The sequence below is a fragment of the Acidomonas methanolica genome (assembly GCF_004346035.1).
GTDB classification, from domain to species: domain Bacteria; phylum Pseudomonadota; class Alphaproteobacteria; order Acetobacterales; family Acetobacteraceae; genus Acidomonas; species Acidomonas methanolica.
On the sequence record NZ_SLZN01000024.1, the window covers coordinates 1 to 42,137 of the forward strand.

The window sequence follows — 42,137 nt, forward strand, 5'->3', positions numbered from 1 at the left end:
GGATCGGCATCCTGATCGATCAGGTCTCGCCAGCAGAGTGCGTGAATTTCTTCACCGCAGCAGGGTATGAGCCAGATTGAAAGGAAAATGCTCTAGAAGAGCCTGAAGCCCATCTACACCCCGCTGCCGTGCGGTCAGTGGGCCGGATGCTCGCGGGATTTTCCGGCCAAAAGATCATCACAACCCATTCGGGTGATCTTCTGGCTGCCGTGCCATTAAAAGCGCTGCGCCGGCTTCGTCGTGTCGATGGGGATGTAAAGGCGTTCCAGATAGCGGACGGCGCAATTGACGAACTCGAGTTAAAGCGCTTGGACCATCATGTCCGCCGCCATCGCGGGGGCTTTTTGTTTGCGAAAGTTTGGATACTGGTTGAAGGTGAAACTGACGAAACCGTCTTCCAAGAATGTGCGCGTATCTTAGGTCACGACTTATTCGGAGAGGGAATCTGCTGCTTTAAGTTTGTGGAACTGGGTGTTGCCCCGTTCATCCGGCTTGCAGACCAACTCGGTATCAGCTGGATCGTTGTGGCAGATGGGGATGCAGCAGGAGGCAAATATGTCGCGACCGCACGAGGTCTTTTGAATGGTCGAAATGTCGACGAGCACATTGTTCAACTTCCGACTTATGACATTGAGACATTACTATGTCTGCACGGCTATGGTCACTTATACGCAGCCTCCGTGTCTCCCCAGAAACTTGCCGCCAACCCCAATCCTCATACTCACGGAACTGAGCAATACTGGGAACACGTTGTCAATAAGCTGCAGCCAGAAAAAGGCAAGCCGACAAGAATATTGCCTGTCATCGATGCGTTGGAGGACGCTGGCCCTCCAGCAGTGCCCCAGGTCATCAAGAGCGTGATCGATCAGGCACTCATTGCAGCCAAGGAAGGTGCATGATGGTTGACCTGTCTACATTAAACGATCGGCAGCTAGAAGCTGTCCGATGGAACGGCGGTCCACTTCTCGTACTAGCCGGCCCAGGGTCGGGGAAGACGACCGTTCTCACCAAGCGGATCGCATGCTTGCTGGAACAATCCAGCAGCGATCATTTCCGCATCTTGGCACTTACTTTTACAAATAAGGCCGCTTCTGAAATGCGGAATCGCATTGAAGCGTTTGTCCCTGGTTCTGGCAACCGGGTTCTACTAACCACCTTTCATTCATTCGCAGGCGACCTTCTCCGGCAGCATGGCCACCTGATCGGTCTACGGCCCGACTTCACCATTCTGGCCCAAGACGGAGAGCGAATCGCAGTGTTGGACGATGCAATCAGTCGCGTCACTGATGTTGATGTATCACAATATTCTGGCGAGCGCATATTGCCTCTGATTGGCCGAATTACCGAGAACGATGTGTCCCCCGACGTTCTACAAAACGTCTTAACCTCATTGCCGGAAGACCGGCGCGACGCAATTGGTCTAATATATCAACAATACCGCCGTTGCTTAATTGCGACGAACAGTTTGGATTTTCCTTCGCTTATAGGCGAGGCGCTGAAACTTGTGAGGGATAATCCTGCGGTATGCAAACAAGTAAAACGAATATACAAGTATGTTTGTGTCGATGAGTTCCAAGATACAAATTTATCGCAATATGCGTTTATGAAATTACTAGTTGGCGATAATGATAGAAACCTTTTCGTCGTCGCCGATGACGATCAAATCATCTATCAATGGAATGGTGCCAGTCCCGAACGTCTTCTGGGCCTACGTAATGATTTTGGCATGAGCGTAGTTCAACTGCCAGCCAACTATCGCTGCCCTCCGGCCGTCATTGACCTTGCAAATAATTTAATCGCTCACAATGTATCGCGCTCAACTAACAAGGACCGACTGCTGGCTCTCAAAACGGGGGCGACTGACCAAGCAATTCGTGTGTTTCGGTTTTCCGATTTCGATGATGAGTTGGCATGGGTTGCGTCCGATATTGCATCTAAGCCCGAGGTGGAAAAGGCTCGTTGCGTTGTACTGGCGCGCACTCGCAAAGCATTAGAAAAAGCCGTGGAAAAACTGGCGGCCAAAGGTGTTTCAGCCTACCTCGCGATGCGAAAGGACGAATTCGTAAGTGCGCCGTTACGGTGGCTTCATGCCGCGTTGCGTCTGGCAAACAGCCCCCAGGATCGGGAGCAGATTCAGCGTTTGACTAAGGCGTTTTACATCCTGGAAGGCCTGCAGATCGATGCGGCAGCGGTGGCCGCGAACGCACAAGCTTTTGAAGGTAGCTCTTTGCGTGCCTTCGTTGACCTAGCGCTTAAACACGACAACCTTAGCGACGCTACGCGAACATATATAGAGCATTCTCTGTCGCCTCTGATCGATAGACTCGATTTTCGGACTTTTTGCAAAGGGTCTTTCCCCTGGTTCGACTTGGTTCAAAACATAGCTCCAGACATGGAAGGCCATTTCGCCGATTATGCAGATGAGCGGTCCACTTGGCATTCGCTCGTCGATGAGATCGAACAGCAGTTTGGTGCCACAGCGACAACCCTTAATGTTCTTTTGCAAGAACTGAACATGAGATCGAAGACACCACCGCCGCCAAAGGGTGCAGTTCCTTGCTTCACGATCCATGCTTCCAAGGGAATGGAGTTTGGGCACGTCTATCTCATCGCCATGGTCGAAGATCAGCTGCCCAGTTGGGCGGCCGTTAAAAAAGGACCGCAGAGCAAGGAAATGCAGGAAGAACGACGTAATTGCTTCGTAGCAATCACACGCACCGAGGAATCGCTAACGATGACGTTTTCGGACCGGATGCTTGGGTGGAACAAAGCTCGCTCGCGGTTCCTCACAGAAATGGGTGTGGCATGAGCGGGGTATTCGAACTGACAATGCAAGACGCGGATAATACAAGACTGCCAAAAGCCACTGGAATTATCACCAAAATCGCATTTTAAATTTTGATCTTGAACCGAACACTTCATCGCCCTCAATTATAGATCTAAATTTACGAGATACTCCAGCCGCTCAGGTACCCTGCCCTTCCGCAACAGGCCCCAGGTCCAGCCTGACCTCGTCGTCCAATGCCTTCCCTCTGGCGAGCCGGCGTCCGACCGCTTCAATGAATCCGTCATACCGCTCTCGCCCCTTGCTCTGCGCTGCGGCAAAAGCCGCGTCGGGCAATGGCGGCGTGCTGGTCAGCCAGAATCGCACGAAAACCGCCAGCGATTCATTCGAAATCGTTACCCGTCGTTCCATGCGTTCCAGCTGCCGCGTCATCCGGTCCAGGCGTCGTGCCAACGCCGCTTCCAGCCGCTCCGGCCCGTCCGGCGACAGGAACGACGCCAGCGCCGTCTCCACGATCAGCGCCTGCGGCACCTTCTTGCGTGCGGCGTAATCGGCGAGCCTGACGCTGAGTTCGGCCGGGAGCCGGATCGTGTGTTTGATCCGCATGGCACTCATAGTCCCATCCGATCGCCAGGATCGAGCGACACCTGACGCGCGAGAGCCCGTTCCCCGCGCCGCAGTATCTGTGCCGGTGTGGTATCGTCCTCGGGTGTGTCCTCGGGCGGGTCGAACTCACGCACCGGCTTCCTTGGTGCCTGTACTACCTCTTCCTGTTCCGGCAGTTCCGGCTCACGGCGGATGCCGGCATTGGCGGGATCATCATCCCCATTGCTGGCAGGAGGCGGCTGCACCACGTCCGCCCAGCCCCCCGGCGGCGGCGGTCCGATGGGTGGCGTTCCATTCGGAGACGGCGGCAGCTCGAACCGGGGAGGCGGCAGGATGCGCGCGGCCAGTTCAGCGTCTTCGAAATACCGCGCCTTGCGCGCCCGGATAGGCGGCCAGCCGGACACCAGCACCAGTTCCTCGTCGGGAGGAAGCTGCATGATCTCGCCGGGCGTCAACAGCGGCCGTGCGGTTTCATGTCGTGTCACCATCAGATGCCCGAGCCACGGCGACAGACGATGCCCGGCATAGTTCTTGGCGTCACGGATCTCGGTCGCTGTACCGAGCGCGTCGGAAACCCGTTTGGCCGTCCGCTCATCATTGGTCGCAAAGCTGACCCGGACATGACAGTTATCGAGGATCGAGTTGTTCTGGCCGTAGGCTTTCTCGATCTGGTTCAGGCTCTGGCCGATCAGGAAGCTCTTGATGCCATAGCCTGCCATGAAGGCCAGCGCACTCTCGAAGAAATCCAGCCGTCCAAGCGCCGGGAATTCATCGAGCATCAACAGCAGGCGGTGACGGCGCTTCGCCTCCAGTTCCTCGGTCAGCCGACGGCCGATCTGGTTCAGCACCAAGCGCACCAGCGGCTTGGTGCGACTGATATCCGAAGGGGGCACCACCAGATAGAGCGTTGCCGGATGGCTACCGGCGACAAGGTCGCGGATCCGCCAGTCACAGCGCCGGGTCACATGCGCCACGACCGGATCGCGATACAGACCGAGAAACGACATGGCCGTGGACAGCACGCCGGAGCGTTCATTATCGCTCTTGTTGAGCAGTTCCCGCGCCGAACTGGCGACAACCGGATGCACGCCTTTCGCCCCGAGATGGGGCGTGGTCATCATGGCGCGCAGCGTGGTCTCAATCGCGCGTTTCGGGTCAGAGAGGAAATTGGCGACCCCTGCCAGAGTCTTGTCTTCCTCGGCGTAGAGGACATGCAGGATGGTACCGACCAACAGGGCATGGCTGGTCTTCTCCCAATGGTTGCGCTTCTCAAGGGCGCCCTCGGGATCGACCAGCACATCGGCAATGTTCTGCACGTCGCGGACTTCCCGCTCACCGCGCCGGACCTCGAGCAACGGATTGTAGGCCGCACTGGCAAGGCTGGTCGGATCGAACAGCAGCACCCGACCGAAACGAGAGCGCCAGCCGGCGGTCAGCGTCCAGTTCTCTCCCTTGATGTCATGGACGATGGCGGAGCCCGGCCAGGTCAGTAAGGTCGGCACCACCAAGCCGACACCCTTGCCCGATCGGGTCGGCGCGAAGCACAGCACATGCTCCGGCCCGTCATGGCGAAGATAGGCATCGGCCGAGCGACCCAGCACCACGCCATCAGGCGCGAGCAGCCCCGCCCGACGGATCTCGCGTGGCTCGGCCCAATGCGCCGAGCCATAGGTTGTGGCGCGCTTTTTCTCGCGGGCACGCCAGACGGACATTGTGATCGCGACGATGACGGCGACAATCCCTCCCGACCCCGCGATGTAACCGCCGGTGGTGAAGATGTCCGGTGCGTAGGCGTCATAGGCGAACCACCACCAGAAGAACTCCGGCGGGTAATAAACCGGCCAGCCGAGCAGCGTGACCCACGACGCACCAAGCTGCGGCTGGAAGCCGAGCCGCCAAGCAGTCCACTGCGTCGCGGCCCAGGTAAAGGCGAGGATCACGGTGCTGACGGCGCACACCGATCCCCAGAGGATCTTGGTCTGGTTCATGACAGGAACCGACCAAACGGCTCGATTTTCCGATACTCAAGGCCTAATTGAAGCGCTTTGGGTCGCCGGACGGGAGCGGATAATAAACGGACGGTTTCCCGCCGACCTTTACAGCGGCAAGAATATCGAGAATCGTGCGCGTGCTGACGCCACTTCGCTCGCCCTGTTCCAGCAATTCGACAAATGCGCGCTCGTCTTGACGAGTGGCAGGATAACAGAGCGATGGTGCCTTATTCCGCCTTGCCATGCAGGGAAACTCCGATTGCCTTGTCGTCGTATGTGGGAAAGAACCCGTTACGATAAAGATGCCTACACTTGAGGATCGCACCCTCATTCTGATCGTCGTAAGGGCGTCGATATTCATCGTCATTGACGACCGCTGCGCGCAACCCCAAGGCCCTGACTTTACGAGTCAAATATCGGCGGCAGATCCCGTGCGCCATGAAGCACGCGGACGATGCGTACCTCATCGACCAGTTCACGGAAGAACAGCAGATAGCGGCCGTGAACAATGACCCTCAATCCGGGGCTGATCTCGTCGCGCGCCGGAAAGCTCGCTGGATGTTCAGCCGCAACAGCGGCCTTCGCTTCCAGTTCAGCAACGAAGCTCATGGCCCGCTCGGGATTGTCCTCGGCGATATAGAGCGCGATATCCAGAAGGTCGGCACGCGCGGCCGGAGCGAAGCCGAGCCGTTTCATCCCTGCGCGCGACGGCGAGCGATCACGTCGCGCAATTCGGCGAAGACGGTCTCGGCCGAGATGCTCGACCCGCTTTCGTCGCCTATCCTGATCGCTTCCCGCAAGGCATCGAGATCACGACGGTCGGTATCACGTCGGCGCATCCATTCGCGCAACGCCTCGCGCACCACCTCGCTGGTCGAGGCATATTCGCCACCATCAACGGACTGGCGCAGGATCGCCGCCATCTCAGACGGCACGGTGATGGTCATACGTTCGATCGTGGACATGGAGCGGCTCCTTTCAGGCGAGCATACTTCATCATACTTATGAAGCGGCCATTTTGTCAGCCGAAAATCCGCAGGCGGGCCACCCGACGTCAAATCCCGAGCCCGCGCTTCCGCCCGAAATTCCAGTCCACCGATCCGCCCGGCGACAGGGTGCCGGAAACCTGCCGCCCGAGCTTCTGCTCCAGCGCCGGCCGCCACGGCACAAGCTGGAAGCCCAGCCCGTCATCGATCATCGCGAACCGTCCCGAGGATAGAACGACCCTCTGGCGATAGACTCCCGCGACAATCTCGCCTTCCTTCGCGGGCCGGTGTTCCAGCCCGGTCTGCGCCGCCAGCTTCGCCGTAGCCTGATCGAGATCGCGCTGACGCAGGGTGCCGATCAGGTCGGGAGCGAACACCACGCGCTCGCCCTGCCGCCGGGCGTTTCCCTCGGAAGCGAGATGATCGATCCGCCGCGCCATCGCCTCGCGGACCTCGGCCCCGAAGCCCGCATTGGCCAGCGCCGGATCCTTGGCGAGCAACTGGCGATCGAGCCAGGTCGCACCGGGCGCCGTCACCTGCTCGGCCAGCGTGAAGTCCGAGCGCGTGGCGAGCGACAGGCGCTGCGTGCCTTTGGCATCCTCCCAACTTCGGGTCTCGACGATCGCACCGGTCCTGGCATCACCGGTCAGGTCCAGATCGGGGAAGCGGACATGATGCGTCCGTCCGTCGGTCCCCGCGATCACCACGTAGCCCGAGCCCTTGAGTTCATCGTCCAGCCCGCGCTCCACCAGTCGGCCAATAACCGGATCGGCCAGCTTCTCTCCATGGATCGCGAAACCCGCGACATCGGGTTCCACCCCGCCGCCAGACATGGCGCGGTGCATGGTCTTGATGATGTCGCCCCGGATGGAAAGATCGCGCAGCGTGGTCTCCAGCCCCGGCTTGAGGGTCCAGCGCGCCACGCCAACGCGATCGGCTAAGCCGAGCCCTTCCAGCTTGGTCGCCCGGCCGACCAGCAGGCGGCGCAGTTCCGGGTCTTCGCCTCCTGCGCCGGGACGGAGATCGACAATGCCGCCGCCCTCGTCGCTAATGTCCTGCAACGCGCGATCGAGGCTGGTCCAGCGGTCGGCACCGATCTCGGTCTCCAGGGCGGTGCGGATTTCCTGCTCGCTGCGCGGGCCAAGCTCAAGCGTCACCCGTTCGGCGGCGCGGTCGCGCAGGCCCTGACTGATATAGGCGCGGCTGATCACCAGATCCTTGCCGTCATCGGCGACCCCGCGCACCAGGATGTGGACGTGCGGATTGTCGGTGTTCCAGTGATCCACCCCGACCCAGTCCAGTTTTGTGCCGAGGTCGCGCTCCATGTCCTGCATCAGTTCGCGCGCGAAACCCCGCAGATCCTCCATCCGCGCCGCGTCCTCGGGCGAAACGATGAAACGGAAATGGTGCCGGTCATCTTCGCACCGTTCCGCGAAGGCCTTGCTGTCCGCTTCGTCGGACCCGGCATCGAACAGATGGGCCTTGGCACCGTCGCGGGTCACGCCCTCGCGTCTGAGATAGGCGATGTGGCGGGCGAGCGGCGCGGAACGGAAGCGCGTACCCTGCTGGCGGACGACCCGCGCCTTGACCACAACGCGGCGAGCATTGCTGCGGAGCCGCATGGACAGCGCCGCACGTCGGCCGCGTCCGAAGCGGGAGCCGCCAGCGCCTCCCCCGCCCTTCGCGCCGAAACGGGTGCCGGTATGACCGGCCTTCTTCGCGGCACGCATGACCTCACCGACGAAGGATTTCGGGCGTGCGCCCTGATTGCCATGCTGGATGCGTCCGGGTCGGACAGTCAGGCCGTCATCGCGCGTCGCCATAGCCCGCTCTCCGCTTCGATGTGCGCCTGACGGCGCTGGGATCGTTGAAAACATTAGGAAAAATGCACGGACAGCCGCAGGCGGTGCGCGGTGAGAGGACAAATTCCCCAATCAAACCAACCACATGCAGCCCCGAACGGGCGCTGCTTTTACCTTGCCGTCCTTCCCTCCGTTGCCAGCCTCCCCCCAGCACCCCCTCCCCAAGGCACCCACAGCCCGCCAGCGCCCGATGGACAGGAACGAGGGTCATGGACGTGCTTCCCCATGCCGTGACGCGATGAACAGGCCGGCCGATTGCGGGGCGAGCGCCGTCCAGTCTGTCAGCCGGGAACCAGATGAACGTGCCGGATCGTGCGCGCTTTCGACAGGCCGGGACGCCTCGCCCCCACGCAGGAATGACGCCGGAAAGAGGGAGGAAATCTGCCAGGACGGTGCAGCCGAAGCACCAATCGCGATGTCATCGGCAGGCGGAAGAGCCAGCCGCGCGCTGACCGACGCGACGTAGTTCCGCGTCTCGTCAGGCAGTGGTCGGCCGGTTGCCAGATGCTCGTCATAGCGCGCGGGACCAGCATTATAGGCGGCGAGGAATCCGGCTTCGCCATAGCGATCCCGCATCCAGCGCAGATAGGTCGCCCCCGCCAGAATGTTGTCGTGCGGATCGAAGGGATCGTCGCCGAGGCCGAGCGACATACGCAGGCTGGCCCATGTTCCGGGCATCACCTGCATGAGCCCCATCGCACCCGCCGACGACACGGCATGCGCATCACCCCGGCTCTCGGCATGCAGGACGGCAGCAATCCATGAAGCCGGAATCTGCGCGCGCGTGGCTGCTTCCGCGATCATGTCGGCGTAGAGATCAGCGGCCGCGACATGCTCAGGTATCGTCATGGAAACGACGACCGGAAGCATGACACCGAGCAGACGGAGCGCCGCCTTACCGCCGGTCATCACGCTTCACCGGGCGGCTCCAGACCAGATGGAAGGCACGCCCCTGACGATCGGACTGGAACAGGTTGGCGCGGATCGGCTGCGCCAGCATGGGGTCGTCGAGAACCAGCGAGAGATAGGTGCCCGCCTTCTCGCCGGTGCGTTTCCAGGCCGCGCCGATCTCTGGTCCGGCATCGGCGTCACCGAGATGGACGCGATAGTCGGGCGCATGCTCGGCGTCCGACGATGTCGCCGGCACGATCGTCAGTTCGACGTCAAGGGCGAGCGTGCGCAGGCGACCGGCAAAGCCGTCAGAAGTGCGCGTGAAAGTACCGATCTGGGCCATGTCAGTCTCGTTTCTGGTTGGGGGTGGGAGACATCGGTGACGGCGCGAGCCACAGCGGCTGCGCGCGGCCGAGCACGGTGTCGACCGGCAGAACGCCGAAATAGCGGCCGTCGAGACTGGTCGGGACCGCTGCGTTCATGACGAAAATCTGCCCGGGCAGGACATGTCGGCAGCCCTGCCAGACGGGCAACGGACGGCCACGATGATCATGGACGAGTGCCTCGCCAAGCGCCTTACCATCGACCGAAACAGCGGCGCCGATGCGGCAGACCCGTTGCCCCGGCAGTGCCGCGACCGGTTTGAGCAGCGGCACACCAAGGGGCAGATAGCCGCCGCGCGCCAACATCGCGGCAATGTCGGCCGGTGGTCGGATCGCGATTAGGTCGCCGACATGCAATGAGCGTGTCGATTGCAGGCGATACAGCCCGACCGGCGTGCTGGCGGTGGCGTTCCAGATCAGCCGGGGCGCAGGATGGATCACCACTGACGTGCCAGCACCGAGTATTGCGAAATACGTGGCGAAGAACCAGCCAAAGCGCGTCATGACACCGCCCTCCGGCGCAGCCAGGCCTGATGGCGATCGCGTGTGTAGGGGCGTGGTGTCTGCCCGGCGAGCATCCGGTTGTGCAGGTGCCGCCAATGCTCGGGCGCCACGTCGACGGGGTCGATGCCGGTGGCTTCGATACGGTCGACGGCTTCGAGCACCAGCCGGACCTTCGGCCAACCGGTCTGGCGCAGCAGGCTTTCGCCACCGGGCCGCACGAACGGCACCGTCTGATACGGCTCACCCGGACGGGTGACGCGCACGATGTCGATGCAGGATACCACCGTGCCGTAATCGTTCGCTGCCCAGCGCAGGAAGGCGAACACGGCGTCCGGCGGAAAGCTCAGTATCCGTCGGCGACGATCGAGAATCTGCTCATGGGCGACAGGACCGAAGCGGATCCAGTGCTCGATGCGCTTCTCGATCCAGGTCAGTTCGACATGAGCGAGGGTGTCGGTCATGGCACATCTCCAGAGATATCGGGGAACTCGCGGGCCAGCAGCGCGCGCAGCATGTCGGCGACCGTGATGCCGCGCCGGAACGCCGCGACCTTGAGGCGGGCACGCAGCGCCGGCGTGACGTCGATGGTCAGCCGGGCGGTGAAACGGTTGGGGGTCACAGGCTTCTCCGGCGCCCTGACCCAGCGTTCGGGATCGGCGGGACGCGCGGCAAAGCCGGGCGGCGTGCGACGTTCCGTCATGGCGAAATTCCTTCACCGAGCGGCAGCACGGACGCGATACGATCACGCGCCTTCTGCGCCATGACAGGATCGATCTCGCAGCCGACATAGCGCCGGCCAGCCAATCGGCAGGCGACACCGACCGCGCCCGATCCGGCGAACCAGTCACCGACCAGCCCGCCCGGTGGGCAGCTCGTGCGGATCAGGATCTCCAGCAGGGCCACCGGCTTTTCGGTGGGATGGATGGCGCGGCCATGCGTATTGCGGACCGGAATCACGGAACGCATCAGGCGCGGACCGCCATCCTCGCTGACGTAATGGCCGGCATCGATCTGCCCCATATGCGGCGGCCGATGTTTCCGCCGCACCGTGCGCGCCCGCGCGTCGGGCGTGGTCGGGACCGCATTGTAGACGGCACGCCAAGGCGTATCGTCGCGATAGAACTGGACGATCAGTTCATGCACACGCCGGAAACGGTCGGCATGGAAGCTGGAGCCGTTCTGCTTCTCCCAGACCAGTTCCTGGGCATATTTCCAGCCCGCATTCCGAAATGCCGCGTTGGATGCGAGAAAGCTTCGCAGCGAACCGAACACCCAGAGCGAGCCGCTGGGTTTCAGGGCGGCGAGCGCCTTGCCGGGCCAGTCCACCACGCGTCGGTCCCATGCGAGCGACGTATCGCCATAGGGGGGATCGACCAGGATCATGTCGTAGGGGCCGTGCCAGGGCATCAGGAACGCGCTGTCGCCGGTCAGGAGGGTCATGGCACCAGCCCCCCGATCTCGGTCGTCAGGGCGGCGATTTCACGGGCTGCTATCCCATACGGCCGCAGGTCGCAGACCAGACGGCCGGTGCGCGCGGCGTCGGCGAAAGCAACCCGCAGGCCGATCCGCGCGGCGAGTGCCGCCGGCTCATGCCCGGCAAGCGCCATCCCGGTCTCGCGGGCAATGACCGTGCGCGCGGCACAACGGTTCAGCACGAAGCGGGCCAGCAGGCCAGGACGGAAGAAGCGCGCGTCCTCCAGCAGCCGTAGCATCTCGGCCGAAGCCCAGCCGTCGAACGGCGAAGGCTGCGCGGGGATCAGCACCAGGTCGGCGGCCAGCAGGGCGGAGCGCAGCAGTGCTGCCACCCGAGGCGGACCGTCGATGACGACGTGATCCACCCCCTGAGCCAGTTCTGGTGCCTCGTGGTGGAGTGTGTCGCGCGCCAACCCGATCACGCCGAACAGCCGGGGCAGTCCTTCCCGCGCGCGCTGCGCCGACCAGTCCAGCGCCGAGCCCTGCGGGTCGGCGTCGATGACCGTCACGCGCTGGCCTTCCCGAGCCCATTGGCCTGCGAGATGCAACGCCAGCGTCGTCTTGCCGACGCCCCCTTTCTGGTTGAGGAAAGCCACGATCATGGCCCCTCTCCGGGGCTTATCCACGGATCGGCAGGGGGGCCAACATCCTTAAAGTTAGATTCTTTTAAGTTAGAGTCTAAGTTAAGGGCGTCATAACTGCTTGATTCAACGACCTGATTCGGCGTTTCCCGCAAACGATAGCACGGATGCGGTGGCAGTGATGGCACGGATAAATCCACAACTGATAGCACGGATGAATTCACAGCTTGTCCACAGGCGCCTATGGATAATTTGACAGGCGCGAAGGCCAGCGTGTCATTGCCGTTACGGTCGGGGCGCACCGACAGCCGATAGCCGGGAAAGGGCTGCCGTTTCGCCATCTCGCGCAGTTCGAAGGCAAAGCGGCGATAGGGAGAAAGGCTGGCGGATTTTTCGTAGAGATGGCGCAGGCCGAAGGCCCAGCCCGCACGCTGGCGACCGCCATGCTTGCGCACGATGCGATAGAGCCAGCGCTCCAGACCGCCTGTGAGGCTAAAATAGACCGGGTCGATGGTCAGCACGAGCGCGTCATCGATTACCGCCTGGTAGAACCAGTCGGGCAGGATCAGTTCGATCACGCGGGTGCGTCCTTCCCGCGCGGTGTGCCGCTTCCATTCGTTGATCCAGGAAAACCGGTGCAGTTGGCCCTTCCCGGTCTGCCGGAGCGAAGTCTTGATCGTGGTGGATTGCAGCCGGTCGAAGGCCGCTTCCAGCCGCTCATAGTCCCGCGCGCTGTCGCCCCGACCGATGAAGGTCAGGATCTCGCGCGGGCTGGCCACCATCAGCCGCGATGTGCGCCGACCGGCGTCGCGCGCGGCAACGAGATGGCTGGCAGCCCAGATCAGCACGTCAGCGTCCCAGATCGTGGCCATGCCATGTTCGGCTGACGCCTCGACCCGAATGGTGACATCCGGGGTCCGATAATCGATCGGGACCATGCGAGGGGATTTGGCGAGGCTGAAGAACGGGAACGCCATCAGATCCTGCGCGTCACGAGGGGCGAAATCTCCCGCGATGGCATGGAAGAGTTCCAGTTGCTCGCGCTCGGAGCGCGTTCTGCCCGTCGGGGACATCAGCGCCGGCTCCCACGCGAGGTCGCCGGCGTCGGCGGGATCAGCGGGCTTTGCCGCGCGGCCGCTGACACGGTGCCGGCAGTGGTGTCCGAGGTGTGGGCGCGTGCCCCGCTCTCGACCCAGGCCTGCAACTCATCGACCCGATAGACCACGCGGCCGCCGAGCTTCGAGTAGCGCGGGCCGGTGCCGTAGATCCGGTGTTTTTCCAGCGTGCGAATGGAAAGCCCGACGAAGCGCGAAGCGTCGGGCGTGCGCAGATAGCGCGGCGGCAGGTCGCTGTAATTGGCGGACATGAGGAAGCTCCGTGATCGCTGTCAGAGGCCGCGGGACAAATGCGGCCAGCAGGGATCAGCGTGGCGGAGCGGGCGTATTCGAAACTAGGACCGATCTCGCCGGGGGGTGAGATCGGTCCTGGACAAGTCGAAAAAAATGGCGGTGCCGGCTATGACCGTCCACCGCCTTGCATGAACATCAATGAACGCTTCGTTATATAACTGCCAGTCTCGCGATGGCCCGCGTTACGTGATGTCGCGACGGGCGTCCGAAACGCGCTCGGCACGGCATCATGAAAATCAGAGAAGGCGCCCTGGCGCCTTCCGCTCGCGACGCGAAGCGGCGCGTTGTTCCGGCAAAAAACGAGACCGTAAATTACCTGAGAGGGATGCTGGAAAATCGAAAGCCCAGGTCGGTTTCAGTCCTGATCGTCGGGTTTCCCGATGGTCCGGCATCACTGACGTCAATCCATTCTGCTACCGCCCCCGAAACGGGTGCAGTAGCAGCCGCCGGTATCCCCCGTTGCTCAATCCCCGTGCAAAACGCACCAGCCGTTTCATACGGAAATGCAGATCGTGCGAGAGCCAGTCCCCAGCGGAAACCTCCCGACCGAACAGAACGCCGGCGATCTCGCGCTGCGAGACCCCGCCGTCCAGGCCGTCAAGCGTACGGAGCGCCAGGATCAGCCTGCTGATGCGATCGGATGACAGGCAGGCCGGGTCACGACCGGGAGGACTTCCGTTGAGGACGCGCCAGAGCCGCAGGGCGGCCTGAACACGCACCTCGAACAGCGCGTCGAGCGGCAGAAACACGCCGACTTGCGCGCCGGCAGGCGGCAGGACGTACAGCCGCAGGATCGTCTCCCCCCGTTCGATCAACACTTCTCCCGCCATGTCGGGCGGCAGTCCTGTCCGGGCGAGGGAGAGCGGACGATGCGCCGCGTCAGCCAGTGCTGTCGGCAGGGGGACAACCGCAATCACGGCCGGCAATACCGCAACAGTCCAGAGGGCGGTACGCGGATCGAGGGCCGTGCGGACACTCTCGAAATCGCAACCCCCAGCGCCGGGCGAAGGCCTCGGCGTCTGACGTGGACAACGCGGACCGGCGCGCGGCGCGCTGAAGGGCGGCCCGCTCACGGATAAAATCCCGATTGCGACTGACAAACTGCAAGGCAAAGGCAGGGGCGTCGAGCGACCGCAGGCCCTCGTACGCGCCCGCCGACCGCCAGTTGGCGCGGCTCATGGCGTCGTCTCCGATGCGTAACGGGTGGGAACAGGGCAAGCACTTGCTCGCGAGAGTATGCCAGACCGTCCCGCTGCCCGCTACGCCCCGGTCCTGCAACAGGCCTTGCGGATCACGCAACGATTTCCGGGTGTTTTAGTGAGGTGCGCCGCCGCGCAGGAGATGCCGGTAGCCATGCCCGGTCATCCAGTGCGCCCGCGCCAGATGGCTGTACCAGCAGCGGTGGACGCCCTCGGGATCGGCCGCCGGGTCGCGGTGGAGCACAATGCGGGCGACCTCGCGCCAGTCGGCGCCATCGGCCTCGGCGTCCAGCAGGCGGAGATAGGTGATCAGGTGCTGTTCGTCGTAGCCGGTGAGACAGGATGCTTCCGGGGCGCTGTCGGCAACGGACGGATCAAGCGGGGGCTTCTGCATGATGGAGCCGATCAGGTCGGAGAACGAACGCGACGCACTTTAGCCTGCCGCGTTTCGCTACCGGAAGTCTCGTGAAGAAACATGACGCCGCGTCCTTGTCCGGACTCGATGAACAGGATGCCCGCCGCTTCCAGCGCGCGGCGGACCTGGTCGGTCGTGCCCTCATGGACGCCGAGACCGCGTTCGGATTCAAGGCGCTTGAGCGCGGTCAGTGCTACGAGGGCCTTTTCAGCAAGCCTCTCCTGTGTCCAGTTCAGAAGTGCCCGTGCCGCCCTTATCTGTCGGCCAGTGATCATCCATGATCACATCCGACACACGGGGCATGCACACCAGAAATACGACTATAATAGTCGTATATTGAAGATTCAACACCGTTTTTTCAGCATGATGCCCGAAGAGAGTTGGTGGATTGTGGGCATGCACGATCAAACGAAAACCCCCGCCTTACGCGGGGGGCTCGTCGTCGTGGTATCTGGCCGCGAATTGCGCGCATGCCTGCTTCAGTTCGTGCTCGATCTGCCTGCGCTCGCGGTTGCTCAGGTGAAAGCTGGTCAGTTCGGCGCGCAGCATCTGGATCTGGTCGTGTAGCGTGGTCATCGTCCTGCTCCTTTCGTTTCTCGAAGACAGGACACCGCCTCATGCGCGCGGGAGCCGGGTCAGGGATCGCCGCAGGCGACCGGCTTGCCGGCGCGCGGGGGAGCCGATTTTGTTCGGGTCGGCCGGCAGGTCGGCTCGGGCAAAATTGGGGGGACCGCGCGTCCTTGAGGCGGTTCACGCCGGGCATGGTACAATGGGAAGACTGAGGGAAGCCCTCTTCCCCCTGCCCCACCCGAAGACAGGCCGATCGGATCGCGGGCGATAAGCCACGCCCATTCTTCCATTCCGGCCGCCACCACGAAGGCCCCGCCCGGACCGGCCGGGCGGGGGATCGCGTGCGCCTCAGTCGCCGTTGCGACGGCCGTTGGGGCGGGACCAGATCAGGCTGTAGCCCTCGCCGTCCTCGTCATCGAAGAGATTGGCGAAGATCGGGGCGTTGAAGCTGGGGTCATCGAGCTTGAGGCTCAGATAGTCGCGCCCTTCGTTGGAGCGCCGGGACCAGGCCGCTCCGATCTCCACCCGACCGACGAAGACGCGGTGGCTGGGGGCATTTTCGTTCGCGCGCGTGGTCTCGGGGGCGATGCGGACGTTCGGGGTCTGGAGCGAGAGGGTAACGATCTCGCCGTTATACCCGTTGCCGACTTTCTTGAAGGTGCCGATGGTGGCCATGATACTCTCCGTGATCTCTGTTATCGAGCCCGCACCATTGCGGCCTCGATGGCGATCGGACAGACGGAGGCGAGCGGCGACGCATCCCGCAGGGGCCGAAGCGCAGCGGAGGACGGCGGGACGGAATTTTCTTGCTGCGCGAGGAATGACGGCGCAGCCGTCAGGGGAAGAAAATTATGACCCGCTGTTGCGTCATAGCCGATCGAGGCGAAGCCGGACTTCGGCTAGATCAGCCATTTTGAGAGGTCGTATGGATGCGCGGCCAGACAGGGCACACATCACGGAGACCATGGCGACCCGCACAGCACACGAGATCCGGCGGCAACCAGAATGACGGCGTCATCCTCCCACCATACCAGCCAACCGAACCGGCCCGTTCCGGGACAGCGCCTCGCAGGACCTGCCCGGCTTTCCCCATTGCGATCGGCCTGCGGGCAATCAGAGCGCCAGTCCGGTTGCTTCAACAGGCGGACCGTATCAGGAACAGCGCGTCGCATCCGCGCTTCGCTGCCCATCGCTCCCCGCCTCGCGATGACGAGGAAAACAGGCCCGTGCCTGATCCATGCCTGCCCTCCGGATGCCGTGCAGGCCGTCAGACCCGCGCGATATTCCCGCTGGTGGGTTCGGGCGGGGCCATGCCGGTAAAGCGGGCGAACGCAATGTCGTCCACCAAAATATTGCAGACATAACAAAACCACAGAATTCCTTTAAGGAATTCAAAATGGACCACCTCACCAAGACGACAATTGGAGTGAAAAAATGCTTACTACTTCAGACATTATAGGATATTTTATAAAATACATTGCTCCAATATCTATTGCAGCCGCTAATTTTTTTAAGTTTATTTATAAAATACGATTTGGATTTCTTCACATATCAAAGTCAAAGACAGAAAGAATTTTTGCTCTTTTTTCTCAAGACCCGTGCAAAAATACAGCCAACAGATACGCGCTGTACATTGCGGTCGGAGATGCGTTGAGTAGCTTTTATCCAATACCTGAAATTGAATTCGCTTTTGCACGTAGCAATCCTCTCGTCATGCTACGAGACATGAGAACCGTGCGACACCTGGTGCGACTAAATGTAGAAAAAAACATCATCGAGAGTCCTCGAAACAAAAGTGCGAAATATTTCTACGTCCAGAGTAATTTATCTTATGGGGTATCTGCTTTTTCCTATTTTCCGGTGATGGCTTTTGCCATTTTTATCCAACATAAAAGTCAGGCTATTGGTGCATTTTTAGTTATTTCTTATCTTGTCCTCGCTATATTAGGTTTCTGGCGTGGCCTTCAAATGAACCGCGCATACCAGCTCATGCAAAGTGAAAAATTCTACCCCCGACTTTCATAGGAACCGACAAGACGGCGCTCACGCGCCGCCGCCGAACCGCAGGACTGGGATGCCGAGCCGCTTCGCCTTGTCGGCGAGGTTCTCCTGAATGCCGGTTCCGGGAAAGACGATGACGCCGATCGGCATGGTGTCGAGCAGCGCATCGTTACGGCGGAAGGGCGCTGCCTTGGCATGCTTCGCCCAGTCCGGCCTGAAGGCGATCTGCACGATCTCGCGGTGATCGGCCCAACGTGAGGCGATGAATTCGGCACCTTTGGGCGAGCCGCCGTGCAGCAGCACCATGTCCGGATGCTTGGCGCGTACCTTGTCCAGCCGGTCCCAGATCAGGATATGGTCGTCGAAGTCGAGACCGCCGGTCACGACCACCCTTGGGCCGGGCGGGACCAGCAACTCACCTTCGGCCTTGCGGCGGACGTTGAGGAAGTCGCGGCTGTCGATCATCGACGCCGTCATGGTGCGGCGCGAGACCAGTGAGCCGACTTTTGGCCGCCACGCGCTCATCGTCAGGCGCTCGAACTGCTCCTGCGCCTCGTCTCGGAAGATCTCGTAGGCGTTACGGCGCTCGATCAGGGTCAGCCCTTCGGCAATCAGTCGCTCCAGTTCCACCGACCGGATCTCGCTGCCGTCCTGTTCTTTCTGACTGTTCTTCTGCGCCTGCTCGTTGCGGTCAAGCTCACGCTCCACCTGGCCGACCATGCGATGGAAGATGTTGACCGTGGACCAGAGCAGGGTTTCGAGATCGGGTTCCAGCCGCGTGTCGGTCAGGGTCGCGGCGATGGCGTCGAAGACGTCGGCCACAGCGCCCCCGATGCGCGGAGCTTCGGGCAGAGGCCTTGGGTCCGGCTCGTCCTCGAAGGGACGGTAGCCATACATCTGGAGTTCCGCCAGCACATGGGCGGTCGGAGATGCGGCATGGTCGGGTTCGAAATCGTCTGTCAGGCGGGTCATGGGGCTGTCCTCCGGGATACCGGCCGCGCCCTTCGCGGCCTTTCCGGGGGCGGATAGCGGCAGACCAGGGACGGGACGGAACCGCGCGCTTGTGCGCGGCCGCAGCGCAGCGAAGGATGGCAGGGGGCCGGCTATTTTGCTTCGCGATGTAAAGCGCCCCCAAGGGGCGCGACGGAAAATAGTCGGCCCCCCGCCATTGAAGGCCCGGCCCGGCTGACGCCCGCTCCCCTCCAGAAAGGCCGGGACGCGGACCTGCCGGGCGGAAGGCAGGACAAGACCGCCGAAAGAAGAATGGGAACCACCCACCTCCCCTCTTTCCGGCCCGTTCAGGTGCCGGTAGTCTCCAGAAACCGCGCCACGTCCGATGGCGCGAGTTGCGGATGCAGGATCGCCCGCAGCGCGCCGGGTCCAAGGGCACGGAGATCGTCGTTGAAATCGCCCAGACGCGGTGACAGACCGATCAGCTCGATCCCGGCGTCCGTGGCCCGCGCATCGAGCGTCGCCAGCGCCTGATCCCCGGCCGGGTCGTCATCGCGCAGGACGTAAAGACGGCGCAGCAGCGGCGGAAAGATCAGGGCAGCGAGATGCGCCGAGGACAGGCAGGCGGCCAGCGGCAGATCGGGCAGAACCTGGCGGAGCGACAGGACCGTCTCGATGCCTTCCCCGGCGGCGAGCACGTCGGATGCGACCCCGAAGCGCACGGCATGGCCGAGCAGGCCGCCCAGGGCACGGCGCGGATGATCGACCGGCGCCTTGCCGCGCCCGTCCGCCGCCAGCCAGGTCCGATGAACCCCGGTCAGGGTGCCGTCGAGGTCGGTGACGGCGGTGATCATGGCGGGCCAGGTCTCGGTCGGACTGTCCTCGTCCGGGCGGTAAAAGCAGCGCGGATGGAAGCGCAGGGCTGCGGTTCCGTGCAAACGCGTAATGTCGCGTCTGCGGAGATACATTTCTACGGACGTGCCCGCGATCGGCCCGGACATGGCCCAGAGCCGTCGCGCGGCTTCGGACGAACTGGCGGAACCACGCTCACGGGCAGGCCGGTCCTGTGACGGCGGCACCGGATCAGGGCGAGGCAGACTGAGGAAGGCGCGCGCCTCGTCGACCACGTCGCGGAAATCCACCAGACCGAGGCTTTCGCGGATCACGTCAAGCAGGTCGCCATGCTCGCCAGACTGCGCATCGGTCCACTTACCGGCCCTGCCGTTGGCGGTATCGTGCAGCCGGACAAACAGCGACCGGCCGGGGGTGTTGCGTACGTTACCGACCAGCCAGTAATTGCCATGACGGCGACCGGCGGACAGATAGCGTCGGCATACCGCCTCCGCGTTCTCCGCCAGACGGTGAGCCAGATCCCCAGCATCATGTCCAGTCATCGCCTTGCCCTCCTGTGTCGGGATTGCCTCCGTCCAGGGCAATCGCCAGCCAGCGATCAGTGGTCATCCATGAAATCGCTTTGCGCCTGCCAAGGTCAAGCAGATGCGCGCCGCCGCTGAAGGCGCCGATCCGGGGGCGGGATGCCGTATTGGCCCACTGGAATCCCCATCGGCCCCGCAACCGGAATGTTCGCGCACAGCGCAGCACGAACTCCACAACCTGATGCGGATCTCCGGTCGTCTCATCGTGCATCCAGAGTTTCGTGCCGCCATATTCAGGCACGATCGACAGAATGAAACCGTCAGAGGGCGGGTCTTCCGCCGCCAGTTCGTCCATGAATTCATTGTAGAGATCGAGCCCCTTTGCGGCATTGTCCACCGTGCCCACGTCGAGCACGCAGGAAAAATGCGTGAAAAAATCAGCCATCGGAAAAACTCCCGAAACGAAAAAAGCCCGGCGCAGGGGCCGGGCTCGTAAAAACGTATTGGCGGAAATACAGAAAAGCGGCTTTCAGGACGCACGCTCCATCAGCCTGCGGGCCTTTTCTTCCAGATCCAGCCGCGTATCCTGATTGGCTTTTGTGCGTGCCAGTGCGGTAATACCCTGCACGAAATCGAACACGCTCTCGGGCTTGCGGCCCTCTTCGTGCAGCACGGTTTCGATGATCTTCGCGGTTTCCGGTTTCGAGAACCCGCGACGGCGCAGGAAACTTTCGCGATCCTCGTCTGTTTTCGCGACCAGTGCCTGCCGGGACGCCTGGATACCGGAGACGAACGACGCCGGGCTGGCCGTGGCGAAATTCCGGAGCGCTGGTGTCGCCTGATGCACGAAGCGGGATGCTGCAAACTTGCTATGCCGGATCGTGATCTGTTCGAAATTTTCGACGCCCCAGAGCATGCGATTTTGGCACACTCCGCGCAGGTAAAATGACGCAATACCAAGGCTTTTACTGCCGACTTCAGAATTCCACGCATAGAAACCCCGGAAATAGAGATCGGGATCGCCATTGGGCAGGCGTCCGGCCTCAATCGGGTGTGTATCGTCCACGAGGAACAGAAAAACATCGCGATCTGATGCGTAGAGCGTCGTCGTCTCCTTCGTGATATCCACATACGGATTATGGGTCATGGTCGCCCAGTCGATGACACCGGGCACCTTCCAGTTGGTATCACCTGTGCCGTCACCGGCAATTTTCCGCACCGCGCCGACCAGTTCGTGGTCCCAGATGCGGCCGTAATCTGGCCCGGTGACCGCGCGCAGTTCCACGCGGCCGTCCTCAGTTTCCAGTGTTTTGATCAGTTCAACCCGGTGTGACAGCAGGCCGTGCTGGAGATTGATCGCCGCCAGTGGAGCCGGAAGGTTACGCAGGTAGGACGATGGCGCGCTGACCAGACTGCACATCTGGCCGAACGACCAGTGTGTGGGGGCAATCGGCTCCTGCTGCCCCGGTACAGTCAGGGTCAGGCGCTCGGCATTGTCGCGCGAGGCTTCCACGCGAATGGCGCGGCTTTCCACCGTGCGGGCGGTGGCGCGCTCGGCACGGGCAAGTGTGGCGGCATGCAGATCGGACAGGGACAGGTAGCGCTCGTCATCGGGGCGGGAGAACCATTCGGACGAGACGCGGGCGTTCCGTTCGCCGCGCGACGGGTCGATACGGAAGCCGCCGGAAGCGGCACCACGGGACGCGGGGGACAGGATGGTGGTCATGGGAAACTCTCCTCTGATGCCGGTTATTCGGCACAAAAAGGCGAAGCCGCCCTCTTCCTCTGATCACCACTTCCCACGCGGGATCCCATCCAACCGCGGAAACACCCAGCCCCTCATCCCGGAACACCGCACTCCCGTCACCTATCGGAAATCACGACTGCGATGGGGGGCTTCCTGCCGGGCTGCATTCGGGAATGTGCCACGCTGATAGCAGTCATCACCGGCATCAAGTCGAAATAGCTATTTCCAACCCAGAACCAGCCTTTCAGATTCGCAATGACGAAGGTCCGATTTCGAGGAGGTCGCCACTGGGACTGATCGGAGCGAAGTGGAAGCGGCACATCGCCGGTCACCGTTCTTTTCGTAAGGTGCTGCTTCGGCAGCGTTGCGCATCAGGAATCAACCCAGTCGAGCGGCACTAATTTGCGGCCATGCCGCCAGCGTTCAATCACGGCGTCATCGAACCAGTCCTCCTTGAGATCGGCATGGTCGAGCAGAATCACCTGGAGCGAGGGTGCGATCTCACGGGCAACTTTGGCAATCAGCGAGAAAAGCTTCTGCACCGCCGTCTTGTCCTCGTCCGCAAGCGACGCGATCGACCCGTCGTCGGCATCTTTTTCCGGCGGATAATGCGCTTGGGACGGCTGGTCGAGAATGAGGAAGGCGGGCACAGGCCGCGCTTTCTGGCGGAACCATTTGTGGAGCGCGAGATGGGTGAGGACGTGATAGCCGACCCAGTTCTCGCCGCTGCCCATCCGTTGCAGCGGCACCGGTCCGTCGATCGTGTCGGCGATCACGGTGAGCTTGCGGATGTCGAGCCGGAGTTGGCTGCCACGATGTTCAAGGTCGAGCGTCTCCGAGTAGTCAGTCATCATCCGGCCGATGATGTTGAGATAGGTCTCAAGCCGCTCCTGGGCGCTGTCGTCGCCGACCTCATCCGCGAGCATGGCGACGCGGGCGCGCGCCTCCTCGACCTGCCGCACCAGCGCCGAATTGTCGGCGCTGCGGTCCGAGGTGCTCAGATACTGCGTGATCTTGCCGACCGTTCGGGCCTGAACGACGAAATCATCACGCTGCTTGGCAAGGAATTCGTTCTCTCGGATGCGAGTTGCCATGCGCTGACCGTTCTCGCGCAAACGGCCTTCCAGCCCGGTCTCACGCTCCTGAAGAGCAGCGAGCTTCGCCTGGATCTTCGGGCTCTCGGTTTCAACGGCCTGGAGCTCTTGGTGCATCCCGGCGAGCGCGCCTGCGATTTCATCGACTGCGGGCAGTGGCGTCTCGAGCACGCTTTCGCACAAGGGGCAATGGGCATGATCCGCCTCGGTGTCGCGGAACAGGCCGATAGCGCTCAGCCGGGCGCGCTGCTCGCCGGCTTCGCGTCGATAGCCACCATTCTCGGTGCGGAAGAGCCGCGTCGCGCGCAGTTCCGACTTGACCTCCTCCAGCTCGTTTCTCAGCGCGGCGCGCTCGGTGCGCAGCCTTACCAGCGCATCGTCGGCGCTGCCGACGACAAAATTGTCGCCGACGAAAGCGATGCCCGCCACATGAGAGAGGGCGCCGATGACAGCCTCGGGTGTCGATGCGACGACACGCTCATCGACCAAACCGACGGACTTTGCCTCTTCGAGCAACGCCAGGGCCTCGGGTAACTCGTCCGAACTGGCGTTCGAAATCTCGCGGAGTTGGCGCTCGAGACGCCGCAACTCGCGCTTAGCAGCATCGAAAAGCGAAAGTTTGAGCAGACGATCTTCGTCGATCGCGCCGAGGAAGTACGGCAGACTATCCTTGACGGCCTGGGCGATGAAATTATCACCGGTCCGGTGGAACAGGATTTTCTTGCTGTCGATCTCGTCTTGATCCTGGAACGAGAATGTCAGCGCGTGACGGATGTTGGCAGTGAGCGGATCGCGGGTCTGGCCAGCGGGCGGCCGATGCTGATTCTCGTTGATGCAGACAGCTGCGTCCAGCATTTTACCCAGCGCATCGAGCGTGAAATTCTTGGCTAGCACGGAGATGGCAGGCGGCTCGATCGTCGTGCCCCGCTGCACGTATATGTCGGGGCTCGTCTTGTTTCCGGGGCCGGGGTTGCGACGGGCCACAAAGATTTGGCTGTCGCCTGCTTGGAACAGCACGGCGAACCACGACACGTGTCGCCGGATGACGCCTTCGGCGACGTAACAGTCGTCGCGGCCGGTACAATAGTCCACGATGTCGATCAGTGCCGACTTGCCGGTTTTCGACGCGCCGGTGATGACGTTCAACTCGCCGATCCTGAAAGGCAACTCCCGAATCCGACCGTCATGGCTGTAGAGGATGATATTGGCAATCTGGAAGGTCATGGCGCCACTCCCCATGCAGCGAAGATGGTGTGATCGGTTCCGGCGCCGGCAAGCCACCGGCCGACAAAGGCCGCCCGGTCAACGCATTCGCGGGTCTCGTCAGTGTGATTAGCGTCCCTGGGATAGGATGCTGGTATGCGGCGGCGGCCGACCGCCAGTGCGGTGCCATCGACCGCGAGATAGGCGTGGGCCATGGCGAACATTAGTGCTTCCTGCGTGACCGCCCGGGTCAGGCGCATTCGGCCAGAGAACGTGATATGTACGTCCTTATGCTCTTGCAGCCAGGTCAGTACGCCCGTGACGGTCGTTTTTGGCAATGCTTCGCGGGTGCGGCGATGAAGCACGATCGGTACGAGCAAGAACGCCAACGCGATCGGCATTGGACGGCCCGCCTTGCGCGCATAGTCGGCCACCATGCGGCACAACAGCATCCCGACAAAGGCCGGGTTAAGCAGACGAGCCTCCTCTTGCGGCCTGTCGCTCCAAGCCGGCCGAGCACCAGATGCCTGGTCACTCATCGTCGCCTCCCTTCGCACGGAAGTCTGGGTGCCATCCTAGGGCCAGACGGTTGGCGAGAATATGAAAGCTACCGTGCGTCAGGAACCGCTGCCGCACAGAGCGGAGCGGGAAATCGGCGTCGCACTCCGCCCATTTATAGATCTGCCTTCCCGCAGCGATCCGGAGGGCATCGTCTCGTCCGTCGCATTCCTCGCAGGCGGATTCGAAGCGGGGTTCCCACGCTTCGATCAGGCCACGCTCGTAGCGTTGCAGTTCATTGTCGACGAGCAGGTCGTCGCGTGCCCATCGCGATCGCTGCTCGAAGGCGCGATAATAATCGCGGATTGCCCATCCGATCCGCTTCGGCGCGACCTCGATATCGCGTAGTTGGCGCACGAAAAGACGCCCGTCATGCTCGTCCAGTATCTCCTGGGTCACGTCAAGTTCGGCGAAATCGACTGGCAAGGCGTCACGCTGGAAACTCTCGCGGAGTTCTTCGATCTTGGCATCGACGGTAACGACAGGGATCGGTGGAGCGCCTGCGACAGAGAGCGAGGCGATGACCTGGCGGAACCACCATCCTTCCAGACGTTCGACAAGCGCTGGAACATGCTGGGTCTTCGCTGCGTGGTGCAGCTCAGCCTCGATATCGGCTTGCAGGTCGAGCGCGTCGGATGCCGCGTCGAGCACCGTCATGACCTTGAGGAGGCCCACGCGCAGCGTTGGGCTAAGCGCGTTAAATGCTTGGTAAGCGAGTGCGTTGGTCGCACTCGTCGATGTAGCAGCAGAGGCTTCGAGCAGTACCAAGGCCCCGGCCTCGTCTCGACCATCCGCCCTGAGCAGAGACGCGGCGGAGCCGGAAGGCGCGGTTGCGGTGGTGATGAGGAAGAAGCGGGATGAGATTACCGTCGCGGGGTCGGCCGCGATGCGCTCGGCCCAGACGCGCAGCGTCTTCCATAGGTCGGTGCTAGCGTCGGAAAGGCTGCCTTTGCCGGCAAGATGATGTTTGGTCTGAATCAGCTCGACGGGATCGCCATTCTGCTCGAAAGCGACATCATCGAACCGCTCAATCGAGATGTCCGCCCCGGGTGCATCGCGCGTCGCTTGAATCGCCTTGAACAGCGCGAAACGGCATTGATACAGGTAACCGACCATCGATGCCGTAGCATCAAACTTGTTGCCGCCCGCCATAGCTTGGTGTCGATCCCCCGTCTGAGCCTAGTAACGATCTTAAGTTTTCGCCAGATTTGGTCAAGCACAAGCTCCAAGGCCAATACGATTGGCGTGTGCCGGCTGGCGACCGGTTACGATTGTGAGTTCCCACGATGCTGCCCTCGACTGTCAGGTTCTAGCAGCGGCGGGATGTCCCAAACTCGGTCGATTCACGTGTGCCTAGCAAATTTCGACTTTCGGGAAACTGTCCCAACCGCCTGAATGTCCGAGATGAGGGCGACTGCTGCCTGCCTGCTTCAAATTCATTGAGCAGACAGGCAGATCAGGGGGGAAACTGGCAGGTCGGCTATCTGTTGAAAAACATGATAAAGCTGCCAATACTTTCCTCCTTACGAAGCGGTCCTTCAAATAATCAGAGCCGTATTATTGCGGTCCAAGCGTAGAGGACGGATAGAGTTTGCGGGCAACACGCTCCATGGTTAGCCCCTGCACAATGATCGTAAACACCACTACGCCGTAACAGACAGGCAACAATAGGTCGCGCAAGTCTCCAGGCGGCAATCCAAGCGCCAGCGAAACCGAGATGCCGCCACGCAGACCGCCCCAGGTCAGGATACCGAGGACACGGCCCCGCTCCCATTGTCGGAGATGAACGGGAAGAGTGGACAACAGAACGCTCAATGCCCGCACGGCAATGGACAGTGGAATCACAGCAAGTGTCGCCAGCACCGTAAACAGATGTGGTGTGATCTCCAGGATTTCAAAGCCGATCAGCATAAACAGCAGGACGTTCAGCACCTCGTCAATGAGTGTCCATGCGACGTCGAGTTCCTTTCGGGATGCCTCATCAAAAACGGAATGGCTATAGCTTGTTCCAAAGCACAGTCCTGCCACCACGACGGCAATCGCACCCGACATGCCAAGCTGGTTGGCAATGCTGAAGGTTCCGGTCGCCAGAGCCAGTGACGTCAGCAAGAGGTGGTCCCATCCGTTCGGACAGCTTTACGGGCCTGATAAGCTATAGCCGGTTGTTGTCATGCCGCCAGGTTGACGGTGTTGCTGTTGGCCATTGGGTCCGGGGTTAAGCCCGGACCCAATGGCGTCGGCGCGTTATGATACGACTCATCGGGCGTGCGTCCAGCCAAAGCCGAATGAGGACGCTGCCCGTTGTAATGCGCGATCCATGCAATGAGCCCGGCCCGCAGTTCCGAACCGGTCTCGAACGCGTGCAGGTAGACGCATTCGTATTTCAGGGATCGCCACAGGCGCTCGATGAAGACGTTGTCGAGCCATCGGCCGCGCCCGTCCATGCTGATGCGGATCCGGCGCGCTTGCAGCACGTCCGTGAACCGGGGCGTCGTGAATTGTGACCCCTGATCCGTGTTGAAGATCTCCGGTGCGCCGTAGCGGATCAGGGCCTCCTGTAGCGCCTCGATGCAGAACTCGGCATCCATCGTGTTCGACAGCCGCCAGGACAGAACCTTGCGCGTCGACCAGTCCATGATCGCCACGAGATACAGAAAACCCTTCCGCATCGGGATATAGGTGATGTCCGAGCACCACACCTGATTGGGGCGATCGATCACCACATCCCGCAGCAAATACGGATATTTCCGATGCGCAGGATGCGGTATCGTCGTGTGCGGCTTCTGATAGATCGCCCGCAGCCCCATCGTCGCCATCAGCCGACGGACACGCTTGCGCCCGACATCATGGCCGAGCCGCCTGAGATGCCAGGTCATCTGCCGCGACCCGTAATAGGGTGTCTCAAGAAACTGCGCGTCGATCAGCCGCATCAGTTCAAGATTGCCCTCACTCTCCGGCACCGGCCGGTAATACACGGACGACCGGTTGAGTTGCAGCAGCGCGCATTGCCGCACCACGGAAAGCCGAGGCCGTTTCAGGTCGATCATTTGCCGCCTCTGAGCATGCCCAACCGCACAGAGGCATCCCGCAAAAAATCCCGTTCCACCAGCAATTGGCCAATCTTTGCGTGAAGTTTCTCCACGTCGGCCGGGCTGGCCGCCGCCTCCGGTGCCGCCTTGCCGGAGAAGATGCCCGCCATGCCCTCGACTGCCTGGCGCTTCCACTGGGCAATCATCGTCTGGTGCACGCCGTGCTTCGACGCCAACTCCGACAGCGTCTGCTCGCCCCGGATCGCCTCCAGCGCAACCCGCGACTTGAACTCCGCCGAATATCGTTTCCGCGTAACCTTGCCCATAAACCCGTCCTCTCTCAGGCCGGTTTATAGCTTACGCCCCTGTCCGAAAAATGGGGGCCACCTCTGCAGATCAATATGCGGATCCCGCTGCCCTTTAAGCACACGGAGTGCGATGCATCCGGTCAGTGCGCCCAGCAGACCGCCACCGATGGCCTCACGGCAGAAACTCAGAGCAATCTCGGAGGCGGTCACTCCCTGACTGTCCCCGGTCGCCAGTCCAATCGTGACACCGAAAATGACAACGCCCACGCCGTCATTAAACAGGCTCTCCCCTGCGAAAACAGCCTGAAGGGGGCCGGGCAGTCCGAGACGTTTCAGCATACCGACAACCGAAACAGGATCAGTCGGTGCAAGGATAGCCCCAAGGACGATGCACCACGAGAAAGGAACGGCATGACCCAACAGAGGGAAGACGTACCATGCCGCGATCGCCAGTAAGGCAACAGCCAGAACGGTTCCCAAAACAGAGAGAGCGGCCACGGAGGCAAGCTTTGCGCGCAGATGTCCGACATCCACCTGCGTGGCCCCGGCAAACAGAAGCAGTGACAGCGCACCATTCAGGAGGGCCGTGGGAAGATTGATCGCTCCGAGAACAGATCGCGGGAGAGCCTGGAGGTCGTAGGCCGGTATCAACAGGTTCAGGATCATAACCAGCAGGGAAGCCAGTAATGAGAGGACCAGCACACCGATTGTCACAGGAAGGTGAAACGTGTGGTGATTGAGAATGCTGAACCCTGCCGAGAGAGTCAGAAGCAGGGCGATGAGGCTGATGGTATCCATGCCTCCACCGCTGGCTGCTCCTGTCCTCTACGTCAAGAAAAACCGGCAATGGTCCGCTATCTGAGAAGCCTGACTGGTCTTCCCATATCCGATACGGAGGCATTCAGAACGTCGGCTCGGGGGAAGACGTGGAGGGGAGCGGACATCTCGCTCATTTTGCCCAGTGGGGGCATATGTCGTGCTTTCGATGGGATGCGGAGCGGGTATATTATAAAGAATACCCAGTACAGAGCAGCCTGTCCTATCGTGCTCAGGCCACGCCGCTGTCATGGCTCCCATAATAACGCCATAATCAGGACCAGATCATCGGGTTACGATCCTCTTGAAGTCAAAAAAGAGATTCACAGAATAATGCGCCTTACGCTCATCGTGTTCTGCCTTCTGTCGCTTTTCCTTCCGATCCGGCAGGCAGAAGCCAGACCTTTCTTTCATCGCGGGCTGCCAGCCGTCGTGGTGCGCAGGCCGCCGCCACCGCCTCGGTTTGTCGTCAGACCACCTCCTCTACCGCCCGCGATGATCTGGCGACCAGCACCGCCACCGCCGCCACCACGTTACGAAATGGTGCCCGTTATCCGACCAGGTTTCTTCTGGGAACCGGGACGCTGGTTCTGGAACGGGACGGCCTATATCTGGCGTCCGGGCTGGATGAGACAATACTGAGATCATTACTCGGGGCTGGCACCAGCCGATGTCGCTGCGATCAGGGCATAAATCCCGCCCTGATCTCTGGGTTTCGTAAGTCTTACTTCTATCGGGAAAGTACAACCATTTCCGCCTGGGGAGCCAGATGAACCTCTCCGGAGGAAAGAGTGCTGTAACGACCATGCCCGACAGCGGGTTGTGCCAGCACACCATAACACCCGTTGGTCGCCTGTGTGCTGAAGGTCAGACGGCTCAGGGTTTTAACACCCTCCCCGGGGACGGAGAAACGGATGCTGTCGGGACTCCATGCAACCTGATCCGCTCCGAATGCCCGGTGTATGACCGTGCCATCTGTAAAACGGGCTTCCAGATCGAGCGCGCCATCAAGGGCAGTGCCTCCACTGGTGGCAAGCAGACCGTCATCAACTTTCTGAAAAACCGGGACGGCGAAGCTGTGTCCCTTCGGCCCTGCATTTCCCCAGTCCTGCTCCAGGACTGTCTGTGTACGGATCCTGCAATCGGCCTGTTTTGTGGACGGAACTGAAACTGCTCCGGCCATTCCAGCCAGTGGAATCCTCACCTGCGCCTGACAGGCAAGCGGCCTGATATGCTTCTGGCCGTCGAAAGACAGAGGGAACCAGTATGTACTGGAAAGCGCCTGACTGTTATCGCCATGCACGACATGACCATTGGCAACACGGCTGTGCGGATTGGTGCGGTAACCCCAGACGGCCGTCATTACGATCGGCCCGCCGGAGGAGGGAAGAACCATCGCGCCCTTGTTCTGGCCTGTACATCCGTCAGGCGCAATGACGGTGCCTGTTCTGAGAGCGTCTCCGCTCTCATCCTGCTCATTCATCCAGTCGCCAGTGGGCATTTTTGCAGAAACATAGCTGATGGGGACCGCACAGTTGCCACAGGTCGGGCCACCGGTGAGATACCAGCGACCATCATGTTCAAAGAAACCCAGTGCCTCGAAATCGGCGGCTTTCATGACCTGCTTCTGTGTGCCGGGCACGTCAGACGTGCCGGTCAGGTCGGGACGGAGCTTCTGCACCCATACGTCCCATAGCGGCTTGCCTTTTGAATGTGGATCATACTGCCCGGAGAAAGGGTCCGAGGCGATCCAGGCGGAACCGTCCGGTGCCAGGGCAATGTCGAAATCATGGCCGAGATGATCGCCCTGCGCGACATGCGCTTGCGTCCATGGGCCTTTCGGACTGTCGGCCAGTGCATAATAGAGGCCGCCGGTAGGCGCGAAATTGCTGCCAGCCTTGAACCAAAGCACATACTTCTGAAGTGGTGCACTCCACAGCACATGCGGCTTGGACGGGTTGCCCTCCACTCCTGCGGGATTGGAAATGCTTTCCGGGTGCCAGTGCATCAGGTCACTGGAAGAATAGGCCGCCAGGCCGCACTGACCGCCTGAATGAGCGACCGTTGCCGCATTCACCTTCCCGGAAGTAACAACCTTACCACAGGCCCACTTTTCAGCGTACATGTAATAGCGGCCATCAAAAAAAGAGAGTGTGGCCGCGTGCTCCTCAAGCGCGTTCCCCATGTCATCAAGCGTGATGGCAGGAGGTCCGTACCGGTAAGGAGACAGAGGACTGGGCGGCAGACCGTCATGTCCTTCCAGAACATCCGGATTGGCAAAATTGCTGACCGTTGCTGTTTCAGCGGCATGGGAACAAGCTGGCAATGTCGTGGCAAATGATACCACCAGCATTCCTGACACCACTATGGAAAGCGGGTTTATCTTCAAAAAGACAGGTCCTTCTTCTCTTTTGGTATCTTCATTGTAAAATACCATTTTTGATCCAATCGCGTCGGCTATTATCTATTTCCGAGCCGTCGCTACGGAGGGCCTGTTATGACCAACCGGATCAATCCTGATCCGCGGTTCTGCCGAATGTTACGTAAGCTTCCGTGAACACACTTGTCTCCCTGACGGCCACATCTTATCCTGTCTGGCGATGGCACATGCGGTCAAGCTTGGGCTTGTCGGGGTTGGCTAACGTGCTGCGTTCTCTGGATGCCGCCATCAGGAACCACGTCAGTGGCTTGGCTCGGACGACGACAAAACACAAGGGCAACGCGCTGGAGCAAAGGGCGATTTCATAAAGATACAGAGCCGAGGTCTGAAAAAAGCGGGAATACATGACCTGTAACGCAATTATTCATGCTCGGATACGTGACGTAACAGTCCCGCACCTGGTCTGTCGCTGATAGCTCAACGATGTCGGCTTTCTGGCAACCGTCACAGTCGCTTTTATGCCTGGATGGAGGCGTAAGCTGCCATGACATCTCGCTCTCCGGGACAGCGCCAAGGCTCTTAGGTCGTGGGGCGAATACTGCACCAATCCGCGAAATTATGGCTCCGCCTCCGTTATACTGTCTAAAGTGCGCCGAAACGGCTCCAGCCGGTCCGCGAGATAAAGACGGTGCATCCGCCGCAATTCGTCAGGCGCACCTGGCATCGTGGGCGCGTCCTTCGAGAGCATACCGCGCAATACTTTCATAGTGTTCAGAACGACCGCAGAAATGTCTTTCGCCAGCATCTCACCCAACCCTGGTGCACAGACACGCAACGCAGCCGCAATTCCAGCTATCGCATGTCCTCGTGCACGTTCGCGAATCTCCATCCTGTCGGTCCGGGCCTCCATCAGCGCGGACAGGGATTTCACGCGAGGATAAAGCGTGACAAGCAACTCGATCAGGACGTCCGCCAATGCTTCGGGCGACAGCGTGGCGGCACGTTTGGCGAGTGCCGCGTATTCGTCTTCCAGAACGGCGATATGCCGCTGCACCAAAGCGTCCGCGACCGCCTCCTTGTTTGGAAAGAAACGATAGAGCGAGCCGATCTTCGCCCCGGCGCGCGCGGCGATCTCCGCCATGGTCGTGGCCTCGTACCCTCGTTCCGCCATGAGATCAGACGCGGCCTCCAGCAATTCCTCAACGCGCTGACGCCCAGCCGCACGCAGCGGCTGAAGAGACGTTCTTTTACCCCTTGACGAATTTGAGTCCATCCTCAAATAATGCTCCTGCTTGAGTGTCTACTCAACTTACTAACGTTACCGCGTGTTCCGGACAATGGTTCGGGATGGCGGTTCTAACGCCGACAGGGATGTTTCTCCATGATTTCGCTTCAAGCCACCAAGACGGCTCTTGTCCTGATCGACCTCCAGAAGGGCATTACGGGGCTTCCCCTGGCTCCGACACCGGGTGCTTTGATTGTTGAGCGATCGAAAGAACTCACGGCGCGTTTCCGAACTGCCGGCGCTCCGGTCATTCTGGTCAACGTCGCGTTCGCGCTGGACTTTGCGGACGCGGTGCATACGGTCGTCGATCGCTCCTTTTCGCCGCCAGGCGGTTTTGCACCCGACTGGATGGAACTGGTCGACGGGCTTGCCGAACCAACCGATCTGCGCATCACGAAACGGCAGTGGGGTGCCTTCTACGGCACGGATCTTGACCTCCAACTGCGGCGACGCGGGATCACGACCATCGTGGTCGGTGGAATCGCCACCAATCTGGGGGTGGAATCTACCGCCAGAGCGGCGCATGAGCACGGATATAACGTCGTGCTCGTCGAGGATGTCATGTCCACATTCACCGAAGAGATGCAGCGCTTTGCCTGCGAAGAGATTTTTCCCCGTCTTGGCCGGGTGACGACGAGCGACGCGATCGCGCTGGATGCGTAAACGCATGGCTCATGTCTGCGCGTCTCACGGTTTCCCGCGAGATCATTCATGAACGCCAGAACGTCGTTGCCAGCCTTAGACCCGGATCAACTGCCTCCGGGCACCTGGAAAATCGTGAGCGTCGCGGCGGTCGGATCTTTCATGGCGCAACTGGACGCCACGATCGTCAATGTGTCGCTACCAGATCTCGTCGCGACCCTGCACGCTCCGTTTTCACACATTCAATGGGTGGTCAGCGGCTATCTGCTGGCGCTCGCCCTGACGTTGCCACTGAATGGATGGCTCGTAAGCCGCCTCGGGGGGCGAGCGGTCTATTTATGGTGCTTCGGTGCCTTCACGCTGACATCAGGCCTGTGCGCACTAGCGTGGTCTGCGCCGTCCCTGATCGTATTCCGGCTGCTGCAAGGCATGGCGGGCGGACTGCTCGCCCCTATGGCGCAGATGACGGTAGCTCGTGTGGCGGGCCGACAGATGCCGAGGGTCGCGAGCGCGATGACGGCACCTGTTCTGCTCGCGCCGCTTCTTGGACCCGTCGTCGCCGGTGCCATTCTCTCCGTCGCGTCCTGGCGATGGATCTTTCTTCTCAATGTGCCGGTCGGGCTTGCGGCTTTTGCCCTTGCCGTTCTGTTTCTCCCTGACGATCGACATGACGAGCGTTTCCGTCCACTTGACCTGACAGGGCTAGGATTTCTCGCGCCCGCTCTCGTCTCGTTTCTTTACGGCATGGATCATGTCGCCCGGCCTTATGGACAGGCGACCTTAGGCGCGTCCCTCGTGCTGTTCGTCCTGTATGTCCGATCCGCGCGACGCAAGGGTGATGACGCGCTGATCGACCTGCGCCTGCTGCGTGCGCCTGCCTTTTCGGTGTCGGCGATCATCATGTTTCTGACGAACGGGGTATCGTTCGCTGGTCAGATGCTTCTACCCATATGGCTGATCCACGCCTGCGGTGTCTCGCCCGAGCGGACGGGCCTGTTCATGGCACCCCTGGGTCTGGGGATGATGTGCGTCTATCCGCTCATTGGGCGTCTGAGTGACCGGTTTGACGCGCGCGATCTGACCGGTTGCGGGGCTCTTATCTCGTTGGTCGGAACAGTGATTTTGGTGGTGCTTGCCTATAGCGGTCTGAACGTTGCCCTGCTGAGCATAGCATTGTTGCTGCGTGGCGGCGGCGGGGGTGCCGTCGGCATTCCGGCGATGAGCGCGGGATACGCTTCGATCGCCCGCACGGATATTCCGATGGCGACAACTGCGCTGAACATCATGCAAAGGATCGGAGGGCCGACATTGATTACAGCGTGCGCCACATTCCTTGGGTGGCGGCTTGCGACAGTCGCTCCGTCTCATGTCGTGTCAGAGGCTTATGCCGAAACATTTGCATTGCTCGCGTTATTCCATGGCGTTCTGCTGCTCGCCACGCGCTTCATCAGGCCTTCGGAAAAGAAACGCCAGTTCGGATCGAACTGAATCTGGCGGGCATTGATACTCGCCTGAGAGAACAAAAATCACCCAGGCAAGATGGGCCTGCATCGTCCGCTTTGCGGTCATTCGTTTGTGTTTCGGATTGTCCGACATGAGGGCGATAGCCGACATTACAATGAAGGACGCGGGACGGAGATCGTCCCTGCGCCGCAAAGCCAGACTGGCAACTCGCACCCACCTGGTTCATTGTTTATGTAATGAATCCGTTTCGTTCACCCGACACCGACCTGCCCCTGTCGCATGCCCTCATCCTGAAGGCTGCGCTGTTGACGATCGGCTATATTGAGGAAAACGGCCCGATCGGCCTTACGCCCGGCAAGGCGCTGAAACGCTATTTTATCGCGTGGGCCGCCGAGGCCTTTGACTGGCCCGGCTATACGGTCGAAGACCTCTACGCCGTCAACAAAGTCCTCAATGAACACGATTTCCCACCGCTGGTGATCCTGCATGAGGTTCTGCTCAGCGCGAAGCTCGCACGGCATTTCAAGGGCACCCTGCGGCTGACCGACTTGGCGAGAAAGCTCCAATCAGAGCCTGCCCGGCTCTGGATGCTGTTGACAACCCACCTCCTGTTTGTCGTCGACCACAGTCCTTACACCCGAAGCGATGAGCCGCTGTTCGGCAACTGGGATATCTTTCTCAACGTCATCAATATCGAGGCCCAGGTTGCCGTCACCGAAGAGCGGCTGTGTTCGGTTCTCTACGGGGGTGAAGAGGAGGAGATCCGTCACCGGGATTTCAAGCTGACCGCCAGTCTTTACGTCCATGTCCTGCGTCCGCTGTGCTGGGCAGGACTGTTCAACGAGCACCGAACAGGCACCGGCTTCAGCAGACGGGATTTCTATACCAAAACGCCCTTATGGCCAGCAGCCCTCAAACTCGAGACGGATCGACACCTGTAGCCGCTGACCCGTCACTGACCACCGTCGACAGCCATTCGGGCGCGACATCGTTCCCATAAAAAAGGCGACTTCCGGAGACCGGAAGCCGCCAATACCAGTCAGCGGGCAAACATCACTCGGCCGCAACCACGTCCAGGCTGTCGGGCATGTCAGCCGCTCCTACTTCTCCTTCACTCCTCCCCGCCATGTTCCTTGTGCGCAGTGCCTCTGGCAACCAGCCCGAACCGTCCAGAAGCTGCTCGGCAGCCTGCGCCATGTCGCCCTTTTTCATATGGGCGATGCGGTCAGCGGCCTCATTACCCCGCGCCTCACGCACGGCTTCGAGGATGCGCGCCTTGGTGACGCGGCCGAGATAATTCTCCACCGTTGGCTGCCAGCCCGCCTCGGCCAGATCGAGCGCGAGCGCGGTGGCAAGACGGTCGGCGCGGGCCAGCCGTTCCCTGACGCTACGCGCCAGAGACGGACCATGGGACGATTCATGCAGCGCGTTGACCCCGAAGGACAGGCAATGCGCCAGCAGCGCGATGCGACTGGCATCGTCCAACCCGTCGAGCCACTGCCAGAGTGCGTCCTCGTCCTCCGGCAGATCGTGCTTCCAGCCCTCGTTGCGCTGGCGCAGCGCATGGGCGGGAATACTGCCCGGCATGTCGGGGGAATGGATCGACAGCGGGATTTCCCGGACATAGGCTTCCAGGCAGTCCGCGCCCGAGACCTGCCAGTAGAGGTCGCGTACCAGCGTGTGCAGCAGTTCCGTCAGCGCGATATGCGGATTGGCCGCGAAAGCGTCGCGCAGGGCCAGTGTCCGCCACGCCGTCAGTTCGGTCAGCAAACGGTCGGAAAGTGGCTTCAGCCCGTCTTCCTCCTCGGGTTCGATGTCGGGTGCGTCTTCCCTCCCATCCCCTTCGGCATCATCGCCATCGGCGCGATGGTCAATGGCGTCATCATATCCCTCGGACTCATCATGACCGTCCTCCGGTTCCACCGGCATATCTTCCGGCCGGACGAAACCCCGTTCGACCAGCAGCGTGCCGTCGGTATCCAGGCTGACGAAAACCCCTGCCCGCGCCATGTCGGCCGGATCGAAGGACACCGGGCGTTCCTCCAGCGCTTCAATGGCCTGCTCGATCTCGCCCAGCCGGGTATCGATGTCTTCAGGGAATTCATCAACCTGCGCGTATTCCGCTTCGATGGTTTCCTGCTCGCTGTGCAGCGCGGTCAGACGGGTGGCTTCTTCCTCCGAAATGGCAACAGACGTGCCGTCGATCTCCCCGAAGTCCCGTGTGTGCCCCCACGGGAAGGACAGCGCCGTTTCGACCCATTTCCAGCCTTCGGCGCGGATATCTTCTGCGGCTGACGACAGTTTTTCCATGACCAGCCGGTCGAGCAGGGTCAGATCCTGCAACCAGCCGCCATCGTCGGCTTCAAACAGGTCACGCATGACGGGACCGCCGGCAGCAAGATAGGCATCCAGCCCGACGAAGCGCACGCGGCGATCCGATGCCCGCACGGTTTTCTCCGTCAGCATGCGGCGGATCAGATAGGGTTCGCGATTGTGGCTCTGGGAGACGATCTCCCAGACCTGTAATTGCCTGTCATGGTCATCGCTGATCGAGAAGGCCATGAGCTGCTCAAGCTTCATGCCATCCTGCTCGTAAATATCGAGCAGTCTGTCGGACACGGTCATCAGGCGCAGGCGCTGTTTGACCACGGCCGGCACGACGAAGAACGCGGCAGCGATCTCTTCCTCGGACATGCCCTTCTCCAGCATGTCGCGAAAGGCACGAAACTGGTCCAGCGGATGCAGCGCGACCCGCTGGACGTTTTCGGCCAAGGAGTCATTCTCGGCGAGAATGGCCGATCCGGCCTCGCGCACGACACAGGGTACGGGGGCCGTCTTCGCCAGTTTCTTCTGCTTCACCAGCAGTTCAAGGGCGCGGAAGCGTCGGCCGCCGGCCGGCACTTCGTAAGACCCGGTTTCTGTCCCCTCCCCGTTCAGAACGGGACGGACGTTCAGGCTCTGGAGCAGTCCGCGACGTTCGATGTCGCGGGCCAGTTCCTCGATCGACAGGCCGGACTTCACGCGCCGCACGTTGGACTGCGACAGCACCAGCCTGTTGAAGGGGATATCACGGGACGCATTGAGAGCGATTTTCTGGATGACGCTCGCCATGGCGGGACACTCCGTGACGGACGGGCGGAAGCCTCTCTCCCACCCCTGAATCCGTCACGAAAACCCCACTTTCCTCTTCCTCTCTTCCGGCCCCACCAGACGCCAGATCGCATCCACGGAACCGCGTAGAGACAGCTTTACGGAACGCAGGTCCGTGCCGACCGATCCTCGAGTCGAGGACTACATCGATAAATTGCGACTATTATAGTCGTTCAATCACCGATTTGTGATAGTGCCGACCACGACAGCCGTGAGTGTTCGTGACTATCCCGAAGCCCTCTCCGCACGATCCATCTCTTTGTTTCCGTGTGTTTTTCTGTTCACGCAATGCAAAGCCACCCGCCACAGTGCCTTCAGAACCACCCAAAGGTCCATGCAGAAAGGACGGGAAGATGGCACGCCAACGCGATACGATAGCGGACAAGGTGCGGCTTGTTCTCGACGCCCCGGACGCCAACGTGACACCGTTGCGCAGTGGAGCCGATCCACGGCTGGTCAGCCTGGTCCGGCTTCTGGCCCGTCAGGCCGCACGGGATTTCGTCAACGCTGAAGTGGAGGCCGCGAGGCAGCGCGATCTCCAGGATTAGGGAGATGGGATTGTGAAAGTCGCGCTCTATGCCCGCTACTCATCCGAGAACCAGCGTGACGCTTCGATCGAGGATCAGTTGCGCCTGTGCCGCCTCCACGCCGAGAAGCAGGGCTGGACGATCGTCGACAGTTATACCGACCGGGCGATTTCTGGCGCCTCGCTGCTCCGCCCCGGCATACAGGAACTGATCCAGGACGCCACACGCGGCCGCTTCACGATCGTGCTGGCTGAAGCCATGGACCGGTTGTCGCGCGACCAGGAAGATATCGCCGGACTGTTCAAGCGGATGACCTTCGCCGGCGTGCGGATCATCACCCTCTCCGAGGGAGACGTCACCCATCTGCATATCGGCCTAAAGGGCACCATGAATGCCCTGTTCCTCAAAGACCTCGCCGAGAAGGTGCGCCGTGGCCTGCGCGGCCGGGTCGAGGACGGCAAGTCCAGCGGTGGCAATTCCTATGGCTATGACGTGGTGCGCCAGTTTGACGCCAAGGGCGAGCGCATCCGGGGTGACCGAACCATCAACGAGGAAGAAGCGCGCACGGTCAGACGGATCTTCACCGACTACACGCGCGGCAAATCGTCGCGCACGATCGCCATGGAACTGAACCGTGACGGCGTTCCGGGTCCGCAGGGGCGGGAATGGGGACCGTCCACCATTCACGGCAACCGGGAGCGCGGCAACGGCATCCTCAACAATGAGATGTATGTCGGGCGGCTGGTCTGGAACCGGCTGCGCTACCTGAAAGACCCCGATACCGGTAAGCGCGTTTCACGTCTCAATCCTGAATCCGAATGGGTGATTCAGGAGGTGCCGGAATTGCGGATCGTCGAACAGGATCTGTGGGATGCCGTGAAAGCGCGGCAGGTCGAGACGACCTTCAGCCAGCCGGAACGGGGGAACGAAGCCCTCAATGACCGGCGCCGTCCGCGCCATCTCTTTGCCGGACTCATCCGCTGCGGCTGCTGTGGCGGTGGTTACAGCATGATCTCGAAGGATCTTCTTGGCTGTTCGACGGCGCGCAACAAGGGCACCTGCGATAACCGCCTGAACATCCGCCGCGACGCACTGGAAGCATCGGTGCTGAGCGGGCTGCGTACGCACCTGATGGAGCCGGACCTGTTCAAGGAGTTCTGCAACGAGTTCACCCGCGAGGTGAACAGGCTTCGGATGGAACACGGTGCGGACCTTGTCGCCATGCGGGCAGAACTGCCCCGCATCGATCGTGAACTTGCAAAACTTCTAACTGCGCTCAAGACTGGTGGACCAGTCCAGGCAATCGTTGACGACATGAAGCGGTTGGAAGCACGCAAGGCCGAAGTGACAGAGCGTCTGGCCAACACCGAAGAGTCGCCTCCCCTGCTCCATCCGAATATGGCCGATATCTACCAGAGGCGGATCGCGTCTCTCTACGAGAGCCTTCAGGCGGAAGAAACGAAGACCGAGGCTGCCGAGCGCCTGCGCACGCTCGTCTCGCAGATCACGCTCCAGCCGGCCGACGGCGAACTGGCGATTATTCTGCGCGGCGACCTGGCAGCGATCCTGCAGTTTGCGGCGCACAAGAAAAACGCCACGGTCCATCCGGACAGTGGCGTTCTTGATGCGTTCGTATCGCAAGTATCGTTGGTTGCGGGGACACGGTCTGGCCGATACCAACACTCACTGGAGATCGCCATTTGACAGAGTTGCACAACATCGGATACGAAGCTTATTGATCATATCAGTAAAAATGGCGATACCCCCTAATAATCATCAGCGAAAGAGACAAGGAAATAACTTAGAATACGATCCTAGCAAGGCATATATCAGCTTAAAAAGCTCAACTTAAAACTGAGAGCAAAGTCAATTATTTCGTCCTGATGACCGTGACTGTCGATTAAGACGGATCTGCTCGCGTCGTTTTGCTCTTTTCATTTCGGGATTTTCTTTTTCCATTAGATAAGAAACTTCGCGTTTTAATTTAATCCAGTTATTCCATCGTCTATCGTCGATAATGCCTTCAGCTCGGGCAGCGTGAACGGCACAGTCGGGCTCGCTCTGATGCTGACAGTTCCGAAAGCGGCAATGCTGCGCGATTTTCTTAATCTCAGAGGAAAAGTCACCAAAGGCTCCTTCAACGCCTGCATCATTGCAGATCATACCCAATTCACGCATTCCCGGTGTATCAATGAGCAATCCTCCCAGTGGGAGACGAACCAGTTCGCGGGATGTCGTGGTATGTCGTCCTTTTTCCGTAAATGCTGATACGGCTCCGGTTACTGCATGCTCGGTTTTCAGTAACGCGTTCAGCAGCGTCGATTTACCAGCTCCCGAACTTCCGACCATAACTCCTGTCTTGTGCCCACTCAAATATGAGCCTGTTTGCTGAAGACCTATTCCTTCAAGAGCAGAGACGATTTGGAGATTAACTGTCGGGGCGCAGGTTCTTGTGGCTCTAATGAACGCCTCAGTATCTTCGCATATGTCCGCCTTTGTCAGGATAATTACAGGCATAGCTCCGCTTTCTTTTGTAAGTGCGAGATATCGTTCAAGGCGGGAAAGGTTAAAATCTGCCCCCATCGTCATGACAAGAAATGCCACGTCGATATTAGCAGCAATTACCTGCGGTCGCGTTCGTTGACCAACCTCTTTTCGGACGAAACAGGTCGAGCGTGGCAATACACTGTGAATTGTCGCACGCCGTTCGTCTTGACGAGGCAGGCACATTACCCAGTCGCCAATTACTGGTCGTTCCTGTACATCTGAGACGTGGAGCAACCGCCCAGCGATATCAGCCTGCAATGGCCCGGCATTTGTGATAACTGTAAGAAGATGACGCTGCTGCGAAACAACACGACCAAGAAGCATCGAGCTCCCAGAAAACTGCTGAGCAGCGAACATTGTCGCGGCGTTGCAGCCATAAGATTTCAGTAGGATCAGATTTCTGTCTTTCGTGGCGAAAAATGGAATTCCGCCGACAGCCCTTTAACCTGGAAAGAAGCGTGATCGACGGAGGGAAGCGATAACGGAATTGATGCTCATGATTGCGCCCTCCTTGATAAATGTAGCCGCTGCTTTTCCCTGCCGCTATGATTATGGTCTTGTCAAGAAAAATATCAGGAATGTAATTAAGAATGGTCACGAACATATGTCCGATTGAAAACCTCATTATTGTTCCATTACGTCCTGATGACGCAGAGGAAATGTTCGCCGGGTTATCAGATGAGCAGGGCTATCACTTTATTCCTGATGAACCACCGGCCACGATCGAAGCTCTTCGAGAACGTTACGTGATGCTTTCATCTGGAGGATTGCCTGATGGAAGCGAAATTTGGCTCAACTGGATTATCCGATATGGAGACGAGAATGCTGCCGCAGGTTATACGCAGGCAACCATCTCTGGAAATGATGCCCTTATTGGGTATCACGTCTTTCCTGCCTTCTGGCGCCAGGGAATTGGAGCAGCTTCACTCACTCTGACTTTAGAGGAGGTGTTTGCACGGGACGACGTGACAACGGCGCGAGCGTTTGTAGACACGCGCAATATCGCATCGGTTCACCTCCTTGAAAAACTAGGGTTTTCGCGAATAAATACCATTAACAGCGCCGAATTCTTCAAAAATAATTATAGCAATGAATACGAATACATATACGAGAAAGAGAAATGGATTTCTCGCCCACTATCGCCTGATCGATATTGACTATGAAGTTGTCGAGGTAGGTGCGGAGTATCTGCTGTGCCGGCCGGATGCGCACTACATCCTTATACCGACGGTTATAAGGACTGACCTGTGTGAGCTCACTTTCTGAGACCGATGGATCGGATGGTTTCCGGCAGGGCCGTGAAATTGTTCTAGCACTACTTTGGCATTTTCTGTGATGAGGGTGGACTGAGCGTCCTGCCGCAGTGAGGACACTGCCGGCATGGTGGTTGGAGGATGCGATCAA

General features: G+C 60.5%; 41 protein-coding genes and 4 pseudogenes. 11 read left to right on the forward strand and 34 right to left on the reverse strand.

Annotation, left to right across the window (positions count from 1 at the left end; genetic code table 11):
• Positions 1-104: 104 nt before the first annotated feature.
• The 3 genes and pseudogenes from EDC31_RS18455 to EDC31_RS13545 form a co-directional block, all read left to right on the forward strand.
• Positions 105-323: pseudogene (locus EDC31_RS18455) on the forward strand (DUF2813 domain-containing protein); the annotation flags it as partial.
• Positions 324-344: 21 nt separating this feature from the next.
• Positions 345-899 carry a TOPRIM nucleotidyl transferase/hydrolase domain-containing protein gene (locus EDC31_RS13540; protein WP_307188346.1) on the forward strand — a complete coding sequence of 185 codons (555 nt, stop codon included), beginning with the start codon at positions 345-347 and terminating at the stop codon, positions 897-899.
• A complete protein-coding gene (locus tag EDC31_RS13545) occupies positions 896-2,809 on the forward strand; it encodes an ATP-dependent helicase (protein WP_042059783.1) in 1,914 nt (637 codons plus the stop codon). Before EDC31_RS13540 ends, EDC31_RS13545 begins: the two co-directional genes overlap by 4 nt.
• A gap of 156 nt (positions 2,810-2,965) precedes the next feature.
• On the opposite strand, the gene EDC31_RS13550 is transcribed toward EDC31_RS13545, so the two are convergent.
• The 20 genes and pseudogenes from EDC31_RS13550 to EDC31_RS13650 form a co-directional block, all read right to left on the reverse strand.
• Complete coding sequence (locus EDC31_RS13550; protein WP_186820008.1) at positions 2,966-3,391, reverse strand: CopG family transcriptional regulator; 426 nt, start codon at positions 3,389-3,391, stop codon at positions 2,966-2,968.
• Positions 3,392-3,396: 5 nt separating this feature from the next.
• Positions 3,397-5,379, reverse strand: a complete 1,983-nt coding sequence (locus tag EDC31_RS13555; protein ID WP_042059787.1) for a conjugal transfer protein TraG — start codon at positions 5,377-5,379, stop codon at positions 3,397-3,399.
• Between the two features lie 405 nt (positions 5,380-5,784).
• Positions 5,785-6,078, reverse strand: coding sequence for a type II toxin-antitoxin system RelE/ParE family toxin (locus EDC31_RS13565; RefSeq protein WP_042059790.1), 294 nt, complete (start codon positions 6,076-6,078; stop codon positions 5,785-5,787).
• Positions 6,075-6,347, reverse strand: a complete 273-nt coding sequence (locus tag EDC31_RS13570) for a type II toxin-antitoxin system ParD family antitoxin (protein WP_042059794.1) — start codon at positions 6,345-6,347, stop codon at positions 6,075-6,077. Before EDC31_RS13570 ends, EDC31_RS13565 begins: the two co-directional genes overlap by 4 nt.
• A gap of 89 nt (positions 6,348-6,436) precedes the next feature.
• Positions 6,437-8,191: a relaxase/mobilization nuclease domain-containing protein gene (locus EDC31_RS13575; protein WP_042059796.1), complete on the reverse strand. Its 1,755-nt coding sequence runs from the start codon at positions 8,189-8,191 to the stop codon at positions 6,437-6,439.
• Between the two features lie 246 nt (positions 8,192-8,437).
• A complete protein-coding gene (locus EDC31_RS13580) occupies positions 8,438-9,139 on the reverse strand; it encodes a lytic transglycosylase domain-containing protein (RefSeq protein ID WP_042059798.1) in 702 nt (233 codons plus the stop codon).
• Positions 9,126-9,464, reverse strand: coding sequence for a DUF736 domain-containing protein (locus EDC31_RS13585; RefSeq protein WP_042059800.1), 339 nt, complete (start codon positions 9,462-9,464; stop codon positions 9,126-9,128). Before EDC31_RS13585 ends, EDC31_RS13580 begins: the two co-directional genes overlap by 14 nt.
• 1 nt (position 9,465) lies before the next feature.
• Complete coding sequence (locus tag EDC31_RS13590) at positions 9,466-10,008, reverse strand: S26 family signal peptidase (RefSeq protein WP_042059802.1); 543 nt, start codon at positions 10,006-10,008, stop codon at positions 9,466-9,468.
• The gene (locus EDC31_RS13595; RefSeq protein ID WP_042059803.1) at positions 10,005-10,469 is read right to left on the reverse strand and encodes a DUF2840 domain-containing protein; all 465 of its coding nucleotides are present in this window, start codon (positions 10,467-10,469) and stop codon (positions 10,005-10,007) included. Before EDC31_RS13595 ends, EDC31_RS13590 begins: the two co-directional genes overlap by 4 nt.
• Positions 10,466-10,708 carry a ribbon-helix-helix protein gene (locus EDC31_RS13600; RefSeq protein ID WP_132127103.1) on the reverse strand — a complete coding sequence of 81 codons (243 nt, stop codon included), beginning with the start codon at positions 10,706-10,708 and terminating at the stop codon, positions 10,466-10,468. The genes EDC31_RS13595 and EDC31_RS13600 overlap by 4 nt, the downstream gene beginning before the upstream one ends.
• Positions 10,705-11,448 carry a DNA-methyltransferase gene (locus EDC31_RS13605; protein WP_132127104.1) on the reverse strand — a complete coding sequence of 248 codons (744 nt, stop codon included), beginning with the start codon at positions 11,446-11,448 and terminating at the stop codon, positions 10,705-10,707. The genes EDC31_RS13600 and EDC31_RS13605 overlap by 4 nt, the downstream gene beginning before the upstream one ends.
• Positions 11,445-12,083, reverse strand: coding sequence for a ParA family partition ATPase (parA, locus tag EDC31_RS13610; protein WP_132127105.1), 639 nt, complete (start codon positions 12,081-12,083; stop codon positions 11,445-11,447). Before parA ends, EDC31_RS13605 begins: the two co-directional genes overlap by 4 nt.
• Positions 12,080-13,135, reverse strand: coding sequence for a replication initiator protein A (locus EDC31_RS13615; RefSeq protein ID WP_042057536.1), 1,056 nt, complete (start codon positions 13,133-13,135; stop codon positions 12,080-12,082). Before EDC31_RS13615 ends, parA begins: the two co-directional genes overlap by 4 nt.
• Entirely contained in the window at positions 13,135-13,428 is a 294-nt protein-coding gene (locus tag EDC31_RS13620) for a helix-turn-helix transcriptional regulator (RefSeq protein ID WP_042057538.1), read from the reverse strand. Before EDC31_RS13620 ends, EDC31_RS13615 begins: the two co-directional genes overlap by 1 nt.
• 456 nt (positions 13,429-13,884) lie before the next feature.
• Entirely contained in the window at positions 13,885-14,544 is a 660-nt protein-coding gene (locus EDC31_RS18210) for a DUF2285 domain-containing protein (RefSeq protein WP_239641607.1), read from the reverse strand.
• A pseudogene (locus EDC31_RS18215) lies at positions 14,510-14,650 on the reverse strand (transcriptional regulator domain-containing protein); the annotation flags it as partial. The gene EDC31_RS18210 and the pseudogene EDC31_RS18215, both read right to left, overlap by 35 nt.
• Before the next feature lie 135 nt (positions 14,651-14,785).
• Positions 14,786-15,064 carry a DNA -binding domain-containing protein gene (locus tag EDC31_RS13635; RefSeq protein ID WP_042057542.1) on the reverse strand — a complete coding sequence of 93 codons (279 nt, stop codon included), beginning with the start codon at positions 15,062-15,064 and terminating at the stop codon, positions 14,786-14,788.
• A gap of 11 nt (positions 15,065-15,075) precedes the next feature.
• Positions 15,076-15,360, reverse strand: coding sequence for a helix-turn-helix domain-containing protein (locus tag EDC31_RS13640; RefSeq protein WP_042057545.1), 285 nt, complete (start codon positions 15,358-15,360; stop codon positions 15,076-15,078).
• A gap of 148 nt (positions 15,361-15,508) precedes the next feature.
• Positions 15,509-15,661, reverse strand: coding sequence for a hypothetical protein (locus EDC31_RS17760; protein ID WP_165920205.1), 153 nt, complete (start codon positions 15,659-15,661; stop codon positions 15,509-15,511).
• A gap of 342 nt (positions 15,662-16,003) precedes the next feature.
• Positions 16,004-16,330, reverse strand: a complete 327-nt coding sequence (locus EDC31_RS13650; protein WP_012553539.1) for a DUF736 domain-containing protein — start codon at positions 16,328-16,330, stop codon at positions 16,004-16,006.
• Positions 16,331-17,089: 759 nt separating this feature from the next.
• Between EDC31_RS13650 and EDC31_RS13655 the strand changes: the two genes are divergently transcribed.
• Positions 17,090-17,680, forward strand: coding sequence for a hypothetical protein (locus tag EDC31_RS13655; protein ID WP_132127106.1), 591 nt, complete (start codon positions 17,090-17,092; stop codon positions 17,678-17,680).
• A gap of 18 nt (positions 17,681-17,698) precedes the next feature.
• On the opposite strand, the gene EDC31_RS13660 is transcribed toward EDC31_RS13655, so the two are convergent.
• The 10 genes and pseudogenes from EDC31_RS13660 to EDC31_RS13705 form a co-directional block, all read right to left on the reverse strand.
• A complete protein-coding gene (locus EDC31_RS13660; RefSeq protein ID WP_042060505.1) occupies positions 17,699-18,628 on the reverse strand; it encodes a DUF2493 domain-containing protein in 930 nt (309 codons plus the stop codon).
• Between the two features lie 326 nt (positions 18,629-18,954).
• A complete protein-coding gene (locus EDC31_RS13665; RefSeq protein ID WP_132127107.1) occupies positions 18,955-20,001 on the reverse strand; it encodes a DUF7146 domain-containing protein in 1,047 nt (348 codons plus the stop codon).
• Positions 19,988-20,428 (reverse strand): hypothetical protein, encoded by a 441-nt coding sequence (locus EDC31_RS13670; RefSeq protein ID WP_034932795.1) that lies wholly within the window; start codon positions 20,426-20,428, stop codon positions 19,988-19,990. The genes EDC31_RS13665 and EDC31_RS13670 overlap by 14 nt, the downstream gene beginning before the upstream one ends.
• A gap of 84 nt (positions 20,429-20,512) precedes the next feature.
• Complete coding sequence (locus EDC31_RS13675; protein ID WP_132127108.1) at positions 20,513-21,709, reverse strand: DUF932 domain-containing protein; 1,197 nt, start codon at positions 21,707-21,709, stop codon at positions 20,513-20,515.
• 392 nt (positions 21,710-22,101) lie between these two features.
• Positions 22,102-24,048, reverse strand: coding sequence for a DUF3732 domain-containing protein (locus EDC31_RS13680; protein WP_042059374.1), 1,947 nt, complete (start codon positions 24,046-24,048; stop codon positions 22,102-22,104).
• A complete protein-coding gene (locus tag EDC31_RS13685) occupies positions 24,045-24,566 on the reverse strand; it encodes a three component ABC system middle component (RefSeq protein WP_132127109.1) in 522 nt (173 codons plus the stop codon). The genes EDC31_RS13680 and EDC31_RS13685 overlap by 4 nt, the downstream gene beginning before the upstream one ends.
• Entirely contained in the window at positions 24,559-25,737 is a 1,179-nt protein-coding gene (locus EDC31_RS13690; RefSeq protein WP_042059372.1) for an ABC-three component system protein, read from the reverse strand. The genes EDC31_RS13685 and EDC31_RS13690 overlap by 8 nt, the downstream gene beginning before the upstream one ends.
• A 405-nt stretch (positions 25,738-26,142) precedes the next feature.
• Positions 26,143-26,694, reverse strand: a pseudogene (locus tag EDC31_RS13695) (cation:proton antiporter domain-containing protein); the annotation flags it as partial.
• Between the two features lie 59 nt (positions 26,695-26,753).
• Positions 26,754-27,940 (reverse strand): IS3 family transposase gene (locus EDC31_RS13700; RefSeq protein WP_132127110.1). Its coding sequence is split into 2 segments (ribosomal slippage): positions 26,754-27,670 and positions 27,670-27,940, totalling 1,188 coding nucleotides; the frame shifts between segments, so codons are not numbered across the junction.
• Between the two features lie 66 nt (positions 27,941-28,006).
• Positions 28,007-28,720 (reverse strand): annotated as a pseudogene (locus EDC31_RS13705) (cation:proton antiporter domain-containing protein); the annotation flags it as partial.
• A 558-nt stretch (positions 28,721-29,278) separates the two neighbouring features.
• On the opposite strand from EDC31_RS13705, the gene EDC31_RS18535 reads away from it, so the two are divergent.
• Positions 29,279-29,380 carry a YXWGXW repeat-containing protein gene (locus tag EDC31_RS18535; RefSeq protein WP_204366710.1) on the forward strand — a complete coding sequence of 34 codons (102 nt, stop codon included), beginning with the start codon at positions 29,279-29,281 and terminating at the stop codon, positions 29,378-29,380.
• An 88-nt stretch (positions 29,381-29,468) separates the two neighbouring features.
• Here EDC31_RS18535 and EDC31_RS13715 read toward each other — a convergent pair whose 3' ends face one another.
• Entirely contained in the window at positions 29,469-31,175 is a 1,707-nt protein-coding gene (locus EDC31_RS13715) for a family 43 glycosylhydrolase (protein WP_081797881.1), read from the reverse strand.
• Positions 31,176-31,734: 559 nt separating this feature from the next.
• Positions 31,735-32,391, reverse strand: a complete 657-nt coding sequence (locus EDC31_RS13720) for a TetR/AcrR family transcriptional regulator (protein ID WP_042061684.1) — start codon at positions 32,389-32,391, stop codon at positions 31,735-31,737.
• Positions 32,392-32,499: 108 nt separating this feature from the next.
• Here EDC31_RS13720 and EDC31_RS13725 point away from each other — a divergent pair, with 108 nt between their 5' ends.
• The 3 genes from EDC31_RS13725 to EDC31_RS13735 all read left to right on the forward strand — a co-directional run bounded on the left by EDC31_RS13725 (position 32,500) and on the right by EDC31_RS13735 (position 35,450).
• Positions 32,500-33,066, forward strand: a complete 567-nt coding sequence (locus EDC31_RS13725) for a hydrolase (RefSeq protein ID WP_042061681.1) — start codon at positions 32,500-32,502, stop codon at positions 33,064-33,066.
• Between the two features lie 48 nt (positions 33,067-33,114).
• Positions 33,115-34,533, forward strand: coding sequence for a DHA2 family efflux MFS transporter permease subunit (locus tag EDC31_RS13730; protein ID WP_042061679.1), 1,419 nt, complete (start codon positions 33,115-33,117; stop codon positions 34,531-34,533).
• Between the two features lie 212 nt (positions 34,534-34,745).
• Complete coding sequence (locus tag EDC31_RS13735; RefSeq protein WP_042061677.1) at positions 34,746-35,450, forward strand: hypothetical protein; 705 nt, start codon at positions 34,746-34,748, stop codon at positions 35,448-35,450.
• A 112-nt stretch (positions 35,451-35,562) separates the two neighbouring features.
• On the opposite strand, the gene EDC31_RS13740 is transcribed toward EDC31_RS13735, so the two are convergent.
• Positions 35,563-37,620 carry a ParB/RepB/Spo0J family partition protein gene (locus EDC31_RS13740; protein ID WP_132127111.1) on the reverse strand — a complete coding sequence of 686 codons (2,058 nt, stop codon included), beginning with the start codon at positions 37,618-37,620 and terminating at the stop codon, positions 35,563-35,565.
• Between the two features lie 392 nt (positions 37,621-38,012).
• Here EDC31_RS13740 and EDC31_RS13745 point away from each other — a divergent pair, with 392 nt between their 5' ends.
• Both EDC31_RS13745 and EDC31_RS13750 read left to right on the forward strand, forming a co-directional pair.
• Positions 38,013-38,207: a hypothetical protein gene (locus tag EDC31_RS13745; RefSeq protein WP_042062228.1), complete on the forward strand. Its 195-nt coding sequence runs from the start codon at positions 38,013-38,015 to the stop codon at positions 38,205-38,207.
• Between the two features lie 12 nt (positions 38,208-38,219).
• Positions 38,220-39,890, forward strand: coding sequence for a recombinase family protein (locus EDC31_RS13750; protein WP_042062224.1), 1,671 nt, complete (start codon positions 38,220-38,222; stop codon positions 39,888-39,890).
• A 162-nt stretch (positions 39,891-40,052) separates the two neighbouring features.
• Here EDC31_RS13750 and rsgA read toward each other — a convergent pair whose 3' ends face one another.
• The gene (rsgA, locus tag EDC31_RS13755) at positions 40,053-41,057 is read right to left on the reverse strand and encodes a ribosome small subunit-dependent GTPase A (protein WP_158310373.1); all 1,005 of its coding nucleotides are present in this window, start codon (positions 41,055-41,057) and stop codon (positions 40,053-40,055) included.
• A 266-nt stretch (positions 41,058-41,323) separates the two neighbouring features.
• On the opposite strand from rsgA, the gene EDC31_RS13760 reads away from it, so the two are divergent.
• A complete protein-coding gene (locus tag EDC31_RS13760; RefSeq protein ID WP_081797935.1) occupies positions 41,324-41,890 on the forward strand; it encodes a GNAT family N-acetyltransferase in 567 nt (188 codons plus the stop codon).
• The last annotated feature ends 247 nt before the right edge of the window (positions 41,891-42,137 follow it).

Bases quoted from the DNA above. Each gene is read 5' to 3' on its own strand.
- EDC31_RS13675 (WP_132127108.1), bottom strand. From the start codon at position 21,709: ATGACCACCATCCTGTCCCCCGCGTCCCGTGGTGCCGCTTCCGGCGGC.
- EDC31_RS13670 (WP_034932795.1), bottom strand. From the start codon at position 20,428: ATGGCTGATTTTTTCACGCATTTTTCCTGCGTGCTCGACGTGGGCACG.
- EDC31_RS13680 (WP_042059374.1), bottom strand. From the start codon at position 24,048: ATGACCTTCCAGATTGCCAATATCATCCTCTACAGCCATGACGGTCGG.
- EDC31_RS13665 (WP_132127107.1), bottom strand. From the start codon at position 20,001: ATGACTGGACATGATGCTGGGGATCTGGCTCACCGTCTGGCGGAGAAC.
- EDC31_RS13620 (WP_042057538.1), bottom strand. From the start codon at position 13,428: ATGTCCGCCAATTACAGCGACCTGCCGCCGCGCTATCTGCGCACGCCC.
- EDC31_RS13745 (WP_042062228.1), top strand. From the start codon at position 38,013: ATGGCACGCCAACGCGATACGATAGCGGACAAGGTGCGGCTTGTTCTC.
- EDC31_RS13545 (WP_042059783.1), top strand. From the start codon at position 896: ATGATGGTTGACCTGTCTACATTAAACGATCGGCAGCTAGAAGCTGTC.
- EDC31_RS18535 (WP_204366710.1), top strand. From the start codon at position 29,279: ATGGTGCCCGTTATCCGACCAGGTTTCTTCTGGGAACCGGGACGCTGG.
- EDC31_RS13720 (WP_042061684.1), bottom strand. From the start codon at position 32,391: ATGGACTCAAATTCGTCAAGGGGTAAAAGAACGTCTCTTCAGCCGCTG.
- EDC31_RS13655 (WP_132127106.1), top strand. From the start codon at position 17,090: ATGCTTACTACTTCAGACATTATAGGATATTTTATAAAATACATTGCT.
- EDC31_RS13595 (WP_042059803.1), bottom strand. From the start codon at position 10,469: ATGACCGACACCCTCGCTCATGTCGAACTGACCTGGATCGAGAAGCGC.
- EDC31_RS13565 (WP_042059790.1), bottom strand. From the start codon at position 6,078: ATGAAACGGCTCGGCTTCGCTCCGGCCGCGCGTGCCGACCTTCTGGAT.
- EDC31_RS13580 (WP_042059798.1), bottom strand. From the start codon at position 9,139: ATGACCGGCGGTAAGGCGGCGCTCCGTCTGCTCGGTGTCATGCTTCCG.
- EDC31_RS13760 (WP_081797935.1), top strand. From the start codon at position 41,324: ATGGTCACGAACATATGTCCGATTGAAAACCTCATTATTGTTCCATTA.
- EDC31_RS13725 (WP_042061681.1), top strand. From the start codon at position 32,500: ATGATTTCGCTTCAAGCCACCAAGACGGCTCTTGTCCTGATCGACCTC.
- EDC31_RS13660 (WP_042060505.1), bottom strand. From the start codon at position 18,628: ATGACCCGCCTGACAGACGATTTCGAACCCGACCATGCCGCATCTCCG.
- EDC31_RS13635 (WP_042057542.1), bottom strand. From the start codon at position 15,064: ATGCAGAAGCCCCCGCTTGATCCGTCCGTTGCCGACAGCGCCCCGGAA.
- EDC31_RS13585 (WP_042059800.1), bottom strand. From the start codon at position 9,464: ATGGCCCAGATCGGTACTTTCACGCGCACTTCTGACGGCTTTGCCGGT.
- EDC31_RS17760 (WP_165920205.1), bottom strand. From the start codon at position 15,661: ATGACCACGCTACACGACCAGATCCAGATGCTGCGCGCCGAACTGACC.
- rsgA (WP_158310373.1), bottom strand. From the start codon at position 41,057: ATGCTTCTTGGTCGTGTTGTTTCGCAGCAGCGTCATCTTCTTACAGTT.
- EDC31_RS13735 (WP_042061677.1), top strand. From the start codon at position 34,746: ATGAATCCGTTTCGTTCACCCGACACCGACCTGCCCCTGTCGCATGCC.
- EDC31_RS13715 (WP_081797881.1), bottom strand. From the start codon at position 31,175: ATGGTATTTTACAATGAAGATACCAAAAGAGAAGAAGGACCTGTCTTT.
- EDC31_RS13605 (WP_132127104.1), bottom strand. From the start codon at position 11,448: ATGACCCTCCTGACCGGCGACAGCGCGTTCCTGATGCCCTGGCACGGC.
- EDC31_RS13685 (WP_132127109.1), bottom strand. From the start codon at position 24,566: ATGAGTGACCAGGCATCTGGTGCTCGGCCGGCTTGGAGCGACAGGCCG.
- EDC31_RS13555 (WP_042059787.1), bottom strand. From the start codon at position 5,379: ATGAACCAGACCAAGATCCTCTGGGGATCGGTGTGCGCCGTCAGCACC.
- EDC31_RS13690 (WP_042059372.1), bottom strand. From the start codon at position 25,737: ATGGCGGGCGGCAACAAGTTTGATGCTACGGCATCGATGGTCGGTTAC.
- EDC31_RS13570 (WP_042059794.1), bottom strand. From the start codon at position 6,347: ATGTCCACGATCGAACGTATGACCATCACCGTGCCGTCTGAGATGGCG.
- EDC31_RS13640 (WP_042057545.1), bottom strand. From the start codon at position 15,360: ATGATCACTGGCCGACAGATAAGGGCGGCACGGGCACTTCTGAACTGG.
- EDC31_RS13650 (WP_012553539.1), bottom strand. From the start codon at position 16,330: ATGGCCACCATCGGCACCTTCAAGAAAGTCGGCAACGGGTATAACGGC.
- EDC31_RS13550 (WP_186820008.1), bottom strand. From the start codon at position 3,391: ATGCGGATCAAACACACGATCCGGCTCCCGGCCGAACTCAGCGTCAGG.
- EDC31_RS13730 (WP_042061679.1), top strand. From the start codon at position 33,115: ATGAACGCCAGAACGTCGTTGCCAGCCTTAGACCCGGATCAACTGCCT.
- EDC31_RS13590 (WP_042059802.1), bottom strand. From the start codon at position 10,008: ATGACGCGCTTTGGCTGGTTCTTCGCCACGTATTTCGCAATACTCGGT.
- EDC31_RS13600 (WP_132127103.1), bottom strand. From the start codon at position 10,708: ATGACGGAACGTCGCACGCCGCCCGGCTTTGCCGCGCGTCCCGCCGAT.
- parA (WP_132127105.1), bottom strand. From the start codon at position 12,083: ATGATCGTGGCTTTCCTCAACCAGAAAGGGGGCGTCGGCAAGACGACG.
- EDC31_RS13615 (WP_042057536.1), bottom strand. From the start codon at position 13,135: ATGTCCCCGACGGGCAGAACGCGCTCCGAGCGCGAGCAACTGGAACTC.
- EDC31_RS13740 (WP_132127111.1), bottom strand. From the start codon at position 37,620: ATGGCGAGCGTCATCCAGAAAATCGCTCTCAATGCGTCCCGTGATATC.
- EDC31_RS13575 (WP_042059796.1), bottom strand. From the start codon at position 8,191: ATGGCGACGCGCGATGACGGCCTGACTGTCCGACCCGGACGCATCCAG.